This is a genomic window from Amycolatopsis jejuensis (genome assembly GCF_000717335.1).
GTDB lineage: Bacteria > Actinomycetota > Actinomycetes > Mycobacteriales > Pseudonocardiaceae > Amycolatopsis > Amycolatopsis jejuensis.
In genome coordinates, this window is record NZ_JNYZ01000045.1 from 1 (window position 1) to 56,519 (window position 56,519).

Consider the following 56,519-nt stretch of genomic DNA (forward strand, 5'->3'; position numbering starts at 1 on the left):
GCAAAACACTCGACTGGGACACCCCCGCCGAACGCCTCACTACACTCCTCACCCACACCAACTAACCACCCGCGTTGCAACCACCCCTCGAATCCGCCCAGATTCCGTGAAGGTTCCCTTCACGGACTTGAAGAGACCGTCAGTTCTGCAGAGCGAAGGTGACGCCGGGGGCGGCGGGGGTCTCCGGGCGCGGCAGCCAGCGGTCGTCGTTCACCGGGAGGTCGCCTTCGAGCGCTGCCAGCACCAGTTCGCGCGCCACCGGCAGCACCTCGGACACCGGGACGTCGCGCTGCAGTTCGTACGACAGCGACGTGACGCCCGCGTCGCGGATGCCGCACGGCACGATGTTGTCGAACGCGGCCAGGTCGGCGTTGCAGTTCAGCTCGAACCCGTGCATGGTGACGCCCCGCTGCACGCGGATGCCGATTGCGGCGATCTTGCGTTCGATACCGCGTTCGTCGGCCGGGATCCACACGCCGCTGCGGCCCTCGACGCGGCCGGTTTTCACGCCGAACCGCTCGCACACCACGATCAGCGCCTCTTCCAGCCGGCGCACGTAGTGCATCACGTCGATCGGGTCGGCGAGCTGCAGGATCGGGTAGCCGACCAGCTGGCCGGGGCCGTGCCAGGTGATCTTGCCGCCACGGTCGACGTCGATCACCGGGGTGCCGTCGACCGGCCGGTCCTCGGGTTCGGTGCGCTTGCCCGCGGTGTACACCGACGGGTGCTCCAGCAGCAGCAGGGTGTCCGGACCGGTGCCGTCGGCGCGGGCGGTGAGGGTGTCCCGTTGCAGGTCCCAGGCCTCGGTGTACTCGATCGTGCCGAGTTCGCGGACAGCGACGGGTTCGGCAGTGGCACGGCAGGTTGCACTCGAAGAACTCACTCGTCGAGGCTACGCCTTTCCGGCACCGGACCGGGCAGTAACCGGAGTGCGGAAGCTGACACCAGGCCGACGCCGAGCACCGCGAGCACGGCGCCGACGGTATCGGTGACCCAATGCACGCCGAGCACGATCCGGCAGGCCGCGGCGAGCACCGTCGCCACCGCTGCGCACCACAGCGCCCACCGCACGAACCGCGGCAGCACCCAGGCGCACAGCAGCACCGCGACCAGCCCCGTCGCGGCCACTGACACCACGTGCCCGCTCGGGTAGCTCAGCTCCGGGTACACGCGTGGGCGCTGCCGCATGAACACCGGCTTGAACGCGACGCTGGTCAGCCGGCACAGCGCCAGCACCACGGCAAGCCGTACGCACAGCGAGAACTGCGCCCGGTCCCGCAGCACCACCGCGACGAGCACCACCCCCAGCACGTACGGCAGCACCGGGCCGAGGACACTCGTGAGCACCCCCGCGATCTGTCCGGCCGGGCGGATTTCCTGCCCGCGCAAGGCATTCGCGACCTCGAGGTCCAGCTGCAGGGGCTGCCGGTCCACCAGCAAACCCAGCACGAAAAACGCGGCGAACACCACCAGGCCGGTGACGATCCACCGGACGCGCGGCATCGTCACGTCGCCGCGGACAGTGCGCTGTCCACCGTGCGGTGCCGGAATTCGTACCCGCTGTTCTCCAGCTTCCGCGGCAGAGCGCGCTGCCCGTACAACACCATTTCCTCGGCGGCCTGTCCGAGCGCGATTTTCATTGCGACACCAGGGACCCACCATGGCGCAGGACGATGCACGGCGCGGCCGAGGGCGCGGGTGAACTCGGCGTTCGTGACCGGCGACGGTCCGGTGAGGTTGACCGGTCCGGACAGCGTGTCGTGCTCCAGGATGTGCACCAGGGCACCGATTTCGTCCTCCAGCGCGATCCACGGCTGGTACTGGCGTCCGTTGCCCAGCCGCCCGCCGAGCGCGACACGGAAGAGCGGACGTAACACGTCGAGCAGACCGCCATGCCGCGCGAGCACGAGACCGGTGCGCACGGAGACGACCCGGGCACCCGCCGCGGCTGCGGTCGCGCCTTCCCATGCCGTGCAGAGCTCGGCGAGAAAACCCTTGCCCACCTTGGTGTTCTCATCGACCACAGTGGACCCGGTGTTGCCGTAATAGCCCACCGCGGACGCGTTCACGAGGACCCCGATGCCGTGTTCGGCCACCGCTTCGGCGAGCACCTCGGTGGGCTCGACCCGGCTGTCGAGCAGCTGCTGTTTGCGCATCCCGCTCCAGCGGCCGGGCAGCAGGGGCGCGCCACACAGGTTCACGACCGCGTCGACGCCGTCGAAGGCACCGTCGTCGATCCGCCCGGACGGCGGGTCCCAGCCCCGTTCGTCCGCGGCCTGCGCCGTGCGCCGGACGAGCCGCCGCACGTCGTGGCCGGATTCGCGCAGCCGTCCGGTCAGCGCGGTGCCGATGAGCCCGCCGGAGCCCGCGATGAGTACCCGCATGTCTTCGATCGTGTCCTATCCGGCCGCGCCGTGCACGCCCGGCCGCAGCTGGCCGGCGATATCGGCGGAAGCGGTGAGCAGGACCAGCGCGGGAATCGCGGCCGTCGGCCGGAGCCGGTAGCTGCCGCGGCGGTCCTGCTCCACGAGCCCGGCCGAGGTGAGTGCCTTGAGGTGGTGGTAGAGCCGCCCTGGCGACCCGAGTTCCGCGGCCTCCTGCAGCGCCGCGCCGGTCTGCGGGCCGTCGCGGGCGAGCAGCCGGACCAGCGCGATGCGGTCGGTGCTGGCCAGCGCGGCGAGCACGGCGGCGCGGGGAGCGTCGGGCAGGTCGAGCACGGCGGGCGTGCTCAGCCGGATCGCCCAGCGCAGCTCGGGATCCACCAGCTCGCCCTGGTATCCGACGATCCCGTCCGGACCGGACTCGGCAGGCCGGGCCTCCAGCACGGCTACCCGGCGTTCCAGCTCCGCGACGCGCTCGGCGAGATCTTCGGTCATGCGGTCAGTGTCCCAGCGCGTGCTCCAGCGCCGTGAACGTGGCCGGGCTGCGCAGCGCGTCGGCGCCGAGCCGCAGGAGCACGTCCGCATGCTCCAGGTCCGCGGGCGTCGAGTGCTGCAGCACCACCACGCCGGTACCCGGGCGGCGATCCGGCCAGACCAGGTCGACGCCGAGGACCAGCGCGCCGGGCAGACTGCCGCCTTTGAAGAGCACCGGCGGCTGGTGTCCGGCGAACTGGAGGCCGAGGATTTCCCGGGCCAGTTCCGCGGGTTCGTCCCGGCCCAGCGCGATTTCGTGGTGCAGCCCGGCGAGCTGCGCCGCGGTGCCCCGGCCGGTTTCGCCGGTCCACGCCAGCAGGTCCGGCTCGGTCGGCGGCTGCTCGGTGGCACGGGGCACCACCCGGGCGCGGAAGGACGGATCGCACGCGAACCGGGCGGACAACGCGTCCCCGGCGGCGCGGCGCACGGTGACCGGACTGCCTGGCGGTGGACCGTATTCGGGGAAGAACAGCAACAGCGTCTCGCCGCTGAACATCCGGACGTCCGGCGACGGCCAGCCGCCGCGGGCCGCAGCCGCGCGCAGCGCCCGGTCACCGAGCCGGGCGCGGAGGTAGTCGGCCGCGGAATTGTCGCTGACGAGAATCATCAGCTCCGCGAGCTTGCCCAGTGGCACCCGGCGTTCGGGATCCTTCGCGACGCCGAATTCGTCGCACGGAATTCCCAAGTGGGTCAACGCAGTGTGGTGATTTCCGGCGCCGACCGGACCGTCCCCGAGGTACGGGTGCCGGGCGTCCCAGTCGCCGACGCGCACGGGTTCAGCCGGATCGAGCCGTCCCGCCGCGACCGCGGTCGCGTACGCGAGAAGGTGCACGACCTTGATCGCCGACGCCAGCGGTCGCGCCACGGACGGGAGGTGGTGCAGCCGATGCCGGACGCCGTCGTCGAACACGGCCGACACGTCATTGCGGTGGGCGGCGAAACGCGCCAGCCATCGTTCGGGTGTCGACAGGTCCGGCTCGGCCGCGCGGGCGATGCCGGGCAGCAGCAGGGCGGCCGGACCGGCCACGGCGGCAGCGGTCAGCAGGCGGCGGCGAGTCAGCATGCCACCACGGTACTCCGAAAATCCGTAATTCCGGAATAGTGGATTTCCCGGAGACGACGGCGGCCTCCGCACCCTCGGGTGCGGAGGCCGCCGGTGCCCGGGTCAGAGACCCAGTTCGTCCTCGAAGTTGCCCTCTTCCAGGCGCTGCCTGATCGTGGTGAGGAAGCGGCCCGCGTCCGCACCGTCGACAAGGCGGTGGTCGTAGGTGAGCGGCAGATACACCATCGAGCGGACCGAGATCGTGTCGTTGCCCTCGGCGTCGGCCACCACGACCGGGCGCTTCACCACCGCGCCGGTACCGAGCATGCCCGACTGCGGCTGCACGATGATCGGCGTGTCGAACAGGGCGCCGTTGGAGCCGAGGTTCGTGATGGTGAAGGTGCCACCGGTGAGCTCGTCCGGCTTGATCTGGTTGGCCCTTGCCCGCGCCGCCAGGTCGGCGATGCGGTGCGCGAGACCGGCGAGGCTCAGCTCGCCCGCGTCGTGGATCACGACCGAGAGCAGGCCGCGCTCGGTGTCCACCGCGATGCCAAGGTGCACGGCGCCGTGGTAGGTGATCTCCTTCGTGTCCTCGTTGTAGGACGCGTTGACGTTCGGGTGCTGCTTCAGCGCCTCGACCGTCGCCTTCGCGAAGAACGGCAGGAACGTGAGGTTGACGCCTTCGCGCTCCTTGAACGCCGCCTTCGCGCGCTGGCGAAGCTTGGCGACCTTGGTGACGTCCACCTCGTGCACCTGCGTGAGCTGCGCCGAAACCTGCAGCGACTCGCGGGTCTTGGTGGCGGTGATCTGCCGGATCCGGCTCGCCTTCTGCACGGTGCCGCGCAGCGCGGCGACCTCGGGCGACACGGCGGCCCGCGGTGCCGGAGCGGCCGGGGCGGCGGCTGCCGCCGGGGCCGGGGCAGCTGCGGCGGGCGCGGGCTGCTGCTTCTGCTTCGCCTCGGCCGCCGCGAGCACGTCCTGCTTGCGGATGCGGCCGCCGACCCCGCTGCCGGTGAGCGCGGCGAGGTCGATGCCGTGCTCGGTGGCGAGCTTGCGGACCAGCGGCGTGACGTACGGGCCGTCCGCCGAACCGTTGGCACCGTTGTCCGACGACGCTGCCGCCGCCGGAGCCTCGGCTGCCGGAGCCGCCGGGGCCGGGGCAGGCTTGGTTTCCTGGACCGGTTCGGGCGCCGGAGCGGGCGTGGGAGCCGGAGCCGGAGCAGGCGTGGGAGCCGGGGCCGGAGCTGCAGCCGGGGCGGCACCTGCGGCGCCGATCACCGCGAGCACTCCGCCGACCTCGACGGTCTCGTCCTCGCCCGCGCGGATCTCCAGCACGGTGCCGGCGACCGGCGACGGGACCTCGGTGTCGACCTTGTCCGTGGAGATCTCGAGCAGCGGCTCGTCGACCTCGACGCTGTCACCGACCTGCTTGAGCCAGCGCGTGACCGTGCCCTCGGTGACGCTTTCGCCCAGCTCGGGCAGCTTCACCTCGGTGCCGGAGCCACCGGACGCCGGAGCGGCCGGGGCAGCCGCGGCCGGAGCCTCGGCAACGGGTGCCTCCTGCGCCGGAGCCGGAGCCGGAGCTGCCTGTGCCGCCGGAGCCGCCGGAGTCTCCTGAGCGGCCGGAGCCGGAGCGGAGGATTCCGGTACGCCACCGGTGCCGTCGTCGATCACCGCGAGCTCACCGCCGACCTCGACGGTGTCGTCTTCCTTCGCGCTGATCTTCACCACCGTGCCGGCGACCGGCGACGGGACTTCGGTGTCGACCTTGTCGGTCGAGATCTCGAGCAACGGCTCGTCGACCTCGACGGTGTCGCCCTCCTGCTTCAACCACCGGGTGACGGTGCCCTCGGTGACGCTCTCGCCGAGCTCCGGCAGCGTGACGGAGTAGGCCATTGTTCGCTGGCTCCCTTGATCGGTAAGACGTGGTCTGGATTGTGCTCGTGCGGGGTCAGCTGTGCACGTGCAGCGGCTTGCCGGCGAGCGCGAGGAACGCTTCGCCGAGAGCCTCGGTCTGGGTCGGGTGCGCGTGGATCAGCGGGGCGACGTCCTCGGGGAACGCCTCCCAGCTGTAGATCAGCTGCGCTTCGCCGATCAGCTCGCCGACCCGGTCGCCCACCATGTGCACGCCGACGACGGGCCCGTCCGGGGCCTTGACCAGCTTCACGCCACCGGAGGTCTTGAGGATCTGGCTCTTGCCGTTGCCGCCGAGGTCGTAGGTGAACGTGGTGACGTCCGAGCCGTACTTCTCCTTGGCCTGTGCCTCGGTGAGCCCGACGGAGGCGACCTCGGGGTGGGAGTAGGTGACGCGCGGGATGCCGCGCTCGTCGATCACGCGCGGGTTCAGCCCGGCGATCTCCTCGGCCACGAAGATGCCCTGCTGGAAACCGCGGTGCGCGAGCTGCAGGCCCGGCACGATGTCGCCGACCGCGTACACGTTCGGCAGGTTGGTGCGCAGGCGGTCGTCGGTGAGCACGAAGCCGCGGTCGATCTTGACGCCCGCCTCCTCGTAACCGTGCCCGGCCGAGTTCGGGCCGCGGCCGACGGCGACCAGCAGCAGGTCGGCCTCCAGCGTCTCGCCGGACTCCAGCGACACGCTCACGCCGTTGTCGTCCTGCTTCGCGCCGGTGAACTTCACGCCGGTCTTGAAGGTGATCTTGCGGCGCCGGAACGCGCGCTCGAGCTGCTTGGAGGCGAACTCGTCCTCGTTCGGGACCAGCCGCGGGAGCGCCTCGACCACGGTGACGTCCACCCCGAAGGAGGCCCACACGCTCGCGAACTCCACGCCGATCACGCCGCCGCCGAGCACCACGACCTTCTTCGGCACGTAGTCGAGCGTGAGCGCCTGCTCGCTCGCGATGATGCGGCCGCCGAGCTCGAGGCCGGGCAGCGAGCGCGAGTACGACCCGGTGGCGAGGATGACGTTCTTGCCCGTGTAGCGGGTGCCGTCGACCTCGACCGTCGTACCGCCGACGAAACGGCCGGTGCCCTCGACCAGGTTCACCTTGTGCGCCTTGGCGAGGCCCTGGAGGCCCTTGTACAGGCGGGCGACGATGCCGTCCTTGTACTTGTTCACCCCCGCGATGTCGATGCCCTCGAACGCGGCCTTGACACCGACCGACTCGGCGTCGCGGGTCTCGTCGGCGACCTCGGCGGCGTGCAGCAGGGCCTTGGTCGGGATGCAGCCCCGGTGGAGGCAGGTCCCGCCCAGCTTGTCCTTCTCGATCAGCGTGACGGAAAGGCCCAGCTCGGCCGCGCGGAAAGCCGCGGCGTAGCCGCCCGATCCGCCTCCCAGGATCACGAGGTCGGCGGAGGTGTCGCTCACTTCAATAACTCCTCGGCAGCGTCAGGGGTGGAGCTTCGGTCGCCGCCGCACGCGGTATAACCGCGCGCGCGACACCGCCATCTTGTCACTACGCCGATCCGCGTTGCGACCTAGCCGGGGCAACCAGCCGGTGCGACACGGGCCACACGCGGGTGCGGGAATAATGGAGGCGGGACTCCCGCAGGAAGAGAGGTGGTCGGAGTGGGGATCTTCGACTCGTTGCGCCGTCGCGGCAAACGTGGCCCCGGCCCGTCCGGCGGACGCGGTGGTGGCTCGGCCGATACCCGCTACCTGGAAGAATGGGCCGCCGCGCGGCGCGGGGTGGAGGCGTTCGTCGAGCCGCGGACCACGGTGACCGACACCACTGTGGTGCTCATCGCGCACGACGGCGAATGGACCCGCCGCCGGATCGGCAGCCTCGAAGCCGCGCAGCGGTTCGGGCAGAAGCACACGATCCCGGTGTACGAGGTTTCGCGCGTCGGTTACCCGCAGCGCATGCGCGACTACACCGAACGGCAGAAACGCCGCCCGGGGCATTGATTCACGCGCTGGCTTCGAGCAACCGGTGGTGGTGTTCGAGCAGTGCGCGGAACGACGGGTGCGCGGTGCTGCCGTAGGTGAGGTCCACCTCGATCGCGTGCCAGTCTCCGTCGCTCTGGGTGAGCAGGATCGTGGCGGGGTCGGACGCGATGATCACGTCGCCGTCTCTGCGGAGCTGCGTGGTGGGCAGCAGGCGGGGGAAGACGACGTCGGCGGGGAGGCCGTCGGTCGTCGTGAGGAAGTCTCGGTAGTCCTCGGGGAGACGTGTGCCCAAGCGGTGTTCGGCCGCGGCGATCTCGGCCGGGGTGGCCGGGGCGTTCGGGTGCTGGCCGCGCAGGTGCGTGATGGCGGCTATCAGCTCTGACCAGGTCGACGGACCGGTGGGGTGTCGTTCGTGCAGGGCGGCGATCAACGCGGCGGCGCATTGTTCCGGCCATTCGCTGCCGAGGCCGAGTGGGTCGGCGCCGTCGGCGAGCTGGCGCGCGAGCGGGCGGGTGGCGGCGAGGGTGGCTACGTCCGGGGCCGGATGGGACTCCACGAGGGCTGCCCAGGCGGCAAGGTCTGGTGCGGCCAGGGCGTTGCGGATCGGGTCTTGGCGTTTGGGGGCGATGGCGGAAACCACGTCGGCCACGAGGGATCCGTCGAAGAGACCGTCTACATCGGACACCTGGCGATGCAGAAGTGCGGTGTGGGCCCGTTCTTCCGCGTCCAGGTCCAATGGCGGGAGGGCGGCTGCCCATTGTGGACGGTGGTGGCGGGCTTCGAAAAGCATTGCCCAGGCACGGGTTTGGAGGAGGGCGGTGGCCGGGCGGTCGGTCGCCGACTGCCAGTGGGTGATGAGGCGGTCGGCTTGATCGTGGGCGCCCGCCGTCGCGAGCAGCAGCGCGGCGTGTTCGACCCGGCGGTCGATGGTGTGGTCGTCGCCGGTCAGGACGTCCCGGACGGCGGTCTCGAGATACTCGTCGCGCTGCATGCCCGCGAGGGTGCCATAGCGCCGCTCAAAGCACCCCAATGTGGCATTGGGTGCATCTGACGCAGCGAATGCCACATTGGGTGCATCTGACGCACCCAATGTGGCATTGGGGCAGCGCTCAGCCTTGGTCGGCGATGTCGGCCAGTACCGCGGCGATGGTGCGGACCGGGACGCCGGTGCCGCCCTTGCCGGTGTACCCCCAGGGGGCGCTGGTGTTGAACGACGGGCCCGCGATGTCGATGTGGGCCCACGGCAGGCCCTCGGCCACGAACTCGCGCAGGAAGATTCCGGCGACCAGCATGCCGCCCCAGCGGTGGCCGCTCACGTTGGCGAGGTCGGCCAGGCGGGAGTCCAGGTCGGCGCGCAGTTCGTCCGGCAGCGGCATGGCCCAGCCGCCTTCGCCGGTGGACTGCATGATCGTTGCTACCCGGTCGCGGAACTCGTCCGAGCCCATCACGCCTGCGGTGCGGTTGCCCAGCGCGACCACCTGCGCGCCGGTCAGCGTGGACGTTTCGATCAGGTAGTCCGGGTTCTCCTCGGCTGCGCGCACGATCGCGTCAGCCAGCACCAGGCGGCCTTCGGCGTCGGTGTTGAGGACCTCGACGGTCTTGCCGCCGTACATCGTCAGCACGTCACCCGGGCGGTACGCGCTGCCCGACGGCAGGTTCTCCGCCAGCGGGATGTGCGCGGTGACCTCGACCGGGTACTTCAGCTTCGCCGCCAGCACCACCGACGCGAGGACCGCAGCCGCGCCGGACATGTCCGACGTCATGTGGTCCATGCCCGCCGCAGGCTTGATCGAGATGCCGCCGGAGTCGAACGTGATGCCCTTGCCGACCAGCGCGACCTTCTTGCCCGCCTTCGCCGGCTTCCAGCCGACCCGCAGCAGCCGCGGCAGCCGCGCCGACCCGCCGCCGACGCCCAGGATGCCGCCGAAACCCTTGCGCTTCAACGCTTTCTCGTCGAGTACCTCGAAGTCGAGACCGTTCGCTTCGGCGAGCTTCTTCGCGCGGTCCGCGAACGACGCCGGGTACAGGTCGTTCGGCGGGGTGTTGATCAGGTCGCGGGCGATGATCACCGACTCGGCGATCGCGGTGGCCGCCTTGAGCGTGGCCTTGTGGTCGCGCGGGGCGCCCTCGGCCGGGCTCACGAGGTCGGCCTTCGCGAGCGGGCCGTCGCCCTTGGCAGAGCGGTATTCGGTGAACGCGTACGCGCCCAGCGCAACGCCTTCCGCGGTGGCCTGCAGGTCGAGCGCAGACAGCGTGACGAACGCCCGGTCGGTGCCGCTCAGCGCGCGGGCGGCCGCCCCGGCAGCGCGGCGGACCTGCTCCGCGGTGACGGTGCCGTCCTTCTGCTTGCCGAGCCCGACGGCCAGCACGACGCCCGCGGGCAGCTTGCCCAGCGCCGGCAGCTTCACGATCTCCTCGGCCTTGCCGGTCGCCCCGAGGGTGCCCAGCACGTCGGCGAGCTTGCCGTCGAACGCCGCGTCGGCGACGTCCGCTCCGGCGGCCAGTTCGGGCCCGTCCTCGCCCTGCAGGGTGCCGATCACGAGGACGTCGGCGCGGGTCTTGCCCACTGCCGCGTCCGTGTTCTCGGTGAGGGCAAGCTTCGGCACGGTCACTTCTGGCTCCTCGCGACGTCGCGGTGGTACCGGGCGGTCTGTCCGGTCGATCGTGAGCCATGCTAATGACAGAGCCGACCTACTTGGGAAGGGGATCGTGGTGCGCCTCGCCGGAGCGCTGCTGGTGGTGCTGGCGGCCGGGGCCGCCGGGGCCGGGTACTGGCTGCTCGCCGGGGTCGTGATCGCCGCGCTGGTGGCTGCCGGAGCCGTCCGGCTGCCCATGCTCGGCGACGGTCAGGCGGACCGATGGGTCGGCGGCATTTCCCGGCTTGCGCAGGTCGTGGTGCTTGCGCTGGCCTTCGGCGCGTACGTGTTCCCGCAGCAGCCCGCGTACGCCGCTGCCGGTCTCGTGGTGTTCGTCGCCGCGGCGGACTTCGCCGGGCTGCGGTTGCCCGAGTTGCTCGTCAAATGGTTGCTGGGGCTGTTGCTGGTCGCCGCGGCGGTGCTGGTGGCGTTGTGCCTGGCCGTCGCGCCGGTGGCGAAGGCGGGTGGGATAGGCGCGCCGAACGTTGCCGCGATCGTCGTGGCGGCGGTGATCGTGCTGCCGTTCCTCGTTTCGGACGGCCGCAGCACCGGACGGGCGCTCGCGCTCGGGCTGGTCGCGGTGGTGGTGACCGTGGTGGTGCTGCTGCAGCTGGGGCCGGTGCGGCTCGGCTTGTCCGGGACGGCGTTCCGCGACCTGCTCTACGCGGCGGACGCGGGCCAGCTCCAGTCGCTGCTCACCGTGGTCGTGGTGCTCGCGACGGTTCCGGCCGCGCTGACGACGTTCACCGACGCCCGCGAGCGGTACGCGCCGTCCGGCGAGCTACCCGGCTTCGCGGGCGGTCTCGGGGCAGCGGTCGCCGCGGTGTTCGTGCCGGTGTGGGTCGCGGTGCTCGTGGCCGGGCTTGGCACGGTCGCGGAACTCGTGCTGCGGGTGCGGATCCGCCGCTACCGTGGCGGGCATGACTGAGCACCGCTGGGCGCCGGGGGAGACGGTCGTCGAACGCTTTCTCCGCCCCGACGGGAGCATCGGCCAGCACCATCCGCTGCGGGTGATCGCCGACGACGGTGACGCGCTGCTCGGCTGGATCCCGGCCGGTACCCCGATCGTCGGCAGCCGGCTGTCCGACGGCCGCCGGATGCGCGACGCCCCGCTGGACCAGCGGTTCCGTACCCCGCGCGTGATGGTGCCCGACGTCTGGCACGGCAGCTCCACGCTGCGGCTGATCCCGGACGGGACCTGGTCGTCGGTGTGGTGGTTCTTCGAGCCGGACGGGCGGTTCCGCGACTGGTACGTCAACCTCGAGCTGCCGCGCGGCCGGACGGCGACCGGCCCGGACCGGATCGACGGCGTCCTCGACCTGGTGGTGACGCCGGGCGCGGGCTGGCAGTGGAAGGACGAGGACGAAGCCGAGGCGGCCGTGGAAGCGGGCCGCCTCACCTCGGCGGACCTGGACCGGCTGCGCGCGGAAGGCGATCGGCTGGGCGCACTGGCGGACCGGGGCGCCTTTCCCTTCGACGGGACGCACACGGCGTTCCGGCCGGACCCGGGCTGGGCGGTACCGCGGCTGCCCCCGGGTCTTACAGGGCGATCAGCAGCAGGATCCCCATCAGCACCACGTCGAGGACGAGCAGGATGACCACCGATCGGGTGGGTACCGGCTGCGGGAACACGCGGCCGTGCAGGCTCTTCCACCAGTAGATGCCGAAGCCGGCGGCGACGAGGCCGAGGAAGAAGCCGAACCCGCTCGAGAGCAGGCCCCAGCCGACCATGCCGAGCATCCCGGCGCCGAAGGTCAGCAGGGCAGCGGAGCCGAAGGTCTTCACGTCCGGGCCGGCGCCGGGCGTGGCCTGGCGTGCGGGTTGAGTGCTCACCCTGCCATCGTAGGGCCATCGCGGGGCTGTGACGCTTCGAGCGTGGACCGGCGCGGCGAGTGAAACCGGAGGACTTCCGACTAACGCGCGTCCGACCAAGCGCTATCGTCTAGCCATGACCACAGCAACGCAGTTCACTCATGTCCCGCACCCGAGCCCCGCGAGCCCTGAGCGCGTTGCCGAGGTACTTGCCAAGCCGGGTTTCGGCACGTATTTCACCGACCACATGGTCACCGTGAAATACAGCACGGAGAAGGGCTGGCACGACGCGACGGTGGGCCCGTACGAGCCGTTCACGCTCGACCCCGCCACGTCGGTGCTGCATTACGGGCAGGCGATCTTCGAGGGGCTCAAGGCGTACCGGCAGCCGGACGGCACCGTCGCCGCGTTCCGGCCGGACGCCAACGCGGCGCGGTTCCGCGAGTCCGCCGCCCGGCTGGCCATGCCGCAACTGCCCGAGGAGACCTTCGTCGCCGCACTGCGCGAACTCGTCGCGGTCGACGAACGCTGGGTCCCGACCAACGCGGGCGACTCGCTGTACGTGCGCCCGTTCATGATCTCCACCACCACCGGTCTCGGCGTCAACCAGCCGGCCGCGGAGTACGTGTTCGCGGTGATCGCCTCGCCAGCCGGGTCGTACTTCACCGGCGGCGTGAAGCCGGTCAGCGTGTGGCTGTCCACAGAGTACGTGCGAGCGGCCCCGGGCGGCACCGGCGCGGCGAAGTGCGCAGGCAACTACGCGGCGTCCTTCGTGGCGCAGGCGCAGGCCGTGGAGAAGGGCTGCGACCAGGTGGTCTGGCTGGACGCGGTGGAGCGCCGCTGGGTCGAGGAAATGGGCGGGATGAACCTGTTCTTCGTCTTCGGCTCGGGTGACGACGTCCGCGTGGTGACACCGGAGCTGACGGGTTCACTGCTGCCGGGCGTCACCCGGAAGTCGTTGCTGCAGCTGGCAAAGGACGCCGGGCACGCGGTCGAGGAACGCCGGATCTCCACCGAGGAGTGGGAAAAGTCGGCAGCCTCCGGCGAACTCACCGAGGTCTTCGCCTGCGGCACCGCGGCAGTGATCACGCCAGTCGGCCACGTAAAGCACGGCGGCGGCGAGTTCTCCGTGTCCGGCGGCCGCCCCGGCCCGGTCACGATGTCCCTGCGCGAACACCTGGTCGGCATCCAGGAAGGCACCCACAAGGGCCCGGACGGCTGGCTGATCCCGCTGAACTGACCCACAAGTCCGTGAAGGGAACCATGAGGGAATCTGATTCCGTGATGGTTCCCTTCACGGCTTTGGACCCACTCAACCAAGCGGCCCGGAAACCCCCGACTGCTCGTGGGTGGTCATCTCCGCCAAAACCCGGGCAGCCATCATCAACAACGGCAACGCCGTCACCGCCCCGGTCCCTTCCCCGAGCCGCACATCCAGATCCAGCAATGCCCCGAGATCCAGATGCTCCAACGCAAGCGCATGCGCGGGCTCGCCGGTCAACTGCCCCGACATCCACCACCGCCGAGCCCCCGGCGCCAGCTCCTCGGCAACCAGCGCGGCAGCACAAACGACCAGCCCGTCCAGCACCACCGGCGTCCGCCGAACCGCCGCCTGCGCGAGAAACCCAGCCATGGCAGCAATATCCGCCCCGGCAGACGTCCGCAGCAACGCCAACGGATCCGCCACCACCACGCGCGCCCGCCGCAACGCATCGCGTACCGCAGCAGCCTTACGCATCCACGTGTTGTCGTCGATCCCCGAACCACGCCCCACCACAGCCACCGGCTCAGTCCCGGTGAGGGCAGCAACCAATACCGACGCAGGCGTGCTGTTCCCGATCCCCAGATCACCCGCGACAAGCAGATCCGCCCCACCGTCGACCTCGGCATCGGCGACTGTCCGCCCAGCCGTCACGGCCGCCCGGACCTCGGCGTCGGTAAGCGCGTCCTCGACGTCGATCGAGCCGGACCCGCGGCGCACCTTGAACTCGCCGATCGACCGCATCGCGGATTCCTCGGTGTCCACGGCCATGTCGACCACGCGCACCCCCGCGCCCGCCGCCGCGGCAAGCACGTTGATCGCCGCGCCGCCGGTGAGCATGGTCCCGACGAGCTGCGACGTGACCTCCACCGGATACGCCGAGACGCCCTTCTTCGCGATGCCGTGGTCGCCTGCGAACACCACCACGCGAGGACGCGTGAACGGCCGCGGCGGCGCCTGCCCCTGGCACGACGCGATCCAGACGCCCAGCTCCTCCAGCCTGCCGAGTGAGCCTGCGGGTTTCACGAGCTTGTCGTGCAATGCGATCGCGCCCGACCGGGCTTGGTCGCTCGGCGGTTCGATCTCGCCGAACTCGATGGCAGGCGTTTCCACAGCCAGGGGTTCCTTTCGCCGGTGGGCTCCCGGCGCCCAACCTACCGCCGCCGCGGGCGGGCCTTTAGGGTCGGTCGGCGTGGCGGAATCGACGGCGGCCGGGGTCGTGCTGGCGAGTGGCGCGGGCACCCGGGTGGGCGCCGCGCTGAACAAGGTCTACCTGCCGGTCGCGGGCAGGCGCGTGGTCGCGTGGTCGCTGGCGGCGTTCGCCGCGGTACCCGCGATCGGCGTGCTGGTGCTGGTGATCCGGCCCGAGGACGCGGACCTGGCCGGCGAGGTGCTGGCCGCCCTTCCGGGCCCGGTCGAGGTCGTCCCCGGGGGGCCGACGCGGCAAGCGTCCGAGCTGAACGCGCTACGCCACCTGGCCCCGCGGATCGCCGACGGCACGGTGGACGCCGTCCTGCTCCACGACGCCGCACGGCCGCTGGTCACGCCGGAGCTGATCGATTCGGTGCTGGCCCGGACCCGGGCCGACGGAGGAGCGGTGCCGGGCCTCAGCGCGGACGACGTGGTCGCGATGGCGGGGGACACCGTCGCGGGGCCGCTTCCCGGCGCAATCCGCGTGCAGACCCCGCAGGGCTTCCGGGCGCAACTACTGCTGGCGGCGTACGAACAGGCTGCGGCAGAAGGGTTTCTGGGTACGGACACGGCCTCGTGCATGGAGCGGTTCTCCGCGCTGCCGGTGCGCTGGGTGCCCGGCAGCGCGGAGAACCTCAAGATCACCTACCCGCACGACCTCGCGGTGGCGGAGCGGTTGCTGCAGCGGTGATCAGGGCGAGACGGTGAGCGCCGGGTCGGTGACCACGACGTCGGCCAGCGCGTCGTCGATCGCCTTCAGCAGCTCCGGTTCGAGCTTCACCCCGGCCGCCTTCACGTTCTCGTGCACCTGCTCCGGCCGCGAGGCACCGATGATCGCCGACGCGACGTTCGGGTTCTGCAGCACCCACGCCACGGCCAGCTGCGCCATCGACAGCCCGGCTTCCTTGGCCAGCGGCTCGAGCTTCGCGACCGCGGTGAGCGTGCTGTCGTCGAGGAAGCGCTTGACCATGTCGGCGCCGCCGTTGACGTCCGTCGCGCGCGATCCGGACGGGAGCGGCTGACCTGCCTGGTACTTGCCGGTGAGCACGCCTTGGGCCACCGGCGACCAGACGATCTGGCTCATCCCCTCGCGCTCGCACGCGGGCACGACCTGCGCCTCGATGACCCGCCACAGCATCGAGTACTGCGGCTGGTTCGACACGAGCGGAATCCGCAGCTCACGGGCGAGTACCGCGGCACGGGCGATCTGCTCGGCGTTCCACTCGGAGACGCCGACGTAGAGCACCTTGCCCTGGCGGACCAGGTCGGCGAACGCCTGCATGGTCTCTTCGAGCGGGACGGTGCGGTCGAAGCGGTGCGCCTGGTAGAGGTCGACGTAATCGGTGCCGAGCCGCTTGAGCGACGCGTTCGCCGACTCGATGACGTGCTTGCGCGAGAGGCCCTTGTCGTTGGGGTCCTTGGGTCCGGTTGGCCAGAAGACCTTCGTGAAGATCTCCAGGCTCTCCCGGCGCTGCCCCTTGAGCCCGCGGCCGAGCACGGACTCCGCCGCCGTGTTCGCGTACGCGTCGGCGGTGTCGAAGGTGGTGATCCCGGCGTCGAGCGCCGCTTTGATGCAGGCGTGCGCCTGCTCCTCCTCGACCTGGGACCCGTGGGTCAGCCAGTTGCCGTAGGAGATCTCACTGATGTTGAGGCCACTGCGGCCGAGACGTCGAAACTCCATGCGGACAGCGTAGATGGTTCGTTCGCTCAGCTAACGAGTTGGCCGGTCCCGGATCCGGTTCGTGAGGGTGATCCGCGTCTCAGTTCGGGATCGGGTCGCCCGCGCGCAGCCGCGGTTTCGGGACCCGCAGCTTGCGGATCTGGCTGGCCCGCACGAAGGCGTACCAGCCGACGCCGCGCATGGCCGTCGACGGTTCCTTCGGGAAGCGTTCCCGGACCAGGCGGGAGATCTTGCGGCCGTTCACGAAGCCCTCGATCGCCATCACCAGCAGCATCGCCATGCAGACCAGGGTGATGTACTGCTGCACCGCGGGCGCCGGGACCAGCAGCGCGACGAACACCAGGATCGCCAGCGGCATGAACAGGCCCAGGATGTTGCGCCGGGAGTCGACGAGGTCGCGGACGTACGCCTTCACCGGCCCGCGGTCGCGCGCCGGCAGGTACTTGTCCTCGCCCGACATCATGCGTTCGCGGCGCTCGCGGGCGGCCTGCTTGCGCTCTTCCTTGCTGGCCGGGTTGGCCTTGCGCAGTTCCTTGTTGCGCTTCATCGCCTCGCGCATGCTGGTGGGCGGGGGCGCGACCGGCCCGCGCTTGCGCCCTTCCGCCTCGCGCCGCTTGGGCGTGGCCTTGCCCTTGGCCGGCGTGTACGACTTGCTCGTGACGTCGGACTCGGCGCCGTCGGACTCGGCGGCGGCGTCGGTGACGGCGGGATCAGGGGCGCTTCGGCGCAGGAACCTCACCTCACCAGGGTATTGCAGGCGTCACGACGTTGTTCACCAGGTCGTGGCATGTGCGACGATGGAGGGGAACAGATCGGGTGGATCGCGTGTTGGAACGTAAGACACGAGATGTACCCGCAGCGAGTTCGACCAAGAGGGAGTGCCATGACGACCGCTGAGCAGACCGGTGCGGCGCAGGCCGAGACCGCCGAGGAGACCCACGGCGTCACGTTGACCGACGCCGCGGCCGCCAAGGCGAAGGCGCTGCTCGATCAGGAGGGCCGCGACGACATGCACCTGCGCATCGCCGTCCAGCCCGGCGGCTGTGCGGGCCTGCGCTACCAGCTGTTCTTCGACGAGCGCACGCTGGACGGCGACCTGTTCCGCGACTTCGACGGCCTCCGGGTCGCCGTCGACCGGATGAGCGCGCCCTACGTGTCCGAAGCCGTGATCGACTTCGTCGACAGCATCGAGAAGCAGGGCTTCACCATCGACAACCCGAACGCCACGGGTTCGTGCGCCTGCGGTGACAGCTTCCACTGAGCTGCCCCACCACGAGAAAGGGCCCCGGCAACGCGCCGGGGCCCTTTCTTCGTGCTCAGGTTCAGACGTAGGCGTCGAGGTCGGCGACCTGCGCGTGGCAGGCGTCGTCGACCGTCCACGGCTGGGCGGCGCGCGGGCGCGGCAGCTGCGTGCCGGCGGCCGAGGGCCACAGCGTGGACGGGAGGTGGGCGCAGTCGGCGATCAGCTCGCCCATCGTTTCGGGTTCGGTCGCGGGGTTCACTCCGGTCACGGTATTGAGCAGGACCCGCCCGGAAAAGCGGTACCAGCCGGTAGTGTCGGGACCCGGCGCGGGAACTACCCGGACGGGTCATGACCAGCGGGTAACTTGCGCCGCGGCGCGTACCCGACAGCTCACGAGGAGAACCGGTGGCAGACAAGCCCAGGATCGCCGTGTCCGGCAGCATCGCGACGGACCATCTGATGCACTTCCCGGGGAGGTTCGCCGAGCAGCTCGTCGCCGAGCAGCTGCACCGGGTCTCGCTGAGCTTCCTGGCCGACGACCTCGTGGTGCGCCGCGGCGGCATCGGCGCGAACATCGCGTTCGGCCTCGGCGTGCTCGGTGTGCAGCCGGTGCTCGTTGGCGCGGTGGGCCAGGACTGGGCCGACTACCAGTCGTGGCTGGAGCGGCACGGCGTGGACACCTCCGGCGTGCTGGTGTCCGAGGTCGCGCACACCGCGCGTTTCGTGTGCACCACGGACGAGGACCTGTGCCAGATCGCGACGTTCTACGCCGGTGCGATGGCCGAGTCCCGCAACATCGAGATCAAGCCCATCGCCGACCGCGCCGGTGAGCTCAGCCTCGTGCTGATCAGCCCGGACGACCCCGAGGGCATGGTCCGGCACGCGCAGGAGTGCCGTCAGCGCGGGTACGAGTTCGCGGTGGACCCGTCGCAGCAGCTCGCGCGCATGGACGGGGCGCAGGTCCGGGCGTTCATCGAGGGGGCGAAGTACCTCTTCAGCAACGACTACGAGTGGGAACTGCTGCTGCAGAAGTCCGGCTGGACCGAGGCGGACGTGCTCGACCGGGTCGGCCTGCGCATCACCACGCTGGGGGAGAAGGGCGTGGAGATCATCGGCCGGGACGGGACGGCGCTGCAGATCGGCGCGGTTCCGGAACGCGGCAAGGCGGACCCGACGGGCGTCGGCGACGGTTTCCGGGCGGGCTTCCTCGCCGCCATCGACGGTGGCCTCGGCCTGGAGCGGGCTGCGCAGCTGGGCTCGCTGATCGCGGTGCTGGTGCTGGAAACCGTGGGTACGCAGGAGTGGACCTTCGAGCGCGTCGACGCCCTGACCCGGCTCCGCGAGGCCTTCGGCCCCGAAGCCGCCGACGAAATCGCGCCGGTGCTGCCTGCCTGACCGAAGTCCGTGAAGGGAACCATGAGGGAATCAGATTCCGTGATGGTTCCCTTCACGGACTTCAGAGCTTGACCGGGTACACCGGCTCCGGGATTTCCGGCTTGATGCGGTGTTCCACGAAAATCCCGTGCCACAGCATGAACACCAGCAGCGCCCACAGCTGGCGGCTGCGGTCCAGCTGACCGGCCTTGTGCTCGTCCAGCAACGCCAGCACGGCGCGCTTGTCCAGCAGCTCCTCGGTCTTCGAATCGCTGATGATGCCGCGGGCCCAGTCGTACATCTCGTTGCGCAGCCAATGCCGGATCGGGACCGGGAAGCCCAGCTTGCGCCGGTTCAGCACGTGCCCGGGGATGATCTTCGCGAGACCCTGCCGCAGCGCGTACTTCGTGGTTCCGTGGGCCAGTTTCTGGTCCAGCGGGATCGACGCGGCGACCTTGAACACTTCGGCGTCCAGGAACGGCACGCGCAGCTCCAGCGAGTTGGCCATGGTGACCTTGTCCGCCTTCACCAGGATGTCGCCGCGCAGCCAGGTGTACAGGTCGACGTGCTGCATGCGCGCCACCGGGTCCCAGCCGCGGGACACGTCGTACCAGGGCGCGGTGACGTCCTTGAAGCCGACGCCTTCCTGGTACGTCCGCAGCACGGCCCGCAGCTGCTCGTCGCGGAAGTTGCGGGCGTTGCCGTAGTACCGGTCCTCCAGCGGCAGCGCGCCGCGCCGCAGCAAGTCCTTGCCGCGAGTGCCTTCGGGGATCTTCGTGGACACCTTGCCGAGCAGTTTCCGTACCCCGCCGGGGATTTTCTCGAACGGCGCCAGCGAAATCGGCTCGTTGTAGATCGTGTACCCGCCGAACAGCTCGTCCGCGCCCTCGCCGGACAGCACCGCCTTCACGTGCTTGCGTGCCTCGCGCGCGATGAACCACAGCGGGACCAGCGCCGGGTCGGCCACCGGGTCGTCGAGGTACCAGACGATGAGCGGCAGCGCCTCCATCATCTCGTCCGCGGACACCGTGCGGACCACGTGCTTCACGCCGATCGCCGCGGCCGATTCGGCGGCCACGTCCACCTCGGAGTAGCCCTCGCGCTCGAACCCGGTGGTGAACGCGATGAGGTTCGGGTTGTGCTCTTTCGCGAGCGTCGCGGTGGCGGTGGAGTCGATGCCGCCGGAGAGGAACGCGCCGACCGTGACATCGGGGTCCGAGATCATGTGCTTGCCGACCGAATCGCGCATCACGTCGGCGATCCGCTGATACAGCTCCTCGGCCTCGGCCTGCCCGTTCACCGGCTTCGCGGCGAACTGCGGGTGGAAGTACCGGGTGAACTCGGCCTGCCCGCCCGGCACCACCCGGAACGACGTCCCCGACTCGACCCGGCGCACGCTCGTGTGCAGCGTTTCCGGCTCCGGCACGTACTGCAGGACCAGGTAGTGCTGCAGCGCAGTACGGTCCAGTTCCTCGGCGACCCCGAGCGTGTCCGTGAGCTCCAGCAGGCTCTTCTTCTCGCTGGAGAAGGCGATTCCCTTCGGCCCGGATGTGTAGAACAGCGGTTTGATCCCGAACGGGTCGCGGGCGCCGTAGACGACCTTTTCGGCGGAATCCCAGATCATGAAGGCGAACATGCCGCGGAGCTCTTTCACCGCGTCGGCGCCGAGGTAGTGATACGCCGCCACGATGGCTTCGCCGTCGCCTTCGGTGGCGAACTTCGCCCCGAATTCCCCGGCGAGCCGGTCACGCAGCTCGCGGTAGTTGTAGATCTCGCCGTTGAAGTTCATCGTGTACCGGCCGGGCGCCTCCGGCGGGCCCCAGAACAGCGGCTGGTGCGCGTGGTCGACGTCGATGAAGGCGAGCCGGTTGAACCCGTACACGACCTCGGCATCGGCCCAGGTGTCCTGCTCGTCGGGGCCGCGGTGGCGCTGGCAGCGCATCGCCGCGCCGACGGCGGCGCGGGCTCCCGCGGCGTCGTTTTCGGTCGCGCAGATCAGTCCAAGCAGGCCGCACACGTGTACTCACACACCTCAGGGTCGGGCCGGTCCGGGAAGCGCCCAGTATGCCGGTGCGGGGCCCGGCGGCGCGGAAGCGGGTGACGCGTGGCGCATCTGGTCCCCCCTTGGACAGCAGGACCGGCCAACTCGGCTAGGCTCCGCCTGTCACGAAGATCGGTCGAAGAAGGCCCGGGTGTGAACGGGCCTGCTGGGTGAAAGGGCAGGGCGCAGTGGGAAAACCAGAGCGCACCCCGGTGGGTAAGCGGGTCGGGCGGGTCGCTGCGCTGGCCGTGCTGGTGGCTTTGACCGCAACGGGCTGCTCCGGGGACGAGATCCTCCGCTTCGGCTGGCCGGTCGGCGTCACGCCGCAGGCGAACGACATGCGCAACCTCTGGACCTGGACCGTGGTGGCCGCACTGGTCGTCGGCGCCATCGTGTGGGGCCTGATCTTCTGGACCGCGATCTTCCACCGCAAGAAGAAGGGCGCGGCCGCCGAGGGGCCCGAGGACCTGCCGCGCCAGTTCCAGTACAACATCCCGCTCGAGATCTTCACGGTCGTCCTGCCGACGATCATGGTCTGCGTGCTGTTCTTCTTCACCGCGACCACGGAGAACCGCGTCCTCGACAAGAAGCCGAACCCGGACGTCGTCGTCGACGTCGTGGCCTTCCAGTGGAACTGGGAGTTCAAGTACGAGGGCGACAACGCGAAGCGCCCGGACGGCACCCAGGTGAGCACCGTCGGCTCGTCCGGCGAGATCCCGCTGCTGGTGCTGCCCACGAACAAGACGATCGAGTACCGGCTGCGGTCCACCGACGTCATCCACTCGTTCTGGGTCCCGGAGTTCCACTTCAAGCGCGACGTGTTCCCGGACCCGGAGAAGAACAACCAGGACAGCTCGTTCCAGAACTCCATCGACCGCGAGGGCTCCTTCGTCGGCCGGTGCGCGGAGCTGTGCGGCACGTACCACTCGGTGATGAACTTCGAGGTGCGCGCCCTGTCCCCGGACAAGTACGACCAGTACCTCAAGCTGCGCACCGAGACGAACCCGAAGACGGGCAAGCCGAACACCGCGTCCGAGGCGCTGACGTCGATGAACTGCGGTGAGCTGTGCAGCCCGTACGCGGTCACCACGAAGCCGTTCAACACCGACCGCACCGCGCGCACCGCGTCCAACTGACCGGTTCCGGCGAAATCCCGAGGAGCAGAGGACACAAGCCCATGAAGGTCGAAGCCCGGATTTTCTACCTGGTGGCGGGGTTCGCCGTCGTCGTGGCGGTCATCTACTGGGTCATGACCGCTCTGTACGCGACCGACCAGAAGGCCGAGCCGGTCGGCATCGTCGCGCTGTTCCTGACCGCCGGCCTTGCTTTCCTCGCGGGCAGCTACATGCAGTTCGTGTCCCGCCGGATCGAGCCGCGCCCGGAGGACCGCGAGGACGCCGAGATCAGCGACGGCGCCGGTGAGCTCGGCTTCTTCAGCCCGGGCAGCTACTGGCCGGTCGCGCTGGCCGCGGCGGCCGCGCTGGCCGGTCTCGCGCTGGCGTTCTTCCACATCTGGCTGCTCGTGATGGCGCTCGTGGCGCTGCTCATCGCGGTGGGCGGGCTGGTGTTCGAGTACCACACGGGTCCGAACCACGACTGACGCTCGCCCGGCCGCCGCGCTGCGGAGCCAGCGCGGCGGCGAGCACCGCCAGCATGCCCACGCCCTCGGGCCAGGTGAGGCGGTGGCCGTACGCGAGCATGTCCACCACCACGGCGACCACTGGGTACAGGTAGGACAGCAGCGCGACCGTCGTGGTCGGCAGTTTGCCGATACTTGCGTACATCAGCACGTACATCACCGCTGTGTGCACGGTGCCCAGCAACACCAGCCACAGCAAGCCCGGAACCGACTTCGGCAACGGCGTGAAGGCCAGCGCGGGCGCGAGCACCACCGCGCCGACAGCCAGCTGCACTGCAGCGAGCAGGTGCGGCCTGATGTGCTTCAGCTGCTTCGCGATGAAGGACGCACCGGCGTACAGCAGCGCAGCGCCCAGCGCGAGCGCGATGCCTGCGAAGCGCACCGGCTGTCCGTCATCGCCGTGTGCGGAAAGGGAAATCACCACGACGCCGGCGAAGGCGATGCCTGCCCGCGTGAGGTGTGACCGGCCCACCTTCTCGCCCAGGAACACCGCTGCCAGACCGACCAGGATCAGCGGCTGCGTGTGGTAGACGACCGTGCTGACGGAGATCGACGACAGCGCGTACGACGCGAAAAGCAGCACCCAGTTGCCCACCAGCAGCAGTCCGCCCGCGACCGCGAGCAGCAGGTCACGACGGGTCGGACGCCAGGCACGGAACCAGCCCCGCGACAGCGACCACACGACCAGCAGGACCCCGCCGACCAGGCAGCGGGCGAAGGCGACCGCTGGGGCGGCAGCACCGCTTTCGAGCACGACGGCACCGATCGTGCCGGACAGCGCCATCGCAGCCGACCACTGCAGGGCCGGGCGGGATTCGGGGTTCGTCATGCGTCCCAGATTCGGCCTCGCCGCGGTGCCCGACCAGTGTCAGAGATGACAATGACCACAAAACTTGTGACACCCTGTCTGCTATGGACGTGCAACGGGTCGCGGTAGTGCTCGCGGATCGGGTTTCGCCGTTCGAGCTGGGGGTCGCGTGCGAGGTGTTCGGCACCGACCGCAGCGCCGACGGCATGCCCGGCTGGGATTTCGGCGTGTGCTCACCGGACGGGGCGGACGTGGCGAGCTGGTCCGGATTCGGCCTGAATGGCTTGCGGGACTTGACTTTCGCGGCCTCGGCGGACCTGCTGATCGTGCCGACGTGTGCCCCGCGCACCGCCCCGCCGCCGGAGCCACTGCTGTCCGCGTTGCGCGCCGCCCGCGACCGCGGCGCGTGGGTCGCGGGCTTCTGCGCGGGGGTGTTTTCGCTCGGTTACGCGGGTTTGCTGGACGGCCGTCGCTGCACCGTACACTGGATCTACGAATCGGAATTCCGGCGGCTTTTCCCCTCGGCCGAAGTGGATCCGCAAGCCCTGTACGCCGACGACGACGGGATCTTCACCAGCGCCGGTACGGTCGCCGCGGTAGACCTGTGCCTGCACCTCGTGCGACGCATGCGAGGCGTCGCCGCAGCCACCGCACTGGCCCGGCGCATGGTGGCGGCTCCGCATCGCGCCGGTGGTCAAGCGCAGTTCGTACAGGCCCCGGTCCCGGCCACCGCCGCCCCCGACGACGCGGTGGTCGCCGAGGCCCTGGAGTGGGTCGAACGCCGCCTGGACCAGCCGTTCACCGTCGCGGAACTGGCCCGGCGCAGCGGTTTGGGCGAACGGACCTTCCTACGCCGCTTCTCCGCCGCGACGGGCACTACGCCGCACCGCTGGCTCACCGAACGCCGCCTCGACCGCGCGCAGGCCCTGCTCGAAGTGGGCCTGCTGTCGGTAGAAGACATCGCAACCGCCTGCGGCTACTCCTCGGCGGCTGCCTTGAGACACCAATTCTCCCGGTTACGTTCGACGACGCCGAGCGCTTACCGGACCGCGTTCCGTTCCTGACGCCGTCCGGACGCCTTCCTCCTCCTTCGCCAGCCCCACCCGCGTGACCCCAATGTGGCATTGGGTGCATGTGACGCACCCAATGCCACATTGGGTGCGTGGGAAGCAGCGAATGCCACATTGGGTGCGTGGGATGCAGCGAATGCCACATTGGGTGCGTGGGATGCACCCAATGTGGCATTGGGGCGCGGTGGCGGAGGTGGAGCGGCGGGCCGGAGGGCGAAGCTGGGCCGGGAAGCCAGTGTCAGCTGGCGGAGAAGGCGATCCACCGCTCCAGCAACGTCGCTGCGGCACCGCTGTCGATGGCGTCCCGTGCCCGTTCCAGCCCGGCCGCCAGGTCGTCCTCCAGCGACCCCGAGAACCCGGCAAACGCGGCCAGCGCAGCAGCGGCATTGAGCACCACCGCGTCCCGCACCGGTCCGGTCTTGCCGTTCACCAGGTCCCGCACCACCTCGGCGTTCGCCCGCGCGTCACCGCCGCGCAGGTCTTCCGCCGTCGCGCGCGGGATGCCCAGTGGCTGTGGGTCGAACGTGTGCGAAGTCACGCTGCCGCCGGTCACCACCAGCACCGACGTCGTCGTCGTCGTGGTGATTTCGTCGAGGCCGTCGTCGCCGCGGGCCACCAGCACCGACATGCCCCGTCGCGCGAAAATCTCCGCCAGCGCACGGGTTTTGTCCTCGTACGCGCAGCCGATCAGCGCGCTCTGCGGTTGCGCCGGGTTGGTGAGCGGGCCGAGCAGGTTGAACGTCGTCGGCACGCCCAGTTCCCGCCGCGGTGGGCCGAGGTGGCGGAACGCCGGGTGGAACGTGGGTGCGAAGCAGAACCCGATGCCGATCTCGTCGAGCGACGTGAGGACCTCGTCCGGCGTCAGCTCGATCTTCACACCGAGCGTCTCCAGCACGTCGGCCGCGCCGGACTTCGACGACGCGCTCCGGTTGCCGTGCTTGGCCACCGGCGTGCCCGCCGCGGCCGTGACGATCGTGGCCATCGTGGAGATGTTCACCGAGTTCGACCGGTCCCCGCCGGTGCCGACGAGGTCGACCGCGGGACGGCGCAGCTCGATCCGGCGCGAGTGCGCGAGCATCGCGTCGGCGAGGCCGGAGATCTCCTCCGGCGTCTCGCCCTTGGCCCGCAGCCCGAGGGCGAACCCGCCGATCTGCGCCGGGGTGGCCGCGCCGGACATGATCTGGTCCATCGCCCACGCCGTGTCCTCGGCGGACAGGTCTTCCCGCGCGATGAGCCGGGTGAGCAGCGCAGGCCAGGTGTGCTGGCTCATCGAGGCTCAGCCGCCGTTGACGGCGGGGACCCGCCCGGCGCGCAGCACGCCGGCGACGGTCTCCGCCGCGGTCAGCGGGTCGAGCGGGTGCACCAGGACGGCGTCGGCCAGCGCCCAGGTGGCGAGCCACCGGTCGTCGCGGCGCCGGACGGCCACCACGATCGGCGGGCAGTCGGTGATCTCGTGCTTGAGCTGGCGGGTGAGGCCGATGCCGCCGGTCGGCTGGGCCTCGCCGTCGAGGATCGCCAGGTCGACGGTGCCTGCGTCCATCTCGGTGAGCACGTCGGCGATACCGGCCGCCTCGACGTACTCGACGCGGCCGAGGTCCGCCGCCGGGCGCCTGCCGACGGCGTTGATGATCGCCTCGCGGACCTCGGCCTTGTGGCTGAACACCAGGATCCGCTGGGACTGCTCGCTCATTGAGCACGCCTCCGTCTCGTCACGGGTGGAACGCCCGCGATCGTATCCGCCGAGATGCATGTCACGCGGACGCGGTAGGCGAGTCACCCGGTTGCCGGGCCTCCCAGCCCGGCGCGTCACCGCCGAGCCGCTGCGCCAGCCCCGCCATCCGGGACCGTTCCTGGGCGCAGTGCAAGGCGTCCAGGACCTGCACCCGCCGTGCATGCGCCAGCACCCGGTCGCCGTCGCGGCTCTGTTCGACCAGGTCATAGCCGTCCTGGGCGAGGACCCGCGCGGCTTCGGCGACCCGCCCGGCGGGCAGCACGAGGTGGTGCACGAGCACCGCGGGCGCGGCGGCGACCCAAGCGGGTGAACCGGCCAGCACCGCGGAGTCCGCGACCGCCGGGTCGAACGCCGACACGACCACCGCCAGCCCGGGCGCATCGGGCTCCAGAGCAGGGATTTCGCGCTTTCCGGCCAGGTCACGGAGCCGCTGCAGCCAACCCACGAGCAGCTCCTTCCCGGCCCGGGCCCGCAGACGGGCAGGGGTTGTGACGCGAAGCTCCCACGACCCGCCGCGGACCCGACGGGCGGGGTGGCTTTGCGGGAGGACATAATGCGATCCGTGACAACGGCAGCTCCCACCATCAGTCAGCGAGTCCACTCGCTGAACCGGCCGAACATGGTCAGTGTCGGCACCGTCGTGTGGCTGTCCAGCGAGCTGATGTTCTTCGCCGGACTGTTCGCCATGTTCTTCACCGTCAAGGCGCAGAACCCGGCCGGGGCGTCCTGGCCGCCGCCGTTGCACGGTGAGGAGTTCCACCTCAACGTCGCGTACGCGATCCCGTTCACGGTGATCCTCGTGCTGTCGTCGCTGACCTGCCAGTTCGGCGTGTTCGCGGCCGAGCGCGGCGACGTGTACGGCCTGCGCCGGTGGTACATCGTCACGCTGATCATGGGCGCGATCTTCGTCGGTGGTCAGGGCAACGAGTACCTGAACCTGATCGACGAGGGCCTCACCATCCCGTCCGGCCCGTTCGGCACGGTGTTCTACCTCGCGACCGGGTTCCACGGCCTGCACGTGATCGGCGGGCTCATCGCGTTCGTGTTCCTGCTGATCCGCACCAAGCTCAGCAAGTTCACTCCGGCACAGGCCACCTCGGCGATCGTCGTGTCGTACTACTGGCACTTCGTCGACATCGTGTGGGTCGGCCTCTTCGCGGTGATCTACATCCTCCCCTGATCCCCGCAACCGACCACCACCATCGGCCTGAACTGACAGCAAGGGTTGCCGCAAGATGACCACCAGCACCAAGTCCTCGGAGCGCCGCTTCCGCGCACGCTCGAAGATGCGCAGGCGCCTCGCGGGCGTGCTCGCGCTCGGCGTCGCACTGGTCGGTGCCGGCGCCTTGTACGCCGTGTTCGCCCCGGAACCGCAGACCGCGCAGGCGCAGGGGGACCCGGCCCTGCTGCGCCAGGGCGAGCAGGTCTACAACAACACCTGCATCGAATGCCACGGCGCGAACCTCGACGGCGTCAAGGACCGCGGTCCGAGCCTCATCGGCATCGGCGACGCGGCCGTGTACTTCCAGACTTCCTCCGGCCGGATGCCCTTGGCCCGCCAGGAGGCGCAGGCCGCCCGCAAGCCGCCGAAGCTGACCCCGAGCGAGATCGACGCGGTGGGTGCCTACGTGCAGGCGCACGGCGGCGGTGCGCAGCGGCCCGAGGAGCGCGGTGAGGCGCTGCGCGGCAGCGACCCGGCCCGCGGTGGCGAGCTTTTCCGGCTCAACTGCGCGTCGTGCCACAACTTCACCGGCCGCGGAGGTGCGCTGTCGGCAGGCAAGTACGCGCCGCCGCTCGAGCCGGCCACCGAGGAGCAGATCTACGACGCGATGCTCACCGGCCCCCAGAACATGCCCAAGTTCTCCGACCGGCAGCTCAACCCGGAGGAGAAGAAGGACATCATCGCCTACGTCAAGTCGGTGAACGACGGCAACAACGACCCGGGCGGCAACGGTCTCGGCGGGGTGGGTCCCGCGTCCGAGGGGGTCATCGCGTTCGTCGTCGGAATCGCCGCGCTCGTCGGCATCACTCTGTGGATTGGAACGAAGGCATGAGTGCCGAAGGGCCCCAGCCGCCCTCGGATGAGGAGCTGGCAAAGATGGACCGCGACCAGCTGCTCAAGCTGGGCGGGCAGATGGACGGCGTCGAGCTCGTCGACTATCCGGAGCCGTGGCCGGTCGAGAACACGCGCGCGGAGCGGCGTGCACAGCGTCTCGTCGCGTTCTGGTTCGCCCTGTCGGCGATCGCCGGTCTCGCGTTCGTGGTGGTGCTCGCGTGGCCGAAGTGGTGGGAGTACAAGGACCCGAGTGACCCGAGCGGGCACGCGACGTACAGCCTGTACACGCCCGCGCTGGGGGTCACGCTCGGTCTCTCGGTGCTGGCTCTCGGCATCGGCGTGATCCTGTACACGAAGAAGTTCATTCCGCAGGAAACCGCGGTGCAGCAGCGCACCGACGGTCCCTCGAAGGAGGTCGACCGGGCCACGATCCTGGCGCACCTCGCCGACGCCGGGAACCGCAGCACCATCGCGCGGCGCTCGCTGATCAAGCGCACCGCGGGCGCGGGCGCGGGTGCGCTCGGCCTCGCCGTGGCGGCGCTGCCGGTCGCGTCCTTCATCAAGGACCCGTGGAAGGACACCGAGAACGAGAACGGGCTCTGGCACACCGGCTGGCAGCCCAAGTTCCCCGGCGAGAAGATCTACCTGCGGCGCAACACCGGCAGCCTGGAAGAGGACGTCGAGAAGGGCCCCTCCCTGGTCAAGGCCGAGGACCTCGACGCGGGCGCGATGGAGACGGTGTTCCCGTACCGTGCGTCGGAGAAGGGCAACCACGAGGCCCTCGGCAAGGCGCTGACCAGGATCGACAACCCGGTCATGCTCATCCGGCTGCGTCCCACCGACGGTGCGCGCGTCGTGAAGCGCAAGGGCCAGGAAGACTACAACTTCGGCGATTACTACGCGTACACGAAGATCTGCAGTCACGTCGGCTGTCCCACCTCGCTGTACGAACAGCGCACGAACCGCATCCTGTGCCCGTGCCACCAGTCGCAGTTCGACGCCCTGCACTACGGCAAGCCGATCTTCGGCCCGGCGACCCGCCCGCTCGCCCAGCTTCCGATCACGGTGGACGAAGAGGGATACTTGATCGCGAAGGGCGATTTCAACGAGGCCATCGGACCGGCCTTCTGGGAGCGTAAGTCATGAGTTCACTCACCACGCCGACCAAGGGCACGAGCGCACTCCAGAAGCATCTGGGCGAAGCCGGGGACAACGCCGACCAGCGGTACAAGCTGGCCGGCGGCCTGCGGCACCAGCTGAACAAGGTGTTCCCCACGCACTGGTCGTTCCTGCTGGGCGAGATCGCGCTCTACAGCTTCATCATCATCCTGCTGACCGGCGTGTACCTGACGTTGTTCTTCGACCCCTCCATGCAGGAGGTCACGTACAACGGCAGCTTCAAGAACATGCAGGGCATGCAGATGTCCCAGGCGTTCAAGACGACCCTGGACATCTCGTTCGACGTGCGCGGCGGTCTCTTCGTGCGGCAGCTGCACCACTGGGCGGCGCTGATCTTCGTCGCCTCGATGATGGTGCACATGCTCCGGGTCTTCTTCACCGGCGCATTCCGCAAGCCGCGCGAGGCGAACTGGGTCATCGGCGGCCTGCTGCTGATCCTGGGCATGTTCGAGGGCTTCTTCGGCTACTCGCTGCCGGACGACCTGCTGTCCGGTACCGGTATCCGCGCGACGCTGTCCGGCATCGTGCTGTCGGTGCCGGTGATCGGCACCTGGATCCACTGGGCGCTGTTCGGCGGGGAGTTCCCGGGTGACCAGATCATCCCGCGGCTCTACACACTGCACATCCTGCTGGTACCGGGCATCATGCTGGCGCTGATCGGCGTCCACGTGGGGCTGGTGTGGTACCAGAAGCACACGCAGTTCCCCGGGGTGCGGCGCAAGGAGACGAACGTCGTCGGCGTGCGGATCATGCCGTACTTCGCGCTGAAGGCGAGTGCGTTCTTCATCCTGGTCTTCGGGGTGCTGGCGCTGATGTCGGGGTTGTTCCAGATCAACCCGGTGTGGAACTTCGGGCCGTACAACCCGTCGATGGTGTCCGCGGGGTCCCAGCCCGACTTCTACATGGCCTGGGCCGACGGCATGCTCCGAATATGGCCGGCGTGGGAGGTCTACCTCGGGAACTACACGATCCCGGCGGTGTTCTTCCCCGGCGCGGTCGGCATGCCGATCCTGTTCGCGCTGCTGCTCGGGTATCCGTTCCTGGAACGCAAGCTGTCCAAGGACAACGTGGCCCACAACCTTCTCCAGCGGCCGCGGGACGCACCGGTCCGCACCGCGCTGGGCATGATGGCGCTCGGGTTCTTCATGGTGATCGAGCTGTCCGGCTTCAACGACATCATCGCCGACCAGTTCGACATCTCGCTGAACGCGACCACCTGGGCCGGGCGCATCGGGGTGCTGATCGTGCCGCCGATCGCGTACTACGTCACCTACCGGATCTGCCTTGGCCTGCAGCGGGCCGACCGGGAGGTGCTCGACCACGGGGTCGAGACGGGCATCATCAAGCGGCTGCCGCACGGTGAGTTCATCGAGATCCACCAGCCGCTCGGCGGCACGGACAGCCACGGCCACGCCGTCCCGCTCGAGTACCAGGGCGCGCCGGTGCCGAAGAAGATGAACAAGCTCGGCACCGCCGGGCACGCCGTGCCGGGGACCTTCTGGTCGCCGGACCCGGCGGAGGAGACCGCGGCACTCGACCGCGCCCGTGGCAACGGCAACGGGCACAAGCAGGTCGAAGGGTCGGAATCCTCGGAGGTTGGCTCCGGCCACTGAGTTCCGGTGCAGAAGGCCCCTTCCGCGGTGCGGGAGGGGCCTTCTGGCGTCCGGGTGCGGCGGCGGCGCGGCCAGCGAGCGCGTGGGTCAGTCGACGCCGATTTCGAAGGCGGAGTCGGTGTCGGCGCGCGAGTAGGAGCGGAACGCGATGTGGGTGACGGTGTCGAGCACGCCGCGGACCTTGCCGATGCGGCCCGGGATGAGGTCGGCGAGGTCTTCGTGGGCCTGCACGCGCACGGTGGCGATGAGGTCGACGTCCCCGGCGCACGAGTACACCTCGGCCACCTGATCGAGGTCCGCGATCGCCTGTGCGGCCTGCGGGATCTCCTCGGCCTCTACGTTGATCAGCACGATCGCCGTGATCACAGCGTTCCTCCTGCTTCCTGGTGGTAACCGACGAGCGCGATCGTAGCCGGGATCGCCGCGGGCGCTGCCGCAGCGGGGCGGTCAGCCGGCGAGGTGTTCGAGCGCGCGGGCGTCGGCGGCGCGTTCGAGCCAGGCCCGCCACCCCGCGACGGCAGCCGGTTCGGCCCACGGCCGCGTGGTGCGCACGAGCCGCACGCCGGGCCGGGCAAGCCACCGCAGCAGGATGCCGACCTCCTCACCTGGTGCGCCGAACAGCGGACCATCGCCGGGCAGCACGGTTTCCCCAGCGGCGACCAGCGCTTCGACCACCGGCATCGGGGGTACGCCCCGCCGCGCGACGCCCGCGGACGCGAGCCTGCCGTAACGGATCACCGCGAACTCCCAGCCCCCGTTGCCGTCCGGCGCGGCGGCAATGAGCTCCGCGACCGACGCCAGTGCCGCCTGCCGATGCGCCCGGCCGACGGCACGGACCAGCCCGGCCAGCTCGTCCCGATGCCGGGCGGCTTGCTCGTAATGCCGCCGCTGCGACATCTGCTCCAGCCGCGCGGCAGCCAGATGCAGCGACCGCCCGTCGTGCCCCGCGATGAGCCCGCGCGCGGCTTCGACGCCGGGGGAGTAGTCGGTGACCGTCTGCCGTCCCGCGCATGGGGCTCCGCAACGGCCCAGCTCCGCCAGCACACATGGGGTCCCGGACGCGGTGGTGGCTGAGATGCGCTGGGTGCAGGTACGGAGGCCGGAGGCGTCGGCGAGGGTGTCCGCGGCGGTGCGCGCGTCGGCCTGGCTGCGGAACGGGCCGAGGGCGCCCGCGCGAGGCAGCCGTACCACCGAAAGCCGCGGGAACGCTTCGTCGGTGAGCCCGACCCACCAGGCGTGGTGCGGGTTCTTCGACCGCCGGTTGTACGCCGGCCGATGCGCCGCGATCAGCCGCAGCTCGCGGATTTCGGCCTCCAGGGAATGCGCGCACTCGATCGCGTCCACACGCTCCGCCAGCGCGACCATTTCGCGGATCCGGCCCCTGCTCTCGGAACCGGTGAAATAGGTCCGCACGCGGCGTCTGAGGTCGCGCGCGGTGCCTACGTACAGGACTTCGTCGCGGGGGCCCTTGAACAGGTACACCCCCGGCCGCGCCGGGAGGTCCGCCGCCAGATGCCTTTTGCGTCGCTGCGTCGGCGTTACGTCGGGGAGGTAGTCGACCAGCTCCTCGACCGTGTGCACCCCCAGATTGCCGACCCGCTCCAGCAGCGCCTGCAGGACGTCGACCGTGGCGCGGGCGTCGTCGAGCGCCCGGTGCGTCGGCCGGGTGCGAGAGCCGAGCAGCATGGACAGCGTCGAGAGGCGGTAGCTGCGGGCTTCTTCGCGCGGAATGACGCGGCGCGCGAGCTTGACGGTGCAGATGACCGTCGCGCGCGGCCAGACGTACCCGTGCCCGTCGCAGGCGGCTTTCATGAACGTGGTGTCGAAGCCGGAGTTGTGCGCGACCAGCACGGCTCCTGCGATGAACTCCAGAAACGCCGGCAGCACCCGCTCGATCCGCGGTGCGTCGTAGACCATCGCCTGGGTGATCCCGGTGAGCTCGACGATCTGCGGCGGAATCGGTGCCCCCGGGTTGACGAGCGTCGCGAACTCGCCGAGCACCTCCCCGCCACGGACCTTGACCGCCCCGATCTCGGTGATCCCGTCCGGCCCCGCCTTGGTCCCGGTGGTCTCGAGATCGAACACGACGAACGTGGTGTCCCGCAACGGGGTGCCGAGCTCGTCGAACGCCAGCTGCGCCTGCCGGGTCTCCATGATCGCGCACAGTAGAACGGGGGACCGACAATCTCGGGGCAACGGAGCGTTGTTGCAGGTGAGACGGGTGGGGGAGGAGTGGTGACGGATGCTTTGGGTGGGGTAGGCGGGGCTGGTGAGGCGCTGGCGGCAATCGTCGTGGGATCCGCACACGGACGATCCGCCGGTCGCTCCGGGGCATGCGGACGCTGAGGTGATCCCGGCGGGCCGTTTCCGTGAGGCGTCGTCTCCGGCGGTCTCGCCGGTAGGCGCCCCAAAGCGCCCGAATGCCATGGCGAACCTCTGTCGGCGGCCAATCCGTGGCTGGGTGGCATGGAACCCGGGTCACCGGATCTCGCCGACCATCCCGTCGCGGCAGTCTTGAGTGGCATCGGCGATCCAGGCGCATCCCGTCGGGTGCGAAACCTCGTCTACCGGCAGTCCTCGTTGTGGGGGTGTCCCGACAGATGATCAGCGCTGGGCCACCTCTGCGATTGGCGCGAAACGCCCGTCCACAGGCAATTCCTGGTGTGTGAGTCCCCGAGGCGCAGGAAGCGGCCGGTGATCCGGCGCAGGCGCACCCCAGCCGATGGACCCCACCCCGCCCACCGCCAAATCCCGTCACCCGGGTCCCAAGCTGCGGAAACCGTCGCCGGAGCGGGGGTGACCAGCGGAACCGGCCCGGTGCGGCGCGGGATCCCCCGCCGGGGCCTACCCTGGACCAATGCAGCCCCAGCCCGTCGAACCGGAAGAAGCCGAGGAGGCCGTCGGCCCCTCGGTGGTTCCGGCGCGGGCTCCGGAGGAAGCGGCGGCGCCCGAACCGGCGTCGTGGACGGGCCTGCCCGAGGCGGTCCGTGAGCGGATTGCCGAGCTCGCGGCGGCTGCGGTCGCGAAGCTGTCCCTCTCCGACGTGCCCCGCCAGCTGCGGCCGGTCGCGAAGTTCGCCCCGGCCAAACGCGCGAAGCTCGGCGGTACTGCGTTGCTCACCGCGCTGGGCGATTCGTCCCAATTCCGCACGGCTGTCCTGGAGTGGCTGCGCGAGCATCGCACCGACGCCTTGGACCCGAACGTCGCGGACTCCGTCGCGGCCGCTGCCGCCGCGGTCCTGCTCGGCGAGTCCGGCGCGGCTGGGCGCGTACGGCTCGTCGCGAAGAACGCCGAGGAGACAGCGTTACGCGCGGAACGCGACGCAGCGCTCGCGCGGAACCAGCGGCTTGAGGCTGAGGTCGTCGAGTTGCGCGCGGCGCTGGAAGAAGCGCGCGGTTCGGTGGAGAGCGTGCGGGGCGAACGTGAGGCGGAGGTCGAGAAGCTGCTTCGCAGGTTGCGTGACCAAGGCGTACAGCTGCGGCAGGCGAAGGACGCAGCAGAGGCCGCGCGCGCCGAGCTGGCCGAAGGCGGCACGGCGCGCGAACGTGAGATTGAGGCGTTGAACGCGCAGCTTGAACGGGAACGTCGACGCGTCGCGGCAGAACGGACCCGTGCCGAGCGCGCGGTCGCAGACGCGGAGATGGCGCGTCAGTCGGCGCGCGAAGCCAGAGAAGCCGACGAAGTCCGGCTGGCGCTGCTCGTCGACACTATCGACGGCGCCGTACACGGCCTGCGCCGCGAACTCGCTCTGGGCGACCGCGGCGCGCGTCCGGCCGACATGATCAGCGGCACCCGGTCCGGCCTCGGCCCCGGCGACCGGATCCGGGACGTCACCGCGCTCGACCGCTACCTGGCGCTGCCGAACGTCCACCTCATCGTCGACGGCTACAACGTCACCAAAACGGGATACCCGGAGCTGGCCCTGGCCGACCAGCGCGACCGGCTGGTGCACCAGCTGTCCGCACTGGCCGCGAGGACGTCGGCGGAGGTCACCGTGGTGTTCGACGGCGCCGGCGTGCTCTCCGTCCCGGCCGCGGTGCCCCGCGGGGTGCGCGTGCTGTTCTCGGACCGCGGAGTCCTGGCCGACGACGTGATCCGCTCCCTGGTCGCCGCCGAGCCCAAGGGCCGCCCGATGGTGGTCGCGACCTCGGACCGGGCAGTCGCGGACTCCGTCCGCGCGGCAGGCGCCCACCCCTCCCCGTCGGCGGTGCTCGTCACCCGATTGGGTCGAGTCTGACCCGTCCCGCGGGTGCGAACCGCCGAAATTGTCGGTGGTGCTTCCTACCGTTGCGATCAAGAGATGCCACCCGGACCCGATCCGGGCGGCGGTTGGAGCAACGGAAGGTGTGCCCGATGGAGGAGAACAGCGCAGGCGTGGCCGGGCTGGGAACGCCGGGTTCGGCTGGTGGAGGCTTGGCCGGAGCGGGGTTCGGCACGGGATCGCCGGAGCGACGGGATCGTGGTGCCGGTTCTCGGGAACGGCCTGGGCCGGGGTTCCGTGCTGGTGAGGATCGGGAGGAACGGGGACGGTCGCGTCCGCCGGATCGGGCAGGGCATTCGGATTCGGTGACGCCGGATCACGAGTGGCGCTTAGGCGCGGTGGTGCCGGACAGCGCAGCGCACTCGGGCGGGGTGCCGCCGGACGGGTTCCCGGATGCGGTGGCGCTGGACGGGGCTGACCGGTCCGGCGTAGTGGCTCCGGATAACGAATGGCGCCCAGGCGCACCGACCCCGGATCGGGCAGGGCACTCGGGCAGGTTGGCGCCGGACCGGCTTCCGGATGCGGCGCCGGACCGAGCTGACCGCCCCGGCGCAGTGGCGCCGGATAACGAATGGCGCCCAGGTGCTCTGACGTCAGAGAACGCGTGGCGCCCAGGTGCTCTGACGCCACAGAACGCAGAGCGCCCGTACGCGGCGCGACCGGAGAGCACCGGCCGCCCAGATGCACTGGCTTCGGAGACCACAGGCCGCCCAGACGCAGTAGCCCCGGATAGCGAATGGCGCCTAGGTTCTCTGACGTCAGAGAACGCAGAGCGCCCGTACGCGGCGCGACCGGAGACCACAGGCCGCCCAGACGCAGTGGCTCCGGATAGCGAATGGCGCCCAGGTGCACTGACGCCAGAGAACGCAGAGCGCCCAGACGCGGCGCCACCGGAGAGCGCCGTGCACCCCAATGGAGCAGCCTCAGCGGTGACTCTTCCCACGCCAGTGACACCAGCCACTTCCCGGCCCCGAGGACCAATCCACAGCCGAGCCCCCGAGAACCCCCGAAAACCCAGCACCCCCAACGATCACCGCCGACCCGGTGACACGACACGGCGAGACCCCAGCACGCTCGGCGGCTCCGCTCCCACCCCGCAACCCGGCGCGCACCCCGGATCCGGCACCCGCGAGCGGCGGCCCGCCGGAGCCCTCGACCTCGCACCCGAGGACATCGACACCCTCGTCGTCGACTGTGATCGGTGTGTCGTGCGCGGGGTGGCTTGCCATGACTGCGTCGTCAGCGTCCTGCTCGGGCCGCCCGTCGGCGTCGTCTGGGATGCCGACGAGCGGCGCGCCGTCGATGCGCTCGCCGAGGCGGGGATGGTGCCTCGGCTGCGGCTGGTTCCGGCGTCCGACAGTAAGTCGGCGTGACACAAGTGGGTGACACTGACTCGCCGAGCGGTCGGATACGTGCGATGAACGGTCTGTAGCGAAGGAGACGCGAAACGAAGGCGCAGCGTATGACCTACGTCACACTTAGCTCCCGTGCTGGTCCGATGGTGTTTCGCGGGACTACGGAGAGTTTTTACGGGGGTCCCGGTGGACTCGCCGACGGTCTTTTCGTAACCTGGCCGAGATCTCGCGCCAGGCAGCCGTCGGACGACGGCGACGCGGGATCGCCGCCGGTTCGGCTTTGTCGGGGAGTCAGGATCGGAACCACACCGCGTGCGGGAAAGCTGTTGCAGTGAAGGACGGCCGGAACGTGGGCGGGCGGAGTGCGCGAAGAGGGCCCCCGACCTCTTCCACCTCGCGGTTCCGGCCACGGCGGCCCGACAGCAAAGGAGACCCGCGCGACCGTGCAGTCGCATCCAGTGAAGCGCGTGGTGTCAGGTGCCCTCGCGGCGGCGTCGGTGATCGCAGTCGTCACCGTGGCGCAGCCCACCGCCACCGCCATCGCCTCCCCCATCCCCGCCCTCCAGACCCCGCCGGACTCCGGTTCGGACGCTCTGGCCAAGTACCGTGACCTCGCGGCACAGGCCGAGAAGGCGAACGAGGACCTCCTCAAGGCGCAGGACGACCAGTCCGCGCGGCAGAAGGACCTCGACAAAGCCGACGGCGACACGGCCAATGCCCACAATCTCGCCGGTGAGGCCGCCGCGAACGAGAAGAAGTACAAGGTCGACGTCGACCGGTTCGCCAACGCGTCGTTCCTGTCCGGCGTGCAGATGAACAAGCTGTCCGCGCTGCTGGCGGGCACGTCCACGCAGGAGTTCCTTGACCGTTCGTCGGCGCTGGACCAGATCGCGTCGGAGAAGGCGGCTGCGCTCGAGAAGCTCTCCGGCGCGGTCAAGCAGGCCCAGGATGCCGAGAAGCTGGCCGCCGACGCCGCACAGCGGGCCACCGCTGCCCGCGACGCCGCGGCGAAGCTCACCGAGGACATCAAGGCCAAGCAGAAGACGCTCAAGGACCAGATCGACGAGCTCAAGCGCACCGAGCCGGCGCTGAGCCAGGGTGACCGGAAGCTGCAGAAGGACACCGGCGGCGACATCCCCAACGTCAAGGCCCCCGGCCCGCAGGCGCAGCAGGCAATCGACGCCGCGCTCGGCAAGCTGGGCAAGCCGTACGTGTGGGGCGCCACCGGCCCGGATTCGTTCGACTGCTCCGGTCTCATGCAGTGGGCCTACCGGCAGGCCGGGATCTCGCTGCCGCGCTCGAGCCGTGAGCAGAGCACCTTCGGCACCGCGGTGTCCCGCAGCCAGCTGCAGCCCGGTGACCTGGTGTTCTACTACTCGCCGGTCTCGCACGTCGGCATGTACATCGGCGACGGCAAGATGGTGCACGCGCCGACGAGTGGTGACGTCGTGAAGATCTCGCCGCTGCAGAGCCAGTACGTGGGCGCCCGCCGGGTCTCCTGACCGAGCATCCCTCCGCCCGGGGCGGTACCGCATGACGCGGTGCCGCCCCGGTGTCGTCTGCGGGCCCGTCGGTAGCCTGCGGGGGTGCTCAGGACCCTGCTCGTGACGAACGACTTCCCGCCGCGCCCCGGGGGCATCCAGAACTACCTCAACTCGCTGGCCACCCGGCTGCCCGCGGACGACCTCGTCGTCTATGCGCCGTCCTGGGAAGGCGCCAGCGGTTCGCACGGCGAGTTCGACGCGGCGGCGCCGTTCGAAGTGGTCCGGCACCCGACGTCGCTGATGCTGCCCACCCCGGACGTGCTGCGCCGCGCGAAGCAGATCATGCGGTCCCGTGGCTGCGAGGCCGTGTGGTTCGGCGCGGCGGCCCCGCTCGCGTTGCTGGGACACCCGCTGCGGCAGACGGGCGCGTGCCGGGTCGTCGCGTCCACGCACGGCCACGAGGTGGGCTGGTCGATGCTGCCGGGTTCGAGGCAGGCGTTGCGGCGCATCGGCGAGACGGTGGACGTCGTCACGTACGTCAGCAAGTACACGCGCCGCCGGTTCGCCGCGGCCTTCGGACCGCACGCTGGGTTGGAAATGCTGCCGAGCGGAGTCGACACGACGATTTTCGCGCCGGACCCAGCCGGTCGCGAGGAAATCCGTACCCGGCATGGGCTGGGGGAGCGGCCGACCGTCGTATGCGTTTCCCGCCTGGTCCCGCGCAAGGGCCAGGACCTGCTCATCCACGCGTTGCCGACGATCCGCGAGCGTGTGCCCGGCGCGGCCTTGCTGCTGGTCGGCGGGGGTCCGTACCGCAAGCGCCTGACCCAGCTGGCCACCGCGCTCGGCGTGGCCGACGACGTCGTTTTCACCGGTTCAGTGCCGTGGGACGAACTCCCCGCGCACTACAACGCCGGTGACGTTTTCGCGATGCCGGCGCGCACCCGTGGCAAGGGGCTCGACGTGGAAGGCCTCGGCATCGTCTACCTCGAGGCGTCGGCGACCGGCCTGCCGGTGGTCGCGGGCACCTCGGGCGGGGCGCCGGAGGCGGTGCTGGACGAGGTGACCGGTCACGTCGTCGACGGCCGGGACGTCACGCAGCTGGCCGACACCCTGGTCGCCCTGCTGTCCGATCCGGTCCGCGCCCGGCGGATGGGCGAGGCCGGCCGGTCGTGGGTATCCGAAAACTGGCGTTGGGACACGATGGCGCAACGGCTTTCGAAGCTCCTGGACGGCGATCCGGTGGCGGCTGTGCGCTGACCGGTCAGGGCTCGTAAACGGCCGGATGCCGCGGATCGTCGACGCGGACCACGACGTCGGCGAGCGCGCTGGGATCGACCTCGGTTTCGTAACGCTCGTACGCCGGAAGGGCCCATTCCTCGGGGACCCGGCGGCGCAATGCGGCGGGCGAAAGCCACAGGTGCACCACGAAATCGAACGCCAGCCCGGCGCCGAGCAGGAATTCGCCGTCGACCAGGACCACGCCGCCGTCCGGGACCGGGACGCGCGGCAGCCTGGTCGCGCGGTCGCGTTGGGGGTCCCACAACGCGGGCAGCACCTGGCCGGAGCCGTCGTCGGCGAGCGGGTCCAGGACCTCCCGGCGCAGGCCGCCGAGGTCGAGCCACTCGGTGTAGCGCGCGTCCGGATTCTGTTTGCCGTGCTCGAAACGCAGTGACGCGGGACGCAGAAAGCCACCGGCGGGCACGCGGAGGGTCGCGCGGCCGAGCAGTCGCAGCGGGTCGACCAGCGCGTCTGCGAGTTCAGCGGTGCCCGTCGCGCCGTCTGCGCCGTCGATGCCCACGGCAATCCGGCGGCGGTGGGTGAGCGCGGCGATGCGCTCGGTCAGCTCGGCGGTGAGCGCGGCGGGAGTGATCGGGCGGTAGCGCACGTCCGCATGATCCCGCACCGGTTTTTGTCGGTGCCCGATGCCATGATGACGGTATGGCCAATGAGGTGGGCAAGACCGCGCAGAGTGGTTGGGAGATAGGCGTTTCCCGCACGCTGCCGTACCCGGGCGGCCGGGTGTGGGAGTTCGTGACGGGCGAGGGGCTGGAGATCTGGCTCGGCCCTGGCGTCGAGCTGCCCCGCGAACGCGGCGCGGGGTACGAGACGGAAAGCGGCACCACGGGCGAGGTCCGCAGCTTCCACGAGGGCACGCGGGTGCGGCTCACCTGGCGCCCGAAGGACTGGGACCACGACTCCACGCTGCAGATCACGGTGGTGGACCAGGGAAAACGCAGCACACTGAAGATCCACCAGGAGTGGCTCGCGGACGCGGCGGAACGTGCCGAACAGCGGGCATACTGGAAACAGGTGGTCGAACGCATCGAGGCGGCATTGGCCGAGCGCTGATCCGGAAACTGCACCAGGGGGGCTGGGTTGAGCAGGGAAGAAACGCCTGTCGCGGACGAAGAGCTGTGGCAGCAGACGCATCATTGGCTCGCCGAGCGGCGGGAAGCCGGTTCGGTGTGCCCGATCCGATCGACCCGTGGGGTGCCGTCGTACCTCGTCAGCGGGTATGACGAGGCGCGGGTGCTGCTCGGCGAACCGCGGCTGAGCAAAGACAGCGCCGGCGCCTACCGGCTGATGGCCGAGAAGGCGGGCGGCGCGATCCTGGAGGCAGGAAGGCTGTTCGGCGGGCACATGCTGAACAGCGACCCGCCGGTCCACACGCGGCTGCGCAAGCTGGTCAACAAGGCGTTCACCAGTCGTACGGTCGCGCGGCTGCGGCCGCGGATCGAGGAGATCACCGGCGAACTGCTGGACGAGATGGCGCGGCACGAGCAGGTCGACCTCATCGAGGCCTTCGCCGAACCGTTGCCGATCACGGTGATCTGCGAACTGCTCGGCGTGCGTCCGGACGACCGGGGCGAGTTCTCCGGCTGGTCGCACACCCTGCTGTCGGTGAGCGGGGAAGAGGCCACCCGTAACGCGGCGATGAGCATGCACGCGTATCTGCAGCAGCTGGTCGCGGGCAAACGCACCGAACCGGGTGAGGATCTGCTGTCCGATCTCGTGCACGCCACCGACGAAGGCGACTCGCTCAGCGAGGACGAGCTGGTGTCGATGGCGTTCCTGCTGCTGGTCGCCGGGCACGAGACCACGGTGAACCTCATCGGCAACGCCGCGTTCGCCTTGCTGCGCGCGCCGGAGCAGGCGGCAAAACTGCGCGCGGATCCGAGCCTGCTGCCCGGCGCGGTGGAGGAATTCCTCCGGTTCGACGGGCCGATCAACATCGCCACCGTGCGCTTCACGGTCGAGGACGTCGAGGCAGACGGAGTCACGATTCCGGCGGGCGAGTTCGTGCACATCTCCCTGCTGTCGGCAAACCGGGACGAAAGCCGCTTCCCCGACGCGGCAGAACTCGACGTCACCCGCCCGCCAGGCGGACACCTCGCGTTCGGCCACGGAATCCACTACTGCGTCGGCGCGCCACTGGCGCGGCTCGAGGCGGAGATCGCGCTGGGCTCGCTGCTGCGGCGGTTCCCGCAGCTGAGCCTGGCGGTGGCGGAGGAGGAGGTGTCTTACCGGCCGAGTTCGCTCGTTCACGGGCTTGTCGAGCTACCGGTACGACCACACGGCGGGTAGATGTCGGTGCCGGTACGACCCACACGGCGGATAGCGGCCGGTGCCGGTGCGAGCCCATGGCGGGTAGTGGTCGTTGCTGATGGGGTCGCGCGGCGGGTAGAGGTCGGTCGTTGCCGGTGTGGTCGTGGGTCGGCTGCTGCCGGGTGTGGTCGCGTGGTGGTCGCGGGTCGGCTGCTGCCGGGTGCGGTCGCGCGACGGTCGCGGTTTGGGCGTCGCCGGTTGTGGCTCACGGCGGGTCGGTTCGTTGCCGGTGCGGATCGCGGAGGAGTGACGGTTGTGTGGCTCGGCGGCGGTCACAGGTCGTGACGCCGGTGCGGTTCGACGATGGGTGGAAGCCGTGGGCCGGTGTGGTTGAGGAGTGTGTGCCTCGGCGGTGAGTGGCAGCCGCGGAGCGGTGCGGCCCGGGGGCGCGCGCCGTGGTGGTGGGTGGCGCCCCGGCGGGTCGGGTGTCGATTTGCGGCGGGTGGTAGCTGTCAGGCCGGTGTCGCTGGTGGGCGTGTGTGCAGCGGTCGGTGGCAGCCGTGAGGCGGGTGCGGTCAAGCGGTGGGGTCACAGCCGTCAGGCTGGTGCCGTTCACCAGTGGGTAGCAGCCGTCACAAGCGGAGCCCCGTGGTGCGCGGTTAGGGTCGGCGGGTGGATCCCAGTGCTGTCGATCTTCTTGCCCTCGATGCCGCTCACGTGTGGCATCCCTACGCGCCGATGCCGGGCCGGGTGTCGCCGTTGCTTGTCGCTGAGGCGAGTGGGGTGCGGTTGCGGCTGGCGGATGGCCGGGAACTCGTCGACGGCATGTCGTCGTGGTGGGCGGCGATCCATGGCTACCGGCATCCGGTGCTCGACGCGGCGCTTGCCGGCCAGGCCGGGCGGATGAGTCACGTCATGTTCGGCGGGCTTACGCACGAACCGGCGATCACGCTGGCGAAAACGCTCGTCGACATCACGCCGGACGGGCTCGAGCACGTCTTCCTGTGTGATTCGGGGTCGGTGTCGGTCGAGGTCGCGGTGAAGATGTGCTTGCAGTACCAGCGTTCCCGCGGGCTGCCGGGCAAACGGCGGCTGCTCACCTGGCGCGGCGGGTACCACGGCGACACCTTCACGCCGATGAGCGTCTGCGACCCCGACGGTGGCATGCATTCGTTGTGGCGCGGGGTGTTGCCGGAGCAGGTGTTCGTGCCGATGCCGCCTGCCGGGTTCGGGGCGCCGGTCGATCAGTCCTATGTGGACGAACTGGCCGTCGCGCTGGAACGGCATGCGGACGAGCTCGCGGCGGTGATCGTCGAACCGGTCGTGCAGGGGGCCGGGGGGATGCGGTTCCACCATCCCGGGTACCTGCGTGCGCTGCGCGAGCTGACCCGCGAGCACGACGTCCTGCTGGTTTTCGACGAGATCGCCACCGGATTCGGCCGCACCGGAAGGCTTTTCGCGGCTGAGCACGCCGGGGTCACGCCCGACGTCCTGTGCGTCGGCAAGGCGCTCACCGGCGGTTACCTCACGATGGCCGCGGCGCTGTGTACGCTCGAAATCGCCGACGGCATCACCCGCGGCGAGCTGCCGGTGCTCGCCCACGGACCGACGTTCATGGGCAACCCGCTGGCGTCGGCCGTCGCGAATGCGTCGCTCGGGCTGCTTGCGGAGGGCCGGTGGCAGGCCGACGTCGCCCGGATCGAGGCGGCCCTGCGCCGCGGCCTGGAGCCGGCGCGGGAGCTCCCGCACGTGGTCGACGTGCGAGTGCTGGGTGCGATCGGCGTGCTGCAGCTGGACCACGAGGTGGACCTGGGCGTCGCGACCGAGGTGGTGACTGCCGAGGGCGCGTGGCTGCGCCCCTTCCGCGACCTGATCTACGCGATGCCGCCGTACGTCAGCACCGACGCCGACGTGGCACTGATCACGGCAGCCATGCGAGCTGCGGCGGAGAAGGCCTGATCCGCCGGACTCGTCGCTTTTGGTGAATTTGGCCCGGTTTCTGGGGAAAATCGGGTACGGTCGGCAGCGCGACCAGGCGCTTCGCGATCCGAGAAAGATTCACGTAGCGGACTTTTTGGACGTTTTACGCTTTCCTGGTCCCATGATCGAACTCATCCACGGAGAACACGACACCGGACCTCCGTCGTCGCAACCGGCCGAGTCCGCCCGCGTGGGCGACCGGCGAACGTCCCCGCCGCGCCGCGCCGCGGCCCTTCCGCGGGGCAGGTGGACCGCAGCAGCCTTCCGAGGTGCGCGAACCGCCCCGTTGCCGTTCCGAGGTGCGCCAACCGCGGCGCCGTCGGCGCGAAGTGCCCGAACCACGTCAGCCCAAACCCCCGTGCGGCGACCTGCGCGAACCGAAGCGGCAGTGTCGCGACTTGCGCGAAGTGAAATCCCGGTGGCGCGACCCGCGCGAGCCGAAGCATCAGCGTTGCGATCTGCGCGAACCGTGGTCCCGGTGATGCGATCCGTGCGAACCGAAGCCGCGCAATCACGCACCGCGCGAACCGAGGTCTCGGCGACGCGACCCGTGCGAACCGAAGCCGCACTGTCGCAAAACGTGCGAACCTTGCGACCCAAGCCAACCGCTGCCCCGTCGCCCCAAACTCGGCGAACCGCGCCGCACTCCGACTCTGGTGTGCTCGGCCGCGGAGCCGCTCCCCATACCGCACCTGGCCCATCGGCGCACACCGATCGTGGCTTTGGCAATAAAGATCCACTCTATCGAGTGGGGCATAGCGGACATTTCACGTACTCTCGGGTTGCCTGGTGAACATGAGACGACTTGCCGTGCTTCGCCACGACGTGCCCGCCTCGCTCGTGGTTTTCCTTGTTGCCGTGCCGCTTTCGCTCGGGATTGCGCTTGCTTCCGGGGCGCCGATCGTCGCCGGGTTGATTGCGGCCGTTGTCGGTGGGGTCGTCGCCGGGGCGCTCGGGGGGTCTCCGCTGCAGGTCAGTGGGCCTGCGGCCGGGCTTACCGTGCTCATGGCCGAGACGATCACCACCTTCGGGTGGGCCGTCACCTGCCTCATCACCGTGCTCGCCGGGGCGCTGCAGATCCTGTTCGGGCTGAGCCGCGTTGCGCGTGCGGCGCTGGCCATTTCGCCCGCGATCGTGCACGGGATGCTTGCCGGGATCGGGGTGACGATCGTTCTCGGGCAGCTGCACGTCATGCTCGGGGGGAAGGCGCAGAGTTCCGCGCTGGAGAACATCACCCGCCTGCCCGGGCAGATCGTCGAGCACCACGGTGCGGCCGCGATGATCGGCCTGCTCACGCTCGCGATCCTGCTGGTGTGGCCGAAGCTGCCGAGTGTTGTCCGGAAGATCCCGGGTCCGCTGGCGGCCATCGCGGTCGCGACGGTCGTCTCGGTGGTGGCCGGGCTGACGCTGCCGCGCGTCGAACTGCCCGGTGACCTGCTGCAGATCCGGTTCACGCCGCAGCTGCCGGACGGTGGCTGGGCCCAGATCGCGGTCGCGGCGATCACCATTGCGCTGATCGCGAGCGTCGAGAGCCTGCTGTCCGCGGTCGCGGTCGACAAGCTGCAGAACGGCCCGCGGGCCAACCTCAACCGCGAGCTGATCGGTCAAGGCGCGGCGAACATGGTGTCCGGCGCATTCGGCGGCCTGCCGGTGACCGGTGTGATCGTGCGCAGTTCCACCAACGTCGCTGCCGGAGGGCGGACACGGGCGTCGGCGATCCTGCACGGTTTGTGGGTGCTGGTGTTCGTGGTCGCGCTGGCCGGCGTGCTGCGGTCGATCCCGCTGGCGGCGCTCGCCGGGCTGCTCGTGCACGTCGGCGCGAAGCTCGTCAACCCGGGTCACCTGCGGCAGGTGCTGCGGCACGGCGACCTGCCGCTGTACCTCGTCACGATCGGCGGGGTGGTCGCGTTCGACCTGCTCACCGGTGTGATTGCGGGCATCGTGCTGGCGTTGCTGCTGATGCTGAGCCGCACTGTGTGGACCGGCATCCACGTCGAGGAGCACGGCGGCGAGTGGCGCGTGATCGTCGAAGGGGTGCTCACGTTCCTGTCGGTACCCCGGCTCACGAAGGTGCTCGGCACGATCCCGGCGGGCTCGAAGGTCACCCTGGAACTGGTGGCCGACTACCTCGACCACGCCGCGTTCGAAAGCCTTTCCGCTTGGCAGCAGGCGCACGAACGAGGCGGCGGCACGGTGACCGTCGACGAGATCGGGCATCCGTGGTTCGCCAAGGGCAAGGAAGGCCGTCCGACCGTCCGGCGCACCGCTGCCGCCCGTGCGGTACCGCGGTGGCTTGCGCCGTGGTCCGCGTGGCAGGCGGGCGACATGCCGGTGCCACGGCAGCGGACGCACCGCGGCGCGACCGAGTTCCAGCGCCGGGCCGCGCCGCTGCTCAAGGACATGCTCAGCGATCTCGCGAACGCCCAGCAGCCGCACACGTTGTTCATCACCTGCGGCGATTCCCGGATCGTGCCGAACCTGATCACCACGTCCGGTCCGGGCGACCTCTTCACCATCCGCAACATCGGCAACCTCGTCGCGCCCGCGCAGGCGGACCCGTCGATGAACGCGGCGATCGAGTTCGCGGTCGGGGTGCTGCGGGTGCGGGAGATCGTGGTGTGCGGGCATTCCTCCTGCGGGGCGATGGGTGCGCTGGCCGGCGGTCCGCCGAAGGACAGCGCGCTGGCGAGCTGGCTGGTGCACGCCGAGCCGAGCAGGCATCGCGACGGCCCGGTGACCCTTGGCGATGGCCGTCCGGACCGGGAGGTGGACCGGCTGGCCCTGCACAACGTGCTGCAGCAGCTGGACCACCTGCGGGAGTACCCGCTGGTGGCCGAAGCCGAGGCACGCGGGGAGCTGGCGCTCACCGGGCTGTACTTCGACGTCGGCGCCGCACAGGTGTACCTGTCCGACCGGGCGACGGGCGCTTTCGTGGCGGCCGGTGCCCCGGCGGCAGCCCCGGCAGGCGGCTGAGCACGGCCGCGCGTGGTGCGGGCGTGGTGCGGGTGACTATGTTGATGGCCCGTGACCATGCTCGTGATGACGGGGACCGGGACCGGAGTCGGCAAGACGGTCGCCACGGCGGCGATCGCGGCGCTGGCCCTCGCACAGGGACAGCGCGTCGCGGTGCTGAAACCGGCGCAGACCGGGGTGCTTCCCGGGGAGGCCGGTGACCTCGACGAGGTCGTCCGGCTGGTCGGCAAGGACGTCACCACCCGCGAGCTGCGCCGGTACCCGGATCCGCTGTCGCCGGAAGCCGCGGCCCGGCGCAGCGGCCTGCCCACCGTCGGGCCCGGCGAGATCGCCGCGGCCGCCGGCGAGCTCGACGCCCTCCACGACCTCACGCTCGTGGAGGGCGCGGGCGGGCTGCTGGTCCGCTTCGACCCGCAGGGCAGCGGCCTGGCCGACGTCGCTTGGTCGCTCGGCGCTCCGGTCGTCGTGGTCGCCGAAGCCGGGCTCGGCACGCTCAACGCGACCGCGCTCACCGCCGAGGTCGCGACGCGGCGCGGGCTGAACGTGGTCGGCGTCGTGATCGGGTCGTGGCCCGCGGAACCGGACCTGGCGGCGCTGGAAAACCTGCGTGACCTGCCGGTCGCGGCCGGGGCTCCGCTGCTCGGCGTGCTTCCGGCAGGGCTGGGTGAAGCGGACCACGATACGTTTGCCGAACAGGCGCGGACCGGGTTGTCGCCCTGGTTCGGCGGGCAGTTCGACCCTGAGGTGTTCACCGCCGAAGCAACCGCATCGCAATGACGTGAGCAGCCTCGCACCCCTGGCCGGCCCGGGCTCAGGCACGATGGCACGGTTCACGCGAACTGAGGAGTCAAAAGTGACCGCAGCCCCGCAGACGACCGGCGACGTTCTGGCCGTCGCCCGTGAGCAGGTGCTCGAGCGTGGGGAGGGGCTGTCCGAGCAGCAGGTCCTCGCGGTGCTGCAGCTGCCCGACGACCGCCTCGCCGACGCGCTGCAGCTCGCGCACGAGGTGCGGATGCGGTGGTGCGGGCCGGAGGTGGAGGTCGAGGGCATCATCAGCCTCAAGACCGGCGGCTGCCCCGAGGACTGTCACTTCTGCTCGCAGTCCGGCCGTTTTCCGACGCCCGTGCGGTCGGCCTGGCTGGACATCCCCGGCCTGGTCAAGGCCGCCCGGCAGACGCGGGAGACCGGGGCGAGCGAGTTCTGCATCGTGGCTGCCGTGCGCGGGCCGGACCAGCGGTTGCTGTCGCAGGTCCGCGAAGGGGTGCGGGCGATTCGCGAGGACGGCAACGACATCCAGATCGCCTGCTCGCTCGGCATGCTCACGCAGGAGCAGGTGGACGAGCTGGTCGAGATGGGTGTGCACCGCTACAACCACAACCTCGAGACGGCGCGTTCGCACTTCCCGGAGGTCGTCACCACGCACACGTGGGAAGAGCGCTGGGACACGCTGCGGATGGTCGGCGAGGCGGGCATGGAGGTGTGCTGCGGCGGGATCATCGGCATGGGCGAGACGGTGGAGCAGCGTGCGGAGTTCGCCGTGCAGCTGGTCGAGCTCGACCCGCACGAGGTGCCGATGAACTTCCTCATCCCGCAGCCCGGTACGCCTTACGAGCACTACGAAATCGTCGAGGGCCGCGACGCCTTGCGCACCATTGCGGCGTTCCGGCTCGCGATGCCGCGGACGATGCTGCGGTTCGCCGGCGGACGCGAGCTCACACTCGGCGACCTCGGGGCCGAAAAGGGCATGCTGGGCGGGATCAATGCGATCATCGTCGGCAACTACCTGACGAATCTGGGTCGTCCGGCGAACGCGGACCTGGAGATGCTCGAGGAGCTCAAGATGCCGGTGAAGGCGCTCAGTGACAGCCTCTGACGCACCGGCGTTCTGCGTCCACTGTGGACAGCCGGCGCCCGGCGGCGAGGACCACGAGGCGTGCCACAACCCGCGTACCGTGCTGGAACCGCCGCGGTACTGCCGGTTCTGCGCGCGGCGGATGGTGGTGCAGGTGACGCCGGTCGGCTGGACCGCGCGGTGCAGCAGGCACGGGGAGACCGCGAGCCGCGGATGACCCGGGCGGACGCGACCGGTTACGCTCGGTCCGCACACGCGCAGGGAAGGAGTCCGGGGTGGTCGAATCCGCGGGCAAGGCGGCACACCGGTCGTCGGCGGTCGCCGACACGTGGTCGGTGCCGGTGCTGTTCCCGCCGCAGCGTCCGCGGGTGGTGGTGAAGGCCGATCTGCTGCCTGCCGTGAGCGTGCTGTCCACTGCTGCGCTGCTGGGTATCCCGCTGGGCTGGCTGTGGTCGTTGCTGGCGCCGCCGCAGCAGGTGCGCGTGATCAGCGCGGACGGCCGGTTGGTGCCGCTGGAGCTCGAGAGCTGGCACCGGTTCGACGACCTCGCGGTGTTCGGGTTCCTGGCGATGGCTACCGGGTTGCTGATCGGGCTGGTGGTGTGGTTCCTGCGGGAGCGGCGGGGGCCGGTGGTGTTCGTGGCTGCAGTGGGTGGGGCGCTGCTGGCGGCGTGGCTGGGGACGCAGATGGGGCCTGCGTTTGCCAATGCCCGGTACTCGGTGGAGGCGCCGCCTGCGCTGGGTGCGGTGATTGCGCAGGCGCCTCGGCTGGAGTCCGGGTGGGTCGTTTTGGCGGCGCCGGTGCTGACTTGTTTGGTCTATGCGTTGATGACTGCTTGGAATGGGCGGGAGGATTTGGGTCGCCGTCTGGGGTGAGTTCGGCTCGGGGGAATTGTTGCGGTGGGGCACCCCGAAGCTTGATTGTGACGACGGTCTGGGGTTGCTTGTCAAGGCGGGAAAGATGCCTTGACAAGCAACCCCAGACCGTGTTTTGGCTTCGGATCGGGGTGCAGGGCCGGGTCTGGGTGCCCGGCCTCGTTGGGTGCGCGGGTGCGGCTGGGGTGGTGGAGGAAGAAAGGCTGTGAAGGGAACCTTGAGGGAATCTGATTCCGTGAAGGTGGCCTTCACGGACCTTTCAGTTCAAATCGGCGGGCTTGGTGAAACCGGCCAGTTCTGTGGGGGGTAGGGGGACTGCGCCGAGGGTTTCCAGGAAACCTGCCTCGCGGGTCAGCAGGCGGCAGGCGATGCGCAGGCGGCGCAGGGGGTGGGTTTCCTCCAGTAGCAGCTGGCGGTCTTCCAACGGTAGGAGGCAGTCTGCGGCCAGTTCGTACGCCAGGTCGGCCAGGTCGGCGTCGTCGTGGGGGGCTCGCCAGTCGTCGGCGTGCCAGGCTGCTTCGCAGTAGCGCTGGTGGGCCGCGCGGGCTACGTCGGCCAGCTGGTGGCCGGTGGCTTCCGCGGATGGCGGGACCGGGTCGTCCGGCAGCCATTCCACCACGGCCATCAGGTACGGCGCCGCTGCCGGGTGGAGTTCGCGCAGGAGGAAGCGGCGGGCGGCGCGGGTGACCACGTCGTAGCGGCCGTCGGGGAGGCGTTTTGCTTCGCGTAACACCGTGCTGCAGCCCACGCCGTACACATGGTCCAGACCACTGACCTCGCGGACGAGCGGGGCGCGCAGGGCGACCACGCCGAACTCCTGGCCGGGTACCACGCCGCTCACCAGGTCGGCGGTGAGCTGCCGGTAGCGCGGTTCGAAGATGTGCAGCGGCAGGTGGGTACCCGGGAGCAGGACGGTCTGCAGCGGGAACAACGGCAGGGTCGCCGTGTCGCTGGGGTGCTGCTCCGGCTCGGTCACGCGTCCACGGTACGGGTACCGGCGCGGCGGCGCAGTTCGTGTCACCGCCCCGGTGGGGGTTTCAGCACGGCGAACGGGTCGGTGATTTGCATGCCCTTGCCCGCGAAGGAAAACAGCGCCGCGGGACGGCCGCCTGCCCGGCCTGGGGTGGTCGTGTGCCCGGTGGGGACGAGCAGGCCGCGCCGCTGCAGTACGCGTTGCAGGTTGGTGGCCGACACCTTGTACCCCAGCGCCGCGGAATACAGCCCGCGCAGCGCGGAAACCGTGAACTCTTCCGGGGCCAGTGCGAAGCCCAGGTTGGTGTAGCTCAGCTTGGACCGCAGCCGGTCGCGGGCGCGCAGCACGATCGCCTCGTGGTCGAACGCCGTGCGGGGCAATGCGTCCACGTCGTGCCATTCGGTGTCCTCCGGGACCGCCGGGTCGACGTCGGAGGGGACCAGGCCGAGGAAGGCGGTCGCCACGACCCGTGGGCCCGGCACCCGGTCCGGCGCGCTGAACACCGAAAGCTGCTCGACGTGCTTGAGCTGGCGGACGTCGACCTTCTCCGCGAGCTGGCGCCGGATCGAGGTCTCGACGTCCTCGTCCGGGCGCAACCGGCCGCCGGGCAGCGACCAGCGGCCCAGGTGCGGGTCGAGTGCTCTGCGCCACAGCAGCACGCGCAGTGTGTCCGAGCGCACTTGAAGGACTGCTGCCAGAACCTCGTGGGCGAGGGGGGCCCTGGTGTTAAGATGACTTCGCACGGTTTTCGATTATAAGGCGAAAACCAGGCGGAGCGGAACCGGGGGCAGACCCGGTCCCGAGGTCGGTGAAGTTCGAGAGGGCCACGACATGACCACCACGCTTGATGCGGACCTGACTCCTTACGGCGGGGTCGAGGCGGACGCGGACTGGGCGGCGCGGGTACGGGAGCTCGCCACGAAACGCGACGCGGTGCTGCTCGCGCACAACTACCAGGTCCCGGAGATCCAGGACATCGCCGACTTCACCGGCGACTCCCTCGCGCTCAGCCGGATCGCGGCGAACAGTGACGCGTCCACGATCGTCTTCTGCGGCGTGCACTTCATGGCCGAGACGGCGAAGATCCTCGCGCCGGAGAAGACGGTGCTGATCCCCGACGCGCGGGCCGGCTGCTCGCTCGCCGATTCCATCACCGGCGAGCAGCTGCGCGCCTGGAAGGCCGAGCACCCGGGCGCGGTCGTGGTCTCCTACGTCAACACCACGGCCGAGGTGAAGGCCGAGACCGACATCTGCTGCACGTCGTCGAACGCGGTCGACGTGGTCGCCTCGATCCCGGCTGACCAGGAGGTTTTGTTCCTGCCCGACCAGTTCCTCGGCGCGCACGTCAAGCGCGTCACCGGGCGGGACAACGTGCACGTGTGGGCCGGAGAGTGCCACGTGCACGCGGGCATCAACGGCGCCGAGCTGGCCGCGCGCGCCGAGGAGGACCCGGACGCGGACCTGTTCATCCACCCCGAATGCGGGTGCGCGACGTCGGCGCTGTACCTGGCGGGCGAGGGCGCGGTGGCCCCGGAGCGGGTGAAGATCCTGTCCACCGGCGACATGGTGCACGCGGCGCGCGACACGAAGGCGCGGTCGGTGCTGGTGGCCACCGAGATCGGCATGATCCACCAGCTGCGCAAGGCCGCGCCGGAGATCGACTTCCGCGCGGTGAACGACCGGGCGTCGTGCCGGTACATGAAGATGATCACCCCCGCCGCGCTGCTGCGGTGCCTCACCGAGGGAGCCGACGAGGTGCACGTGGACGCGGAAACGGCGGCCCGGGCCCGCGCGTCGGTGCAGCGGATGATCGAGATTGGGCAGCCCGGCGGTGGGGAATGACCGGCCCGGTTAATGACCAACAGGCGAAAACCCCGCTGTGCCCACGCTGGGAGGCGCGCGCCGACCTGGTCGTGATCGGCAGCGGCGTCGCCGGGTTAACCGCGGCGCTGCGGGCCCGTGAGCTCGGGTTGCACGTCCTGGTGGTCACCAAGGCGGCGGTCGCGGACGGCAACACCCGCTGGGCACAGGGCGGCGTCGCCGTGGTGCTCGACGGCGAACGCGACGCGGACGACACCGTCGAGAAACACACGGCGGACACTCTCACCGCCGGGGCCGGGCTCTGCGATGAGGACGCCGTGCGGTCGATCCTTCTCGGCGGTCCGGCGGCGGTGAACGCGTTGCGCGCCAACGGTGCGGTGTTCGACCACGAGTCCGGCGGCCTGTCGCGGACCCGTGAGGGCGGGCACAGCGCGTTCCGCGTGATCCACGCGGGCGGCGACGCGACCGGCGCGGAGGTCGAGCGCACTCTGGTCGCGCAGGCCGGGGAGCGGCGGATTCCAGTGCTGGAGCACCACATTGCCGTCGACGCGCTGCGGACGCCCGCTGGCGAGGTGTCCGGCGTGACGGTGCTCGACCGCAATGGCGTACCGGGAGTCGTCCGGGCGTCCGCGGTGGTGCTGGCCAGCGGCGGGATCGGGCAGCTGTACCAGGCGACGTCCAATCCCGAGATCGCGACCGGTGACGGGCTGGCGCTCGCGCTGCGGGCCGGGGCGACGGTCGCGGACATCGAGTTCCTGCAGTTCCACCCCACGGTCCTGTTCACGCCGGGCGCGCGAGGGCGGTGTCCGCTCGTCACCGAGGCGGTGCGCGGCGAGGGTGGAACACTGGTCGACGGCGCTGGCGCCTCGGTGATGGCGGGCGTACATCCGCTGGGTGACCTGGCTCCGCGTGACGTTGTCGCAGCGGCGATCACCCGGCGGCAGGCGCTGGCGCCGGGCGGGATCGACGACCACGTTTTCCTTGACGCCACAGGAATTCCCGGCTTCGCGAAGCGGTTCCCCACGGTGTACGCGGCATGTCAGGCGCTGGGGATCGACCCGGCGGTGGACGGCATCCCGGTCACGCCTGCCGCGCATTTCTCGTGCGGCGGTGTGGTGACCACTGCGGACGGACGGTCGACTGTGCGCGGGCTGTACGCGGCGGGTGAGGTGGCTCGTACCGGTCTGCACGGGGCGAACCGGTTGGCGTCCAACAGTTTGCTCGAAGGTCTGGTGGTGGGGCAGCGGGCGGCCGAGGCCGTGGCTGCGGACCTTGCCGCCGGGCTGCTGCCGGACCCGTCGCGGGGCCGGTTGCCGGAGCGGACGTCGGCGCCTGCGGCGGAACGTGATGCGCTGCAACGGGTGATGAGCCGGTACGCGGCCATCGGGCGGGACGCCGACGGCCTCGCCGCCGCCGGGTCGGTGCTCGATTTGTCCACTCAGGACAGTCCGTTGTGGACGCACAAGGCCGTCGAGGACGCGGCACTTACCTTGGTGGCGCAGGCAATGCTTTCGGCGGCTGCGCTGCGGACGGAATCGCGAGGCTGTCACGTGCGGTCGGACTTCCCGGAACGGGACGAGAACAGGTGGCGCCGGAGCCAGGTGATCCGGCTGAGCCCGTCGGGGCAGCCGGTGCTGGCCGAGGCGGCGTCGCTGGAAGGAGTGGCATGAGCGGGGAGTTCTCGGCGCCGGTCGGGCGCGCGTTGACGGCGGCCGGGCTGGACCTGGCCGACGTGCGGCGCGTGGTGACCACTGCGCTGGAAGAGGATTTGCGGTACGGGCCGGATGCCACCACGGCGTCGACGGTTCCGGCCGGTGCGCGGGCGGTGGCCGAGCTGACGCCGCGCGTCGCCGGGGTGGTCGCCGGAGTGCCGGTGGCGCTGGCGGTGTTCGACGAGGTGCTGGGCGACGACTACGAGGTGGTGTCGATCCGCGAGGACGGTGCGCGCGCGGTCGCGGGGGAGCCGGTGCTCGTGCTCCGCGGCCTGGTGCGGGGATTGCTGACCGCCGAGCGGACGGCGTTGAACCTGCTGTGCCAGCTGTCCGGGGTTGCGACGGCGACGGCGGCGTGGGTGTCCGCGATCGCGGGAACCGGTGCTGCGGTACGGGATTCGCGCAAGACGACGCCCGGGTTGCGGTTGCTGCAGAAGTACGCGGTGCGGTGCGGTGGCGGCGTGAACCACCGGATGGGGCTCGGCGACGCGGTGCTGATCAAGGACAACCACGTGGTCGCCGCGGGTTCGGTGACGGCGGCGCTGGCGGCCGCGCGGGAACACGCGCCGCAGCTGCCGTGCGAGGTCGAGGTCGACGACCTGGTGCAGCTGGAGGAGGCTCTCGCCGCGGGCGCGGACGAGGTGCTGCTGGACAACTTCACGCCGGAGGAATGCGTAACGGCGGTCGCGCGGCGGGACGAGGTGTCGCCGAAGACGCGGCTCGAATCGTCGGGCGGGCTGACGCTCGACCGCGCGCGGGCGTACGCCTCGACCGGTGTGGACTACCTCTCGGTGGGTGGGTTGACGCATTCGTCACCCGCGCTGGATCTGGGGATGGACCTGCGCTGACGGGCCGTTAGCCGGTGCTGCTCCGCAGTGCATTCCGTTCGAGGTCGCGAAGAACGAGCTGACGCGGTCACCGGCGTCATGCTGGGCACGCCATCTGGAACCGGCGCGGCACGATGGACGAGGAGTTCCTGTTCTGGGACAACCAGACCCTCTACCGCCAGATCGGCATCGGCTGACGCGCTGAGGGAATTCTGAGAATTTTCCGGTAGTCCTGACGGGTCGGCCGGACTCCGGCCGTCCCGGTGCCGCCTCCCGGCTCGCCGACGAGGGGGCGGCGGGCCGGGAGGCGGTCTTCCGGTCAGACGCCTGCGGTCTGCTTGATCCAGTCGCGGCTGTTCGCGACGCTGGCGTAGTTCTGGACGCCATGCGGGTCGCTGCCGGAGTTCTCCCCGGTGGAGCACACGCCGACCTGGACGCCGTCGGCCAGCTGCGGACCACCGGAGTCACCGTGCCACGACGCGCCGGTGACGCCCTTGCTCGCGATTGCCTTGCCGTTGAAGGCATCCGTGCTGGAACCGGTCACCTTGACGTCGGCGGTCTTGAGCGTGGCCGAGGGCGGGCTGTCGTTCTCGGTGCGGCCCCAGCCGTAGATCTGGTTGGTGGCCCCGGTTTTGGGGTCGGCGTCGGCGAGCTTCATGAACGTGGTGTCGACGGCGGACTTGAGGTGCAGCAACGCAATGTCCCCGTCCGGCGACGCTTTCTGCTGGTCGACGGCAGCCTCGGTACCCTTGCCGAGCGCGACGTCGCCGACCTTGACGTGCATGCCGCCCTTGTTGAGGCAATGCTGCGCAGTGAGCACCCACTGCGACGCGATGATCGTGCCGGAACACTCGAAACCGCCGTTGTCGGTCACGTCGTCCCAGAAAACCTGTGCCCCCCAAGGCGCCGACTGCACGGTGCCGCCGCCGATGATCTGGGTGTCGGCACTGGCCGTCCCGGAGACCCCGAACACCAGCGCAGCCCCCGCGACCATCGCCGCCGCTTTCGCGTACCGCATGGAAAATCCCTCCGCTTCGGTAGTGATTTCCTGACCGTAGGTGTCTGGTGGAAATTCGGTAACCTACGGAAGTCGGGTAACGTCGGGCTCCGTGCGCGGAGGGGGACGGGACGAGCTGCCGGTCGGTTTCGGTGCCGCCGACGGAGATCATGTGGTGATCACCGTGCGCGGCCGGATGCATCCCGGCGCCACGGATTACTGGGACGGCAACTGGCTGATCAGCCCGATCGAGATCGCCGCGGGCTCACTGCGTGCGAGGATTCCCGCCGGGCTTCGCACCGAGGAGCTGCGGGCGTTCCGGGAAGAGCTCGCCGGGGCCGGCGTTGCGCGGTTGACGTCGCTGGAGGAGTGGCTGGAGCTGACCGTCACGGTGGGCCGGAAGCTCGACGTGGCCGGGGTGTCTGCCGGGCACGGGTCGTTCCGCATCACGGGGCTCGACCGGGCGCAGCTGCCCGGGATCATCGACGCGCTGGAGGAGGTCGAGGCCGCCTACCCGGTGCTCGGCAGCCCTCAGCAGTGCTGAGCCACCAAGGGATCGTGGTCGTACCGCAAGCTGGTGCGCCCGGCTGCGTGGATGAGGTTTTCCCAGAACCGGCCAGGCGTCAGCGGGGCGCGGACGGACTCCAGCATTTCCCGGTCGTGCGGGCAGGCCAGGGTGCGGCGGATGGCGTCCAAAGTGGACTGCCGGACGTCGCCGCG

56 protein-coding genes (1 of these 56 running past the window's edge) are annotated in these 56,519 nt (G+C 70.3%); 30 read left to right on the forward strand and 26 right to left on the reverse strand.

Annotated elements, in window-relative coordinates; genetic code table 11:
- Positions 1 to 139 precede the first annotated feature (139 nt).
- The 7 genes from lipB to lpdA form a co-directional block, all read right to left on the reverse strand.
- Positions 140 to 883, reverse strand: a complete 744-nt coding sequence (lipB, locus tag OO71_RS41365) for a lipoyl(octanoyl) transferase LipB (protein ID WP_033295540.1) — start codon at positions 881 to 883, stop codon at positions 140 to 142.
- On the reverse strand, positions 880 to 1,503 hold the full coding sequence (locus tag OO71_RS41370; RefSeq protein WP_156096818.1) for a phosphatase PAP2 family protein: 624 nt from the start codon (positions 1,501 to 1,503) through the stop codon (positions 880 to 882). Before OO71_RS41370 ends, lipB begins: the two co-directional genes overlap by 4 nt.
- A 2-nt stretch (positions 1,504 to 1,505) precedes the next feature.
- Complete coding sequence (locus OO71_RS41375; RefSeq protein WP_033295542.1) at positions 1,506 to 2,384, reverse strand: TIGR01777 family oxidoreductase; 879 nt, start codon at positions 2,382 to 2,384, stop codon at positions 1,506 to 1,508.
- A gap of 15 nt (positions 2,385 to 2,399) precedes the next feature.
- On the reverse strand, positions 2,400 to 2,876 hold the full coding sequence (locus OO71_RS41380) for an ArsR/SmtB family transcription factor (protein WP_033295543.1): 477 nt from the start codon (positions 2,874 to 2,876) through the stop codon (positions 2,400 to 2,402).
- A 4-nt stretch (positions 2,877 to 2,880) separates the two neighbouring features.
- The gene (locus OO71_RS41385) at positions 2,881 to 3,978 is read right to left on the reverse strand and encodes a serine hydrolase (RefSeq protein ID WP_033295544.1); all 1,098 of its coding nucleotides are present in this window, start codon (positions 3,976 to 3,978) and stop codon (positions 2,881 to 2,883) included.
- A gap of 102 nt (positions 3,979 to 4,080) precedes the next feature.
- Positions 4,081 to 5,853 (reverse strand): 2-oxoglutarate dehydrogenase, E2 component, dihydrolipoamide succinyltransferase, encoded by a 1,773-nt coding sequence (gene sucB, locus OO71_RS41390; RefSeq protein WP_033295545.1) that lies wholly within the window; start codon positions 5,851 to 5,853, stop codon positions 4,081 to 4,083.
- A 55-nt stretch (positions 5,854 to 5,908) separates the two neighbouring features.
- Positions 5,909 to 7,282, reverse strand: coding sequence for a dihydrolipoyl dehydrogenase (lpdA, locus tag OO71_RS41395; protein ID WP_033295546.1), 1,374 nt, complete (start codon positions 7,280 to 7,282; stop codon positions 5,909 to 5,911).
- A gap of 192 nt (positions 7,283 to 7,474) precedes the next feature.
- On the opposite strand from lpdA, the gene OO71_RS41400 reads away from it, so the two are divergent.
- Positions 7,475 to 7,822: a hypothetical protein gene (locus OO71_RS41400; RefSeq protein WP_033295547.1), complete on the forward strand. Its 348-nt coding sequence runs from the start codon at positions 7,475 to 7,477 to the stop codon at positions 7,820 to 7,822.
- Between the two features lies 1 nt (position 7,823).
- On the opposite strand, the gene OO71_RS41405 is transcribed toward OO71_RS41400, so the two are convergent.
- Both OO71_RS41405 and OO71_RS41410 read right to left on the reverse strand, forming a co-directional pair.
- The gene (locus OO71_RS41405; protein ID WP_033295548.1) at positions 7,824 to 8,795 is read right to left on the reverse strand and encodes an SMI1/KNR4 family protein; all 972 of its coding nucleotides are present in this window, start codon (positions 8,793 to 8,795) and stop codon (positions 7,824 to 7,826) included.
- A gap of 118 nt (positions 8,796 to 8,913) precedes the next feature.
- Entirely contained in the window at positions 8,914 to 10,416 is a 1,503-nt protein-coding gene (locus OO71_RS41410; protein ID WP_033295549.1) for a leucyl aminopeptidase, read from the reverse strand.
- 100 nt (positions 10,417 to 10,516) lie between these two features.
- On the opposite strand from OO71_RS41410, the gene OO71_RS41415 reads away from it, so the two are divergent.
- Together OO71_RS41415 and OO71_RS41420 are read left to right on the forward strand one after the other, a co-directional pair.
- A complete protein-coding gene (locus tag OO71_RS41415; protein ID WP_033295550.1) occupies positions 10,517 to 11,368 on the forward strand; it encodes a hypothetical protein in 852 nt (283 codons plus the stop codon).
- Positions 11,361 to 12,038 carry a ribonuclease FAU-1 family protein gene (locus OO71_RS41420; protein WP_033295551.1) on the forward strand — a complete coding sequence of 226 codons (678 nt, stop codon included), beginning with the start codon at positions 11,361 to 11,363 and terminating at the stop codon, positions 12,036 to 12,038. The genes OO71_RS41415 and OO71_RS41420 overlap by 8 nt, the downstream gene beginning before the upstream one ends.
- Here OO71_RS41420 and OO71_RS41425 read toward each other — a convergent pair.
- The gene (locus OO71_RS41425) at positions 11,980 to 12,273 is read right to left on the reverse strand and encodes a hypothetical protein (protein WP_033295552.1); all 294 of its coding nucleotides are present in this window, start codon (positions 12,271 to 12,273) and stop codon (positions 11,980 to 11,982) included. The genes OO71_RS41420 and OO71_RS41425 overlap by 59 nt on opposite strands.
- A 115-nt stretch (positions 12,274 to 12,388) precedes the next feature.
- Here OO71_RS41425 and OO71_RS41430 point away from each other — a divergent pair, with 115 nt between their 5' ends.
- Positions 12,389 to 13,492, forward strand: a complete 1,104-nt coding sequence (locus OO71_RS41430; protein ID WP_033295553.1) for a branched-chain amino acid aminotransferase — start codon at positions 12,389 to 12,391, stop codon at positions 13,490 to 13,492.
- Between the two features lie 72 nt (positions 13,493 to 13,564).
- Here OO71_RS41430 and cobT read toward each other — a convergent pair whose 3' ends face one another.
- On the reverse strand, positions 13,565 to 14,626 hold the full coding sequence (cobT, locus tag OO71_RS41435; protein ID WP_033295554.1) for a nicotinate-nucleotide--dimethylbenzimidazole phosphoribosyltransferase: 1,062 nt from the start codon (positions 14,624 to 14,626) through the stop codon (positions 13,565 to 13,567).
- A gap of 79 nt (positions 14,627 to 14,705) precedes the next feature.
- Between cobT and OO71_RS41440 the strand changes: the two genes are divergently transcribed.
- Positions 14,706 to 15,395, forward strand: coding sequence for an IspD/TarI family cytidylyltransferase (locus tag OO71_RS41440; RefSeq protein ID WP_033295555.1), 690 nt, complete (start codon positions 14,706 to 14,708; stop codon positions 15,393 to 15,395).
- Here OO71_RS41440 and OO71_RS41445 read toward each other — a convergent pair whose 3' ends face one another.
- Complete coding sequence (locus tag OO71_RS41445) at positions 15,396 to 16,385, reverse strand: aldo/keto reductase family protein (protein ID WP_033295556.1); 990 nt, start codon at positions 16,383 to 16,385, stop codon at positions 15,396 to 15,398.
- 79 nt (positions 16,386 to 16,464) lie between these two features.
- Positions 16,465 to 17,124 (reverse strand): DUF3043 domain-containing protein, encoded by a 660-nt coding sequence (locus OO71_RS41450; protein WP_033295557.1) that lies wholly within the window; start codon positions 17,122 to 17,124, stop codon positions 16,465 to 16,467.
- Between the two features lie 144 nt (positions 17,125 to 17,268).
- Here OO71_RS41450 and OO71_RS41455 point away from each other — a divergent pair, with 144 nt between their 5' ends.
- Positions 17,269 to 17,646, forward strand: coding sequence for a HesB/IscA family protein (locus tag OO71_RS41455; protein ID WP_033295558.1), 378 nt, complete (start codon positions 17,269 to 17,271; stop codon positions 17,644 to 17,646).
- A gap of 61 nt (positions 17,647 to 17,707) precedes the next feature.
- On the opposite strand, the gene OO71_RS41460 is transcribed toward OO71_RS41455, so the two are convergent.
- Positions 17,708 to 17,887 (reverse strand): hypothetical protein, encoded by a 180-nt coding sequence (locus tag OO71_RS41460; protein ID WP_033295590.1) that lies wholly within the window; start codon positions 17,885 to 17,887, stop codon positions 17,708 to 17,710.
- A 146-nt stretch (positions 17,888 to 18,033) separates the two neighbouring features.
- On the opposite strand from OO71_RS41460, the gene OO71_RS41465 reads away from it, so the two are divergent.
- Entirely contained in the window at positions 18,034 to 19,023 is a 990-nt protein-coding gene (locus tag OO71_RS41465; RefSeq protein ID WP_156096817.1) for a carbohydrate kinase family protein, read from the forward strand.
- A gap of 61 nt (positions 19,024 to 19,084) precedes the next feature.
- Here the strand turns inward: OO71_RS41465 and asnB are convergent, their stop codons facing one another.
- Positions 19,085 to 21,019, reverse strand: coding sequence for an asparagine synthase (glutamine-hydrolyzing) (gene asnB, locus OO71_RS41470; protein ID WP_033295559.1), 1,935 nt, complete (start codon positions 21,017 to 21,019; stop codon positions 19,085 to 19,087).
- Positions 21,020 to 21,231: 212 nt separating this feature from the next.
- Here asnB and ctaC point away from each other — a divergent pair, with 212 nt between their 5' ends.
- Both ctaC and OO71_RS41480 read left to right on the forward strand, forming a co-directional pair.
- Complete coding sequence (gene ctaC, locus OO71_RS41475) at positions 21,232 to 22,179, forward strand: aa3-type cytochrome oxidase subunit II (protein ID WP_051792959.1); 948 nt, start codon at positions 21,232 to 21,234, stop codon at positions 22,177 to 22,179.
- A gap of 41 nt (positions 22,180 to 22,220) precedes the next feature.
- Positions 22,221 to 22,643: a cytochrome c oxidase subunit 4 gene (locus tag OO71_RS41480; RefSeq protein ID WP_033295560.1), complete on the forward strand. Its 423-nt coding sequence runs from the start codon at positions 22,221 to 22,223 to the stop codon at positions 22,641 to 22,643.
- Here OO71_RS41480 and OO71_RS41485 read toward each other — a convergent pair.
- The gene (locus OO71_RS41485; protein WP_051792960.1) at positions 22,588 to 23,511 is read right to left on the reverse strand and encodes a DMT family transporter; all 924 of its coding nucleotides are present in this window, start codon (positions 23,509 to 23,511) and stop codon (positions 22,588 to 22,590) included. The two genes, OO71_RS41480 and OO71_RS41485, sit on opposite strands and share 56 nt — an antisense overlap.
- A gap of 83 nt (positions 23,512 to 23,594) precedes the next feature.
- On the opposite strand from OO71_RS41485, the gene OO71_RS41490 reads away from it, so the two are divergent.
- Positions 23,595 to 24,554, forward strand: a complete 960-nt coding sequence (locus tag OO71_RS41490) for a GlxA family transcriptional regulator (RefSeq protein WP_033295561.1) — start codon at positions 23,595 to 23,597, stop codon at positions 24,552 to 24,554.
- 244 nt (positions 24,555 to 24,798) lie between these two features.
- On the opposite strand, the gene trpD is transcribed toward OO71_RS41490, so the two are convergent.
- From trpD to OO71_RS41505, 3 genes are all read right to left on the reverse strand, one after another.
- On the reverse strand, positions 24,799 to 25,830 hold the full coding sequence (gene trpD / locus OO71_RS41495) for an anthranilate phosphoribosyltransferase (RefSeq protein ID WP_033295562.1): 1,032 nt from the start codon (positions 25,828 to 25,830) through the stop codon (positions 24,799 to 24,801).
- A 6-nt stretch (positions 25,831 to 25,836) separates the two neighbouring features.
- A complete protein-coding gene (locus OO71_RS41500) occupies positions 25,837 to 26,250 on the reverse strand; it encodes a hypothetical protein (protein WP_033295563.1) in 414 nt (137 codons plus the stop codon).
- A 61-nt stretch (positions 26,251 to 26,311) separates the two neighbouring features.
- Positions 26,312 to 26,737, reverse strand: a complete 426-nt coding sequence (locus OO71_RS41505; protein WP_033295564.1) for a hypothetical protein — start codon at positions 26,735 to 26,737, stop codon at positions 26,312 to 26,314.
- Between the two features lie 108 nt (positions 26,738 to 26,845).
- Between OO71_RS41505 and ctaE the strand changes: the two genes are divergently transcribed.
- From ctaE to qcrB, 4 genes are read left to right on the forward strand one after another with little or no spacing between them, the layout of a single operon-like run.
- Complete coding sequence (gene ctaE / locus OO71_RS41510) at positions 26,846 to 27,472, forward strand: aa3-type cytochrome oxidase subunit III (RefSeq protein ID WP_084145629.1); 627 nt, start codon at positions 26,846 to 26,848, stop codon at positions 27,470 to 27,472.
- 55 nt (positions 27,473 to 27,527) lie between these two features.
- Entirely contained in the window at positions 27,528 to 28,346 is an 819-nt protein-coding gene (gene qcrC, locus OO71_RS41515; RefSeq protein ID WP_033295566.1) for a cytochrome bc1 complex diheme cytochrome c subunit, read from the forward strand.
- Positions 28,343 to 29,494, forward strand: coding sequence for a cytochrome bc1 complex Rieske iron-sulfur subunit (qcrA, locus tag OO71_RS41520; protein ID WP_033295567.1), 1,152 nt, complete (start codon positions 28,343 to 28,345; stop codon positions 29,492 to 29,494). The genes qcrC and qcrA overlap by 4 nt, the downstream gene beginning before the upstream one ends.
- A complete protein-coding gene (gene qcrB, locus OO71_RS41525; RefSeq protein ID WP_033295568.1) occupies positions 29,491 to 31,140 on the forward strand; it encodes a cytochrome bc1 complex cytochrome b subunit in 1,650 nt (549 codons plus the stop codon). Before qcrA ends, qcrB begins: the two co-directional genes overlap by 4 nt.
- An 87-nt stretch (positions 31,141 to 31,227) precedes the next feature.
- Here the strand turns inward: qcrB and OO71_RS41530 are convergent, their stop codons facing one another.
- A complete protein-coding gene (locus OO71_RS41530) occupies positions 31,228 to 31,506 on the reverse strand; it encodes an Lrp/AsnC family transcriptional regulator (RefSeq protein WP_033295569.1) in 279 nt (92 codons plus the stop codon).
- Positions 31,507 to 31,587: 81 nt separating this feature from the next.
- On the reverse strand, positions 31,588 to 33,294 hold the full coding sequence (locus OO71_RS41535; RefSeq protein ID WP_033295570.1) for a DEDD exonuclease domain-containing protein: 1,707 nt from the start codon (positions 33,292 to 33,294) through the stop codon (positions 31,588 to 31,590).
- A gap of 703 nt (positions 33,295 to 33,997) precedes the next feature.
- Here OO71_RS41535 and OO71_RS41540 point away from each other — a divergent pair.
- The 4 genes from OO71_RS41540 to OO71_RS41555 all read left to right on the forward strand — a co-directional run bounded on the left by OO71_RS41540 (position 33,998) and on the right by OO71_RS41555 (position 39,500).
- Positions 33,998 to 35,377 carry an NYN domain-containing protein gene (locus OO71_RS41540; RefSeq protein WP_033295571.1) on the forward strand — a complete coding sequence of 460 codons (1,380 nt, stop codon included), beginning with the start codon at positions 33,998 to 34,000 and terminating at the stop codon, positions 35,375 to 35,377.
- Between the two features lie 1,196 nt (positions 35,378 to 36,573).
- Positions 36,574 to 36,774 carry a hypothetical protein gene (locus OO71_RS41545; RefSeq protein ID WP_033295594.1) on the forward strand — a complete coding sequence of 67 codons (201 nt, stop codon included), beginning with the start codon at positions 36,574 to 36,576 and terminating at the stop codon, positions 36,772 to 36,774.
- Between the two features lie 425 nt (positions 36,775 to 37,199).
- A complete protein-coding gene (locus OO71_RS41550) occupies positions 37,200 to 38,258 on the forward strand; it encodes a C40 family peptidase (RefSeq protein WP_033295572.1) in 1,059 nt (352 codons plus the stop codon).
- A gap of 84 nt (positions 38,259 to 38,342) precedes the next feature.
- Complete coding sequence (locus OO71_RS41555) at positions 38,343 to 39,500, forward strand: glycosyltransferase family 4 protein (RefSeq protein ID WP_211260821.1); 1,158 nt, start codon at positions 38,343 to 38,345, stop codon at positions 39,498 to 39,500.
- 4 nt (positions 39,501 to 39,504) lie between these two features.
- On the opposite strand, the gene OO71_RS41560 is transcribed toward OO71_RS41555, so the two are convergent.
- Positions 39,505 to 40,128 carry a nucleoside/nucleotide kinase family protein gene (locus OO71_RS41560; protein WP_033295574.1) on the reverse strand — a complete coding sequence of 208 codons (624 nt, stop codon included), beginning with the start codon at positions 40,126 to 40,128 and terminating at the stop codon, positions 39,505 to 39,507.
- 53 nt (positions 40,129 to 40,181) lie between these two features.
- On the opposite strand from OO71_RS41560, the gene OO71_RS41565 reads away from it, so the two are divergent.
- From OO71_RS41565 to OO71_RS41600, 8 genes are all read left to right on the forward strand, one after another.
- The gene (locus tag OO71_RS41565; protein ID WP_033295575.1) at positions 40,182 to 40,592 is read left to right on the forward strand and encodes an SRPBCC family protein; all 411 of its coding nucleotides are present in this window, start codon (positions 40,182 to 40,184) and stop codon (positions 40,590 to 40,592) included.
- Positions 40,593 to 40,619: 27 nt separating this feature from the next.
- Complete coding sequence (locus OO71_RS41570) at positions 40,620 to 41,828, forward strand: cytochrome P450 family protein (RefSeq protein WP_033295576.1); 1,209 nt, start codon at positions 40,620 to 40,622, stop codon at positions 41,826 to 41,828.
- Between the two features lie 633 nt (positions 41,829 to 42,461).
- Entirely contained in the window at positions 42,462 to 43,748 is a 1,287-nt protein-coding gene (locus tag OO71_RS41575) for an adenosylmethionine--8-amino-7-oxononanoate transaminase (RefSeq protein WP_033295577.1), read from the forward strand.
- Between the two features lie 816 nt (positions 43,749 to 44,564).
- A complete protein-coding gene (locus OO71_RS41580; protein WP_211260822.1) occupies positions 44,565 to 46,742 on the forward strand; it encodes a bifunctional SulP family inorganic anion transporter/carbonic anhydrase in 2,178 nt (725 codons plus the stop codon).
- 57 nt (positions 46,743 to 46,799) lie between these two features.
- On the forward strand, positions 46,800 to 47,519 hold the full coding sequence (gene bioD / locus OO71_RS41585; protein ID WP_245633952.1) for a dethiobiotin synthase: 720 nt from the start codon (positions 46,800 to 46,802) through the stop codon (positions 47,517 to 47,519).
- A gap of 76 nt (positions 47,520 to 47,595) precedes the next feature.
- Positions 47,596 to 48,615, forward strand: a complete 1,020-nt coding sequence (bioB, locus tag OO71_RS41590; protein ID WP_033295580.1) for a biotin synthase BioB — start codon at positions 47,596 to 47,598, stop codon at positions 48,613 to 48,615.
- Positions 48,602 to 48,811: a biotin synthase auxiliary protein BsaP gene (gene bsaP / locus OO71_RS41595; RefSeq protein WP_033295581.1), complete on the forward strand. Its 210-nt coding sequence runs from the start codon at positions 48,602 to 48,604 to the stop codon at positions 48,809 to 48,811. Before bioB ends, bsaP begins: the two co-directional genes overlap by 14 nt.
- Positions 48,812 to 48,869: 58 nt before the next feature.
- A complete protein-coding gene (locus OO71_RS41600) occupies positions 48,870 to 49,469 on the forward strand; it encodes a DUF2567 domain-containing protein (protein WP_033295582.1) in 600 nt (199 codons plus the stop codon).
- A gap of 259 nt (positions 49,470 to 49,728) precedes the next feature.
- Here the strand turns inward: OO71_RS41600 and OO71_RS41605 are convergent, their stop codons facing one another.
- Together OO71_RS41605 and OO71_RS41610 are read right to left on the reverse strand one after the other, a co-directional pair.
- Positions 49,729 to 50,445 (reverse strand): LON peptidase substrate-binding domain-containing protein, encoded by a 717-nt coding sequence (locus OO71_RS41605; RefSeq protein WP_033295583.1) that lies wholly within the window; start codon positions 50,443 to 50,445, stop codon positions 49,729 to 49,731.
- A 41-nt stretch (positions 50,446 to 50,486) separates the two neighbouring features.
- Complete coding sequence (locus OO71_RS41610) at positions 50,487 to 51,140, reverse strand: NUDIX hydrolase (RefSeq protein WP_281178530.1); 654 nt, start codon at positions 51,138 to 51,140, stop codon at positions 50,487 to 50,489.
- A gap of 133 nt (positions 51,141 to 51,273) precedes the next feature.
- Here OO71_RS41610 and nadA point away from each other — a divergent pair, with 133 nt between their 5' ends.
- The 3 genes from nadA to nadC are packed head-to-tail and all read left to right on the forward strand — an operon-like array spanning position 51,274 to position 54,823.
- On the forward strand, positions 51,274 to 52,284 hold the full coding sequence (nadA, locus tag OO71_RS41615) for a quinolinate synthase NadA (protein WP_033295585.1): 1,011 nt from the start codon (positions 51,274 to 51,276) through the stop codon (positions 52,282 to 52,284).
- The gene (locus OO71_RS41620) at positions 52,281 to 53,933 is read left to right on the forward strand and encodes an L-aspartate oxidase (RefSeq protein WP_211260823.1); all 1,653 of its coding nucleotides are present in this window, start codon (positions 52,281 to 52,283) and stop codon (positions 53,931 to 53,933) included. The genes nadA and OO71_RS41620 overlap by 4 nt, the downstream gene beginning before the upstream one ends.
- Positions 53,930 to 54,823, forward strand: a complete 894-nt coding sequence (nadC, locus tag OO71_RS41625; RefSeq protein ID WP_033295586.1) for a carboxylating nicotinate-nucleotide diphosphorylase — start codon at positions 53,930 to 53,932, stop codon at positions 54,821 to 54,823. Before OO71_RS41620 ends, nadC begins: the two co-directional genes overlap by 4 nt.
- Before the next feature lie 298 nt (positions 54,824 to 55,121).
- On the opposite strand, the gene OO71_RS41630 is transcribed toward nadC, so the two are convergent.
- A complete protein-coding gene (locus OO71_RS41630) occupies positions 55,122 to 55,820 on the reverse strand; it encodes a S1 family peptidase (RefSeq protein ID WP_051792962.1) in 699 nt (232 codons plus the stop codon).
- Between the two features lie 91 nt (positions 55,821 to 55,911).
- Here OO71_RS41630 and OO71_RS41635 point away from each other — a divergent pair, with 91 nt between their 5' ends.
- Entirely contained in the window at positions 55,912 to 56,343 is a 432-nt protein-coding gene (locus OO71_RS41635) for a WapI family immunity protein (RefSeq protein WP_211260824.1), read from the forward strand.
- Here OO71_RS41635 and OO71_RS41640 read toward each other — a convergent pair.
- Positions 56,331 to 56,519, reverse strand: the final stretch of a protein-coding gene (locus OO71_RS41640; RefSeq protein ID WP_245633951.1) for an arabinofuranosyltransferase AftB family protein. 1,545 nt of this gene lie beyond the right edge of the window; the window shows 189 of its 1,734 coding nt (coding positions 1,546-1,734); its start codon lies beyond the right edge, outside the window — the gene reads right to left on this strand; it ends in the stop codon at positions 56,331 to 56,333. The two genes, OO71_RS41635 and OO71_RS41640, sit on opposite strands and share 13 nt — an antisense overlap.

Bases quoted from the DNA above. Each gene is read 5' to 3' on its own strand.
- qcrB (WP_033295568.1), top strand. From the start codon at position 29,491: ATGAGTTCACTCACCACGCCGACCAAGGGCACGAGCGCACTCCAGAAG.
- OO71_RS41490 (WP_033295561.1), top strand. From the start codon at position 23,595: ATGGACGTGCAACGGGTCGCGGTAGTGCTCGCGGATCGGGTTTCGCCG.
- qcrC (WP_033295566.1), top strand. From the start codon at position 27,528: ATGACCACCAGCACCAAGTCCTCGGAGCGCCGCTTCCGCGCACGCTCG.
- OO71_RS41370 (WP_156096818.1), bottom strand. From the start codon at position 1,503: ATGCCGCGCGTCCGGTGGATCGTCACCGGCCTGGTGGTGTTCGCCGCG.
- OO71_RS41535 (WP_033295570.1), bottom strand. From the start codon at position 33,294: ATGGAGACCCGGCAGGCGCAGCTGGCGTTCGACGAGCTCGGCACCCCG.
- nadC (WP_033295586.1), top strand. From the start codon at position 53,930: ATGAGCGGGGAGTTCTCGGCGCCGGTCGGGCGCGCGTTGACGGCGGCC.
- OO71_RS41580 (WP_211260822.1), top strand. From the start codon at position 44,565: ATGAGACGACTTGCCGTGCTTCGCCACGACGTGCCCGCCTCGCTCGTG.
- sucB (WP_033295545.1), bottom strand. From the start codon at position 5,853: ATGGCCTACTCCGTCACGCTGCCGGAGCTCGGCGAGAGCGTCACCGAG.
- OO71_RS41405 (WP_033295548.1), bottom strand. From the start codon at position 8,795: ATGCAGCGCGACGAGTATCTCGAGACCGCCGTCCGGGACGTCCTGACC.
- qcrA (WP_033295567.1), top strand. From the start codon at position 28,343: ATGAGTGCCGAAGGGCCCCAGCCGCCCTCGGATGAGGAGCTGGCAAAG.
- OO71_RS41380 (WP_033295543.1), bottom strand. From the start codon at position 2,876: ATGACCGAAGATCTCGCCGAGCGCGTCGCGGAGCTGGAACGCCGGGTA.
- OO71_RS41375 (WP_033295542.1), bottom strand. From the start codon at position 2,384: ATGCGGGTACTCATCGCGGGCTCCGGCGGGCTCATCGGCACCGCGCTG.
- OO71_RS41630 (WP_051792962.1), bottom strand. From the start codon at position 55,820: ATGCGGTACGCGAAAGCGGCGGCGATGGTCGCGGGGGCTGCGCTGGTG.
- OO71_RS41500 (WP_033295563.1), bottom strand. From the start codon at position 26,250: ATGAGCGAGCAGTCCCAGCGGATCCTGGTGTTCAGCCACAAGGCCGAG.
- bioD (WP_245633952.1), top strand. From the start codon at position 46,800: ATGCTCGTGATGACGGGGACCGGGACCGGAGTCGGCAAGACGGTCGCC.
- OO71_RS41430 (WP_033295553.1), top strand. From the start codon at position 12,389: ATGACCACAGCAACGCAGTTCACTCATGTCCCGCACCCGAGCCCCGCG.
- nadA (WP_033295585.1), top strand. From the start codon at position 51,274: ATGACCACCACGCTTGATGCGGACCTGACTCCTTACGGCGGGGTCGAG.
- OO71_RS41565 (WP_033295575.1), top strand. From the start codon at position 40,182: ATGGCCAATGAGGTGGGCAAGACCGCGCAGAGTGGTTGGGAGATAGGC.
- trpD (WP_033295562.1), bottom strand. From the start codon at position 25,830: ATGAGCCAGCACACCTGGCCTGCGCTGCTCACCCGGCTCATCGCGCGG.
- ctaE (WP_084145629.1), top strand. From the start codon at position 26,846: ATGCGATCCGTGACAACGGCAGCTCCCACCATCAGTCAGCGAGTCCAC.
- OO71_RS41420 (WP_033295551.1), top strand. From the start codon at position 11,361: ATGACTGAGCACCGCTGGGCGCCGGGGGAGACGGTCGTCGAACGCTTT.
- OO71_RS41540 (WP_033295571.1), top strand. From the start codon at position 33,998: ATGCAGCCCCAGCCCGTCGAACCGGAAGAAGCCGAGGAGGCCGTCGGC.
- OO71_RS41620 (WP_211260823.1), top strand. From the start codon at position 52,281: ATGACCGGCCCGGTTAATGACCAACAGGCGAAAACCCCGCTGTGCCCA.
- OO71_RS41455 (WP_033295558.1), top strand. From the start codon at position 17,269: ATGACGACCGCTGAGCAGACCGGTGCGGCGCAGGCCGAGACCGCCGAG.
- OO71_RS41485 (WP_051792960.1), bottom strand. From the start codon at position 23,511: ATGACGAACCCCGAATCCCGCCCGGCCCTGCAGTGGTCGGCTGCGATG.
- OO71_RS41480 (WP_033295560.1), top strand. From the start codon at position 22,221: ATGAAGGTCGAAGCCCGGATTTTCTACCTGGTGGCGGGGTTCGCCGTC.
- OO71_RS41445 (WP_033295556.1), bottom strand. From the start codon at position 16,385: ATGGAGTTTCGACGTCTCGGCCGCAGTGGCCTCAACATCAGTGAGATC.
- OO71_RS41385 (WP_033295544.1), bottom strand. From the start codon at position 3,978: ATGCTGACTCGCCGCCGCCTGCTGACCGCTGCCGCCGTGGCCGGTCCG.